We start from the raw sequence: 57,671 nt of genomic DNA, 5'->3' as shown, positions 1-57,671 counted from the left end.
GCTCCCGGGCACCGCTGGATCCCGCGTGCCGCGATCCTCACCAGCCTGGCCGTGGCGACCATCGCCGTCCCGTTGACCGCGGGAGCCGGCTCCGGCGCTGGTACCCCTGGCACCTCTGAGGTCGTGGCGGCACCTGATGTCGCCCCCGTCGGGCCGAGCACCCTGTCCATCGTGAGCTCCGCAGGCGTCGAGGAGGCTCCGCCGGCCAGCGTGGCCCAGGCCGTCTCCGCCGAGGAGCGCACCGTGCTGGCCGCCAGCCGCGCCGTCGAGCGGTCACCGCTCCCGGGCTGCGACAGTTCCGCCAAGCCTCAGGGCACCAACGGCAAGCTCTCCACCGAGGGCCTGTGCGAGCTGTGGGGGACCGGCAACTACGCCCGCGCCGACGCAGCCGTCGCGCTCGCTGCCCTCAACGAGGCGTACGTCCAGAAGTACGGCAGCAACATGTGCATCACCGACGGGTACCGCTCCCTGTCCTCCCAGTACACGCTCAAGAGCACCAAGGGTGGCCTCGCGGCGACCCCGGGGAAGTCTGAGCACGGCTGGGGGCTGGCTGTGGACCTGTGCGCCTCGACCTACCAGGGGACTGCCAAGACGCAGTGGCTGCGCACGAACGCCCCGCTCTTCGGCTGGGACAACCCCGCCTGGGCTCGTCCCGGCGGCTCCGGGGCGACCGAGCCCTGGCACTGGGAGTTCACCGAAGGCGTCGAAGCGCACAGCTGACGCTCACACACCCGTAGCTGTACCTGTGGCCCCGCACCTCCAGGTGCGGGGCCACAGTCGTCTCCAGTCGTCCCCAGTCGTCTCCAACCGTCTCCAGCCGTCCCCAACCGCCGCCAAGGCGCCCTGGACTCCCTCAGCCAGTCCGGCCTCCGGCCCCCACATCCAGCGAGGTCGTCTATCAGGTGCGAGGTCGTCTGTTCAGACAGACGACCTCGCACCTGATAGACGACCTCAGCGGCAGACGGCCCGGGGCCGGGGGACCGGCCGTCACCCGTCACCCGTCACCCGTCACCCGTCACCCGTCACCCGTCACCCGTCACCCGTCACCCGTCACCCGTCACCCGTCACCGGGTGCAGACAGCAGTCAGCCCCGGCCGGACCACCCGGTCGGGGCTGACGTGTCAGGTGCAGGCGGCGCCCCTGGGACGCCGCCTGCTGGGGACTACTTGCCGGACTTGCGAGCCGACTTCTTCTCCGCGGCGGGGGCTGCGTCGTCGGACACGGCCTCGGTCTCGGCCGGTGCCTCGGCACCGGTCTCGATCGCTGCCTCGACGACCGCGGCGCGGCCCGAGCGGACCTCGGCGAAGGAGGTGCCGTAGTACGCGGCCTCCATGATCGTCTTCATGTCGTCCAGCATCGGCATGCGCGGGTTGGCCGGTGCGCACTGGTCCTCGTAGGCGGCCATGGCCAGCTCGTCGAGGCGACCGATGAAGTCCTCCTCAGCGACACCCTGCGCCTGGAAGGAGCTGGGGATGCCCACCTTGTCGCGGAGCTCTTCGACGGCCCGGGCGTAGGACTCCACGCCCTCCTGCGGGGTCGAGGCCGGCAGACCCAGGTGCTTGGCGATCTCCTGGAAACGCTCGGGAGCGACGTAGTGCTCGTACTTGGGCCAGCTCGTGAGCTTGGTGGGCACGGTGCCGTTGTAGCGGATGACGTGCGGCAGGTACGTGGCGTTGGTGCGGCCGTGGATGAGGTGGAAGGCCGAGCCGGTCACGTGCGCCATGGCGTGCACGATTCCCAGGAACGCGTTGCCGAAGGCCATACCGGCGATCGTCGCGGCGTTGTGCATCTTCTCGCGGGCCTTGACGACCTCGTTCTCGGTGCTGCCCGGGCCGCCCACGACCGACTTCTCGATGTTCTCGAAGATGAGCTTGATCGCGTGCAGGCACAGGCCGTCGGTGAAGTCGTTGGCGTAGACGGAGACGAAGGCCTCGGTCGCGTGGGTCAGGGCGTCGAAGCCGGAGTCCGCGGCGAGGAAGCCGGGCATCATGGCGGTCAGCGCCGGGTCGACGATCGCGACGGTCGGGGTGAGGGCGTAGTCGGCGAGCGGGTACTTCTTGCCGCTGACGGGGTCGGTGATGACCGCGAAGGGGGTCATCTCCGAGCCGGTGCCCGAGGTGGTCGGGATGCAGACCAGGCTGGCCTTCTCGCCGAGGTCGGGGAACTTGAAGGCACGCTTGCGGACGTCGAAGAACTTCTCCTTCATGTCCGCGAACTCGATCTCGGGGTGCTCGTAGAGCAGCCACATGACCTTCGCGGCGTCCATCGGCGAGCCACCGCCGAGGGCGATGATCGTGTCCGGGTTGAAGGCCCGCATGAGCGCGGCGCCGGCCTGGACGGAGTCCACCGTGGGCTCGGGCAGGATGTCGTCGATGATCTGCAGGGCGATGCGGTCGCCGCGGCGGTTGAGCACGTCGAGGATCTTGTCGACGAAGCCCAGGCGGGTCATGGTGGCGTCGGTGACGATCGTGACCCGGCTGACGCCGCGCATGTCGGCCAGGTAGCGGATCGCGTTCGGCTCGAAGTATGTCTTGGCGGGAACCTTGAACCACTGCAAGTTGTTGTTCCTCCGACCGATCCGCTTGATGTTGACGAGGTTGATCGCCGAGACGTTGTTGGAGACCGAGTTGTGGCCGTAGGAGCCGCAGCCCAGGGTCAGCGACGGGATGAAGGCGTTGTAGATGTCACCGATGCCACCGAGGGAGCTGGGGGCGTTGGTGATGATGCGGACGGCCTTGACGCGCGAGCCGAACTCCTCGATGAGGGCCTGGTCCTCGGAGTGGATCGAGCCGGAGTGGCCCAGTCCGTCGAACTCGACCATCTGCTCGGAGAGCGAGATGCCCTCTTCGGCGTTCTCGGCGCGCAGCACCGCGAGCACGGGGCACAGCTTCTCGCGGGTCAGCGGCTCGTGCGGGCCGACTCCGGAGACCTCGGCGAGGATGATCGAGGTGTCCTCGGGGACGGTGAACCCGGCCTGTGCGGCGATCCACACGGGGGACTGGCCCACGACCTTGGCGTTGAGCTTGGCCTCGCCGCAGTTGGTGCCGCCCGCCTGGACCCCGAAGATGAACTCTTCGAGGAGGGCCTTCTCGGCCGGCGTGGCGCGGTAGGCGTGCAGGGTGGCGAACTCGGCCATGGCCTCGTCGTAGATCGGGGCGTCGAGGATGACGGCCTGCTCCGAGGCGCAGATCATGCCGTTGTCGAAGGCCTTGGAGAGCACGACGTCGTTCACGGCACGCTTGAGCTTGGCGCTGCGCTCGATGAAGGCGGGGACGTTGCCGGCGCCGACGCCGAGGGCGGGCTTGCCGCAGGAGTACGCCGCGCGGACCATGGCGTTGCCGCCGGTGGCCAGGATGAGGGCGACGCCCGGGTGGTTCATGAGGAGGTTGGTGGCCTCGAGGGAGGGGTGCTCGACCCACTGGATGCAGTTCTCGGGGGCGCCTGCTGCCACGGCGGCGTCGCGCACGGCGCGGGCTGCTGCCACGGACGACTCCTGCGCGGAGGGGTGGAAGCCGAAGACGATCGGGTTGCGGGTCTTCAGGGCGATGAGCGACTTGAAGATCGCGGTCGAGGTGGGGTTGGTCACCGGGGTGACGCCGCAGATGACGCCGACCGGCTCGGCGATCTCGGTGATGCCGGTGAGCTCGTCACGGCTGATGATGCCGACGGTCTTGAGGTTCTGCATGGAGTTCGTCACGTGCTCGCACGCGAAGATGTTCTTCACGGCCTTGTCCTCGAAGACGCCGCGACCAGTTTCCTTGACCGCGTGCAGGGCGAGCTCGCCGTGCTGGTTGAGGGCTGCGACCGAGGCCTTCTTGACGATGTGGTCGATCTGCTCCTGGGTGAAGCTGGCGTACTCCTTGAGAGCGATGTTGCCAGCGGTGACAAGCGTGTCGATCTCTTGGGCGACGGTGCCGGTGGTCGGGGCGTCGGTGAGAGTCATCATGTCCTCTTCTGTGCTGCCTGCGGTGGGGGAACTGTTGTGTTGATCACAACGCTATGGGGTCACTCCACCCCAGACATGCGTCAAAGGTCCCATGTTTTCTCTGGGCGTTTTGTCGGCGTCGTGGCAGCGAAGCGCAGGGGTCGCCAGGAAATGGGCGTGCCCGAGCGGACTCGCCGGTCCTAGGACCTCACATCCGAGCCCCCTCCGACGTCTACCTGGTGACTGGAAGAATGTGCAGAGCACGGCGGTCCCGCCCGGTAACCTCCGGACGGGTCCGCGACGAGGGAGATCGATGAAGACGTACACGGTGATCGAGTCGCCGCTGGGTCCGCTCACCGCGGTGGCGACCGCGGACGGCCTGTGCGGGCTGTACATGTCCGACGCCGCGCACCTGCCTGCGACCTTCGGCGCACCGGCGACCGGCGCCGCCGGCGGCGCCTTCGACCAGCTCCGCGAGGAGCTGGGGGAGTACTTCGCCCGCGACCGCACGCAGTTCTCCGTCGCGACCGCTGCCAGCGGCACACCGTTCCAGCACCGGGTCTGGGCCGCGCTGGTCGAGATCCCCTACGGTCAGACGCGCACCTACGGCCAGCTCGCCCTCGCCCTCGGCGACGTGCGGGTGGTGCGCGCTGTGGGCGCGGCCAACGGGCGCAACCCGCTCTCGATCATCGTGCCCTGCCACCGGGTGGTCGGTGCGGACGGGACGCTCACCGGCTATGCCGGAGGGCTCGAGCGCAAGGAGCTGCTGCTCGCCCTCGAAGACGCGACCCGCGTCCGCGCGACGCCGCTGTTCTAGAGGCGTGCGCTGATGCTGCCCTTCGACGAGGTCGTCACCCGGCATGGTCCGGCCATCCTGCGCGTCTGCCGGGCGGTGGTGGGGTACGCCGACGCCGAGGACGTGTGGTCGGAGACCTTCCTCGCGGCCCTGCGCGCCTACCCTGACCTGCCTGCGGACGCCAACGTCGAAGCCTGGCTCGTGACCATCGCCAAGCGCAAGGGCATCGACTCCCTGCGCGCCGGGGCGCGCCGCGCGCTGCCGGTCGAGACGATCCCGGACCGGGGCGTCCACGACGCCGAACCCGACGACGAGCTCATGGCTGCGCTCGCCGGCCTCACCCGCCGCCAGCGCGAGGTCATCGCTTACCACGTGCTGGGCGGGTTGCCCTATGCCGAGGTCGCCGAGCTCGTCGGCGGCACGGCCGCGGCAGCCCGGCGAGCGGCCGCCGACGGGTTCGCCACCCTGCGGCGCACCTATGCGGCCGAGTCTGACCTCCGGGAGGCACACCATGGCTGAGTCACCGATCACCACGCAGGACGAGGACGTCTTCGCTTCTCTGCTCGTCCCCGACGCCGCCGCGCTGGACCGCCTGCGTGAGCGCCTCGCGCGTGCCGCTGCCACGGACGGGCTGCTCGACGTCGCCTACCGCACCGTCGACTCCCCGATCGGCGGGCTGCTGCTCGCCGCCACCGAGACCGGCCTCGTCCGGGTGGCCTTCGAGAGCGAAGGGTACGACGCCGTCCTGGAGCACCTGGGCCGCCGGCTGAGCACGCGGGTGCTGCGGGCCCCCGCCCGGCTCGACACCGTGGCCCACGAGCTCGAGGAGTACTTCGCAGGCACCCGCCACACCTTTGACCTCCCGCTGGACCTGGCGCTGACCGCAGGCTTCCGGCGCAGCGTCGTGGCCCACCTGCCAGACATCGGCTACGGACGCACGGCGAGCTACGCAGCGGTCGCTGCCCTCGCCGGCAGCCCGCGAGCGACCCGCGCGGTCGGGACGGCGTGCGCGCACAACCCGCTGCCGCTGGTGGTCCCGTGCCACCGGGTGGTCCGCTCGGACGGGAGCCTGGGGCAGTACCGCGGGGGAGCCGCGATCAAACGGTGGCTGCTCGACCTGGAGAGCCGCGGATGACCGCCCCGCATACCCCGCCGACCTCGAGCCCGGTGGCGACGCCAACGGCCCCGGTGACCCTGAGGTACGCGCTGCCCATCACCCTCGACCCGCTGCTGCGGACCATCGCCGCGCACGCGGTGCCCGGCGTGGAGGAGTGCGACGTGGACGGGCGGCGCCACCGCCGTGTCGTGCGCGGGCCTGACGTGGTTCTCACCGTGGAGTGGGGGCAGCCGGGCGAGCTCACCGTGAGCGCGATGGGGGCCACCGGTCCGGCCCCCGTCGACGCCGCGCTCGTCGCGCTCGTGCGTCGCTGGCTCGACCTGGACTGCGACGTCGCCGCGGTCAGTGCGCACCTGGGCGCCTCCGGCCTCCTCGCCCCCTTCGTGGCGGCCCGGCCGGGCCTGCGCGTGCTCGGATCGACAGACGGCTTCGAGACCGCGGTGATGACCGTGCTCGGCCAGCAGGTCTCGCTCGCGGCCGCCCGGACCTTCGGCGGGCGGCTCGTGGCTGGCCTGGGGCGCCCCGCTCCAGCAGGCATGCGCGCCTTCCCCACGCCGGACGCCGTCGCCGAGACCGAGCCCGAGGACCTGCGAGCGATGGTCGGGCTCACCCGAGCGCGCGCCGCGACGGTGGTGGGTCTGGCCCAGGCCGTCGTGGACGGACGGGTCTGGCTGGACGGTGCCGCTCATGACGATCTCGACGGTCTCGACCCTCCCGCCCGTCCCGCCGCGAGCCCCTCCGAGGCGCGTGCGGCCCTGCTGTCCCTGACCGGGATCGGACCGTGGACGGCGGACTACCTCGCCCTGCGCCTCTTCGGTGACCGCGACGCCTACCCGGCTGACGACCTGGTCCTCAAGCGTGCGCTCGGGGTCACCAGCGGACGCGCTGCAGCCGCGCTGAGCGCCGACTGGGCACCACTGCGTGCCTACGCCGTGACGCACCTGTGGACGCAGGCCGTGTACGGGTGAGCCGGCGACGCGGTCAGGACGACTGGGTGTAGGAGGACAGGTCCCGGGCGCGCTCGGGCGGGCGGCCGATCTCCTCCAGCTCGACCTCGCAGGCGGTGGCCACGGTGGGTGAGGCGGTCTCGATCCGGTCCAGGCGGAACCAGCGCACCCCCTCGCGCAACCGGCACCAGGCGATGAGGTACCAGGTGCCGTGGGCCCGGGCGAGCAGCTGCGGGTCGACGTGGCGGCTGGTGGTGGCCCCGGAGCCGTCGCGGTAGCGCAGCAGCAGGACCCGCCGGTCGCCCAGGGCCGCCTCGATCGCCGAGCGCACCCGGGCGGTGCCGTCGCTGGAGGAGTCGTCGTCGACCCAGATGCGTCGCGCGAGCTGGTCGGCGCGGGAGCGGGCGCCGGCGTCCATGACCGCGAGGATCTTGGTGAGCGCGGCATGGCCGTCACGATGGAAGGGCTGCCCGCTGTGCGAGGCGAGGGCCGCGGCCAGGGCGGCGGCCTCCGTCGCGGTGATGTTCACCGGTGGCAACGTCGCCCCGGCGTCGACCACGTAGCCGCCCGTGCGGCCCAGCCGTGCCCACACGGGGAAGCCGCCCTGCTGGAGGGCGGAGATGTCCCGCTTGATGGTCCGCGCGCTCACCTCGAAGGTGTCGCTCAGCTGCTCCGCGGTCCGTCCGCGCGCGCCTGACCTGCGCAGCTCCTCGCGGATGGCGTAGAGACGATCGGTCCTGTTCACCAGTAAATGGTGACATGAGGGTGTCACGGACGCTGGCGAGGATGGAGTCATGACCACTCACAGCACCACTCACAGCGCCACCCTCAGACCGATCGTCCTCGTGCCCGGCTACTGGCTGGGCGGCTGGGCCTGGGACGACGTCGTCTCCCGGCTCCGCGCACACGGGGTCGCCGCCCGTCCTGTCACTCTTCCCGGCCTCGAGTCACCCGCGTCTCCCCGGGCGGGCGTCACTCTGGCCGACCACGTCGACGCGGTGCGCGCCGCCCTCGACGCAGCCGGTGAACCGGCCGTGCTGGTGGCTCACAGCGGCGGCGGCTCCCTCGTCTCGGCGGTCCTCGACCTCGCTGCGCCTCAGGTGGCCCGCGTCGTGTACGTCGACAGCGGGCCGGCCGCGGACGGGAGCGTCCCCCGGCCAGACCTGCCCGCTGACGCGGTCGAGCTGCCGCTGCCGTCCTTCGCCGAGCTGGAGGCCGGCGGTGCGAGCCTGGACGGGCTCGACGACGCCACACTCCTCCGGTTCCGCAAGCGAGCGGTGGCCCACCCCGCCGGGCCGCTGACGGAGCCGGTCACTGCGCCGCAGGGGATCGGCGCAGCGGTGCCGGCCACCCTCGTGTGCTGCAGCTTCCCCGCCGACGCGGTGCGCGGGCTGGTGGCATCCGGTGACCCGATGTTCGCCCCCGTCGCGGACCTGCAGGACGTCACCTACGTGGACCTCCCGACCGGGCACTGGCCCATGTGGTCACGGCCCGACGCGCTCGCAGACGTCCTCGCTGAGGCGGCTGCCAGAGAGGACGCCGGGTCAGCGGGACGTCAGAGCGAGGTCCAGAGGTAGAGACCGTCCCCGCGTCCGTGCGCCAGGACGGCGAGGTCGACGATCTGGCGGACGAGCGCGGGGGTGAGGGCGGGTTCGAGCTCCATGTCCTCCGCCGCGGCCCACCGGGCCGCGATGTCGGCGACGTCGGCGCTCTCGGCCGGGTCGGCGTCGTGCACGGAGAGCTCGACAAGAGCGGTGACGACGTCTGCGGGGATCTCCAGGAGGTCCGGGACGTCGATGTCGACGAGGTCGGGCTCGCACTCGATGCCCTCCGCGTGCACGGCGCGGGCGACGAGCTCGCCGAGGACCTCGATCTCGAAGTCGGTGATGTCGGTCGTGGAGACCAGGTCGGCCAGGGGAGCGGGGGTGGCGCCCTCCTCGGCGGCGCGGGCGCGGGCGAGCGCGGTCGCGCGAGGGGCGGTGAAGATCTCGGTGGTGGTCATGTTCGCAGGGTAGTCCTGTGAGCGCGTCACCTAGTGGCGGGCCCCTTGTCAGGCCGGCCGGTGCGCGAGCGCGAGCCTCGTCGGCCTGAGCTGAGCCAGCCGAGCTGACCCCGGGAACGAGACAGGCCCGGACCCCTGGGGGATCCGAGCCTCGGTGGTGCCCTCGATAGGATTCGAACCTACGACCTTCTGCTCCGGAGGCAGACGCTCTATCCCCTGAGCTACGAGGGCGGGGACCAGATCTGGCGTGCGCAGGCGCTCACCGATCAGGCATGGAGCACATTACCAGCCTCAGCCGCCCCCGCTCACCTCCGACCACATCGGTGCGCCGTGAGCGCGGGCGCACGGCCCCTGCGGGGAGCGCGGAGGGGCGCCCTCGCTCGCTCAGCAGGTGGGTTCAGGCGAAGGTCTCGTCCACGTAGGCGTCGAGGTAGGAGGTGATCTCCTCCATGGCCAGGTACGAGTCGCCGAGCGCGATGGCGTCCACGAGGGAGTCGTGGTCGTCCTCGGACTGGGTGTGGACCAGGCCGATGACGTTGGTGCGGATGTTCGCCCCGATCGCGTCGATGAGGTTCTCGTAGAGGGAGAGCAGCACGGGGTTGCGCGCCACCGCGGCGATCGCGCGGTGCAGGGCCAGGTCGGCTGCGACGATCTCGTCGACGTCGCCGCCGGCGAAGGCGGACTGCCGGGCCGCGTTGAGGGCCCGTAGCTCGGCGATGTCCTCGTCCGTGCGGCGCCGGGCAGCGAGCCGGGCGGCCTCCACCTCGAGGCTGCGCCGGACCTCCAGGACGTGCTGGTGGTTGGCGTCGGCGATCTGGCGTCCCATGACCACGGTGAGCTCGGAGTCGGAGAGCACGTAGGTGCCTGAGCCCTGGCGGCGGACCAGGAGCCCGGCGTGCACGAGGGACTGCACCGCCTCCCGGACGGTGTTGCGTCCCACCCCGAGCAGCTCGGTGAGGGCGGGCTCTGTGGGGATCTTGGAACCCACCGGCCAGTCGCCGGAGACGATGTGCTTGCGCAGCTGGTCCACGGTCCGGTCGATCAGACCTGCTCTGTCGCTCATCCGTAGACTCTCCCACCACAGTCGTCGGTCAGCCTCATTGCTGCCGTGCCACACGCCGCACTCTACCCATGGAACTCTCCATCATTGTCGGTTCTGTACGGGTCCGTGCGCCAGGTGTGCGGTGGGGGAGGCGCCTGGCTGACTTCGGTAAGATTGCCCGGTGACCCCTAACGAGCTCTCCGCCGCACTCCGCGCTGCCCTCGCCGCTGCCATCGCCGACGGCACCCTGGCCCTCGACCCGCAGGCTCTGCCCGAGCAGATCCTCGTCGAGCGACCCCGCCAGCGCGAGCACGGCGACTGGGCGACGAACATCGCCCTGCAGCTGGCCAAGAAGGCGGGCATCGCCCCGCGGACCCTCGCTGACGACCTCGCCGCCCGCCTGGCCTCGACCCCCGGCGTCAAGAGCGTCGACGTCGCCGGACCCGGCTTCCTCAACATCACCCTCGACGCCGCCGCTGCGGGCGAGCTCGCCCGCACCATCCTCACCCAGGGCGGCGAGTACGGCCGCGGCGACGCCGAGGCTGGTCACAAGGTCAACCTCGAGTTCGTCTCGGCCAACCCGACCGGCCCCATCCACATCGGTGGCGTGCGCTGGGCGGCCGTCGGCGACTCACTCGCCCGGATCCTGCAGGCCGCCGGCGCCGAGGTGACCCGCGAGTACTACTTCAACGACCACGGCGCCCAGATCGACCGCTTCGCGCGCTCGCTGCTCGCCCGCGCCAAGGGCGAGGAGGCCCCCGAGGACGGCTACGGCGGCCAGTACATCCAGGACATCGCCGACGCCGTGCTCGCCGAGGTCGCCGCGGCCGGCGGCCCCGACCCCCTCACCCTGCCCGACGACGAGGCCCAGGAAGTCTTCCGGTCCATCGGCGTGGAGCAGATGTTCACCGAGATCAAGGCAGCCCTGCACGGCTTCGGCGTGGACTTCGACGTGTACTTCCACGAGGACTCCCTGCACGAGTCCGGCGCGGTGGACCGTGCGCTGACCCGGTTGCGCGAGGGTGGGCACATCTTCGAGAAGGACGGCGCGGTGTGGCTGCGCACGACCGACTTCGGTGACGACAAGGACCGCGTCATCATCAAGTCCGACGGCGAGGCCGCCTACATCGCCGGTGACATCGCCTACTACCTCGACAAGCGCGAGCGTGGCGCGACCGACGTCATCATGATGCTCGGCGCCGACCACCACGGCTACGTCGCCCGGCTCATGGCCGTCTGCGCGGCCTTCGGTGACGTGCCGGGGGAGAACCTGCAGATCCTCATCGGTCAGATGGTCAACCTGCTCAAGGACGGCCAGCCGCTGCGCATGTCCAAGCGCGCCGGGACCGTGGTGACCCTCGAGGACCTCGTCGAGGCCGTCGGCGTCGACGCCGCCCGGTACTCCCTGGTGCGGTCCTCGACCGACTCGAGCCTGGACATCGACCTGGACCTGCTCACCCGGGCGACCAACGAGAACCCGGTCTTCTACGTCCAGTACGCCCACGCCCGCACCGCCAACGTCGCCCGCAACGCGGCCGACCACGGCGTCTCGCGCACTGCCCCTGACGGCTCGGACGCCTTCGACCCGTCGCTGCTCACCGCCGAGACGGAGTCGGCGCTGCTCGGCGCGCTGACGGAGTTCCCCCGCGTCATCGCCCAGGCTGCGGAGCTGCGTGAGCCGCACCGCGTGGCCCGCTACCTCGAGGCCCTCGCCGGCAGCTACCACAAGTGGTACGCCGAGTGCCGGGTCACCCCGGTCGGCGACGAGGAGGTCACGGACCTGCACCGCACCCGGCTCTGGCTCAACGACGCCACCCGCCAGGTGCTCGCCAACGGCCTGGACCTGCTCGGCGTCAGCGCCCCGGAGCGGATGTGAGCGCCGCCGGCGCCGCCCAGGCGCAGACCGCACCGGCCCCGCTCGAGGCGCACGTCTGGCCGCTGAGCGCGACCGTCTCTGACGACGGCGTGCTCTCCCTCGCCGGGATCGACGTCACCACCCTCGCCGAGGACTTCGGCACGCCCGCCTACATCCTCGACGAGGGGCACTTCCGGGCTCGTGCGCGGTTGTTCGTCGAGTCCTTCACGCAGGCCTTCGCTCCGCTCGGGACGAGCGTCGACGTCTACTACGCCGGCAAGTCCTTCCTGTCCGTCGCGGTCGCGAAGTGGGCCCGTGAGGAGGGCCTGCGGGTGGACACGTGCACCGGCGGCGAGCTCGCCGTCGCGCTGCGCGCCGGCGTGCCGGGGGCCGAGATCGGCCTGCACGGCAACAACAAGTCCGACTCCGAGATCGCCCGGGCGATCGAGGCCCGGGTGGGCCGGATCGTCGTCGACTCCTTCGCGGAGATCGAGCGGGTCGCCGCGGCGGCCCGCGCCGCCGGGCGCACCGCGACCGACCCGGTCCCCGTCATGGTCCGCGTCACCACCGGCATCCACGCCGGCGGTCACGAGTTCATCTCGACCGCCCACGAGGACCAGAAGTTCGGCATCTCCCTCGCCGGCGGGCAGGCCCTCGCGGCGCTCACCGCGGTGCTGGGCCACCCTGAGCTCGAGCTGCTCGGTGCGCACACGCACATCGGCTCCCAGATCCAGGACGCCGAGGCCTTCGAGGTCAACGCCCGCACGATGCTCGGCCTGCGCGAGGACCTGCACGCAGCCACCGGGTACCTCATGCCCGAGCTCGACCTCGGCGGCGGCTACGGCATCGCCTACACCCCGGACGAGACCCCCATCGACGTGCCGTCCCTCGCTCGTGACCTGGCCGGCGTGATCGCCGACGTGTGCACCGAGCTGGGCACCACGGTCCCGCGGATCTCCATCGAGCCGGGACGTGCGATCGTCGGCTCCACGACGGTCACCGTGTACACGGTCGGCGTGGTCAAGCCGGTGACCATCGACGATGGCTCGGTCCGTCTCTACGTCTCGGTCGACGGCGGCATGAGCGACAACATCCGCCCCGCGCTGTACGACGCCCGGTACACCGCCCGGCTCGCCAACCGCACCGGCTCCGCGCAGACCGTGCGGGCCCGGGTGGTCGGCAAGCACTGCGAGAGCGGGGACATCGTCATCTCCGACATCGCCCTGCCGGCGGACATCGCTCCGGGCGACCTGCTCGCGGTCCCCGCGACGGGCGCCTACGGACGCTCCATGGCCAGCAACTACAACCACGTGCTGCGCCCGCCGGTGGTGGCCGTCGACGCTGGTCAGGCGCGGGTCATCGTGCGCCGCGAGACCGAGGACGACCTGCTCGCGCTGGATCTGGGCTGATCCGAAGGCGACGGTGACCGGGCGGCAGTGACGTCGGTCACCGTCGCTCGGGCGGGTTCCCGCCGACGAAGGTGCTCAGTTAGGATAGCCAAACCTCCTCAGTAGAGGGTGGTCTCCATTCCCGGCACTGCCCCGTCGCAGCGCTGCGCGCACACCTGGATGGTTCCGGCGAGATGACTGGCGAACAGCGTCGACAGCACCGGATCGGCGGCGACCGTCCATCTGGGCGCACGCGCAGCGGCCTGCGCGCCGCCCGGGCCCTGACCACCGCGCTGGTCCTCACTCTCGCGCTGTCCGCCTGCCAGAGCACGAGCGGCGCCAGCGGCCCCAGCCACGTCACCGACGGCGGCGCGCGCCTGTCGGAGACCACGCCGGTCGCCGAGCCCAAGACCATCGTCGGCGGGTCGACGGCACTGCTGGTCGACTCCACAGTCCCAGCCCCCGAGACGGTGCCCGAGCCGACGCTGCCGGTCACCGTGACGGACATGCAGGGCACCCAGGTCACGGTCACCGACGCCAGCCGGATCCTCGCCCTCGACGTCTACGGCACCACCACACGGATCGTCTACGAGCTCGGCCTGGGCGCCAACCTCGTGGGCCGCGACGCGTCCTCGTCCTTCCCGGAGGTCGCCGACCTGCCGCTGGTCACCGAGAGCGGGCACGACCTCAACGCCGAGGCGATCCTCGAGCTGGCGCCGACCCTCATCATCACCGACACGAGCCTGGGCCCGTGGGACGTGGTGCTGCAGATGCGCGACGCCGGGATCTCCGTCGTCGTCGTCGACTCCCACCGGTCCCTGGACAACGTCACCGACCTCATCGGTGAGGTGGCCGCGGCCGTCGGCCTGCCGGAGCAGGGCGCCGCCCTCGCCGAGCAGGTCAGCGGGGAGATCGACGCCAAGATCGCCGAGATCGCCGAGATCGTCCCCGCCGACGACGCCGACCGCCTGCGGATCGCCTTCCTCTACGTCCGCGGCCAGGCGGGCGTCTACTACATGTTCGGCACGGACTCCGGGGCGGACACCCTGGTCACCGCCCTCGGCGGGATCGACGTCGCGACCGAGATCGGCTGGTCCGGCATGCGCCCGGTGAACGACGAAGGTCTCATCTCGGCCCAGCCCGACGTCGTGCTCGTCATGTCCGAGGGACTGTCCTCCGCTGGCGGCGTCGACGGGCTCATCGAGTCCATCCCTGCCCTCGCACAGACGCCCGCGGGGGAGCGCCGTCGCATCATCGACATGGACGACTCCGAGATCCTCAGCTTCGGCCCCGGGACGGCCGACGTTCTCGACGCCCTCGCCGTGGCGCTCTACGCCCCGCAGACCCTGTCATGACCACCGCCCGCACGGCGCCCGTCGCGCCGACCCCCGCTCCCGCGGTGCCCACGGCGCCCAGCGCCTCTGGCGCGAAGGGCACGAGCGGGACCCGGCGCACCGTCGGCGTGGGACTGCTCTTCACCGTGCTGGCGGTCGCGCTGGTCACGCTGTCCGTCGTCTCGGCCGGGATCGGGCAGCTGCACGTGCCGGCCGCCGAGGTGGTCGGGTCGATCCTGCACCGGATCGGTCTGGACATCGGCCCCATGCCCAGCCACCCCAACGGCGACGCCGCGCTGTGGACCATCCGCTTCCCGCGGGTCGTGCTCGCCGTCCTCGTCGGAGCGGCCCTGGCCTCGGCCGGTGCGCTCATGCAGGGTGTCTTCGGCAACCCGCTCGCCGACCCGGGCGTCGTCGGCGTCTCGGCCGGCGCGGCGATGGCCGCGTGCCTGGTCATCGTCTTCGGCTGGACCTTCTTCGGGTCCTGGACGGTGGCGACCTTCGCCTTCGTCGGGGGTCTGCTGACCACCTTGCTCGTGTACTTCGTCTCCCGCTCCCAGGGCCGGACCGAGGTGGTGACCCTCGTGCTCACCGGCGTCGCGGTCAACGCCATGTGCGGAGCCGGGATCGCCTTCCTCACCTTCCTCGGCGACACCCAGTCCCGCGAGCAGATCGTCTTCTGGCAGCTGGGCAGCCTCAACGGCACGCGCTGGCAGTACGTCGGCGTCGTCGCGCCGCTCGTGGCGGTCGGCCTCGTCGGGGTGTTCCTGCTCTCGCGTCGCCTCGACCTGCTCTCCCTCGGGGAGCGCTCGGCGCGCCACCTCGGCGTCGACGTCGAGCGGTTGCGCATCGTCAGCGTCGTGCTGGTCGCCCTGCTCACCGCCGCAGCCGTCGCCTTCTGCGGGATCATCGCCTTCGTCGGCCTCGTCGTGCCGCACCTCATCCGCATGCTCGTCGGTCCCGGCCACCGGGTGCTGCTGCCGGCCAGCGCGCTCGGCGGCGCGGTGCTGCTGCTCGGAGCCGACCTCGTCGCCCGCACCGCGGTGCCCTACGCCGACCTGCCGATCGGCATGCTGACCGCCCTGGTGGGCGGTCCCTTCTTCTTCTGGCTGATCCGCCGCACCCGTCGCACCTCAGGAGGATGGGCATGACGCCCGACGCCGCGCCGGCCGCCGCCGCACCGGTCCTGCAGGCCCGCGGGGTGAGCGTCTCCTTCGACGGCACACCGATCGTCACCGACGTGGACTTCGCCGTCCACGCCGGTCAGGTGCTCGCCCTGGTCGGCCCCAACGGGGCAGGCAAGTCGACGCTTCTCTCCGTGCTGGCCGGAGACATCGAGCCGGATGCCGGCACCGTGCTGCTCAACGGGGAGGACCTGCACCGGCTCAAGCTCGCCGAGCTCGCGCGCCGGCGAGCCGTCCTGCTCCAGGAGCAGCGGCTGTCCTTCCCGTTCTCCGTGCTCGACGTCGTGACGATGGGCCGCGCCCCGTGGCGCGGACGCCCCGAGGAGGACGACGACGACGCCGTCGTCGCGCTGTCCCTGGAGATCGGGGACGTCGCCCACCTCGCGCCGCGGCTGTTCCCCACCCTCTCGGGCGGGGAGAAGGGCCGCGCCTCCTTCGCCCGTGTGCTGGCCCAGCAGACCCGCGTGCTCATGCTCGACGAGCCGACCGCCGCGCTGGACGTGCGCCACCAGGAGGCGGTGCTCACCCAGGCGAGGTCGCAGGCCGCCGCCGGTGACGCCGTCGTCGTCGTGCTGCATGACCTCTCCCTGGCCGCGGCCTACGCCGACGAGGTCGCGGTGCTCGAGGACGGGCGGGTGCGTGGGCACGGCGCCCCGCGCGAGGTGTTCACCAGCGCGCTGCTCAGCGAGGTCTACCGCCACCCCATCGAGGTGTTCGACCACCCGGTGACCGGCGACCTCATCATCCTTCCGGTGCGCAGCTCGGCTGCCCCCACCGGGCAGGCGACCCCGCCCTCGGGCGCGGTGGCCCTCGACCGCACCACTTCCTCAGGAGGACCTTCCCGTGCCGCTGTGTGACACCCCTCGTGACACCCCTCGTGACCCTGCTCGTGACGTCCCCGGATCCCGGCGCCCGGCCCGCGTCCTGGTCGGCCTGCTCGCCGCGCTCACCGCGGCGGGGGGCTCCCTCGCGCTGGCCGGTCCCGCAGCGGCCGAGTCCCAGGTGACCATCACCGACAGCTCCGGCGCGAGCGTGACCGAGGTGGTGGCCGGGGCCACGGTGACCGTGGCCGGCACCGGTTTCCAGTCCGTGCAGGGTGGCGCCGGTGGCATCTACGTGACCTTCGGGTGGGTCGCTGACGAGGCCGGTGGCACGTGGCGCCCCACGGCCGGTGGCGCGACGGGGGAGGACTACCTCTACGCCCCGGACGCCGAGGGCGCCGAGAACAAGGGCTACCAGCGGTACGTGGCCTTCCCGGGCTCGGGCACGGCAGCCGCCGCCAACGGCGGCGTGGTCGCAGCTGACGGGACGTGGGCGACGGAGCTGATGATCCCTGCCGCCCAGTTCGAGGCCTTCGACCGGGCGGGCAACCCGGCGCCGGTCGACTGCGCGCAGGTGCAGTGCGGTGTCATCACCGTCGGCGCGCACGGGGTGAAGAACGCCACCAACGAGACCTTCACACCGGTGACCTTTGCCGCCGCGGTCCCGGCGGACGTGCCGTCCGAGGACGCCACGGACCCGGCCACCGACAGCGCCACCGACGCGGCCACCGACGCAGCCACCGAGCCGGCCACCGACGCGGCGACCGCGGATACTGACGCGCCCGCCGTGACCGAGGCCGCCGCCCCCGACAGCGCACCGGCCGAGGAGGACTCCGCGCAGCGGACCTTCGTCCTCTCCCTGGTCGGCGGGCTGCTGACCATCGGGGCGCTCATCGCGGTGGGTATCGTGCGGGCCAAGCGCAGGCGCGCTGCCGAGGAGGAGGCCGCTCGCCAGGAGGCGCAGACCGGCGCCACGCCGTCCCAGGACGCCGCGCCTGACGACAGCGCCGACCCCGACCTGCGCTGAAGTCCAGCGGTCGAGATGGCCAGGAGTCGGCCCGGGCCGTGAACGAGCGGACCACCACCCGAGCGTAAGCGCGTATCCTGTGGGCGTCACCCGACCGTGAGGATGTCACGTCCTAGGACGTGCCGCAGGACCGGGCGCGGTGATCTCACCGCGTGATCTCCCATGACCTGAAGGGTGGCCTCCTGTGCCCGCACCATCGGCGCTCCGCGTCGCACTGCTCGGATGTGGCGTCGTCGGGACCCAGGTCGCGCGGTTGCTCATCGAGCAAGCCGGTGACCTCGCCTCCCGCGTGGGCGCGCCCCTCGATCTCGTCGGGATCGCAGTGCGGGACGCCTCCGCCCCGCGTGACGCGGTCATCGACCCGGCGCTGCTGACCGAGGACGCCCGGTCTCTCGTCGAGCAGGCGGACATCGTCATCGAGGTCATGGGTGGCATCGAGCCGGCGCGCACGCTGCTGCTGCACGCCATCGCCTCGGGGGCCTCCGTGGTCACCGCGAACAAGGCGCTGCTCGCCGAGGACGGACCCACCCTGTACCGCGCGGCCGACGAGGCCGGCGTCGACGTCTACTACGAGGCCGCCGTGGCCGGGGCGATCCCGATCGTGCGCCCCATCCGCGAGTCCCTCACCGGTGACCGCGTGCAGCGCGTGCTCGGCATCGTCAACGGCACGACGAACTACGTCCTCGACCAGATGGCCACCCACGGGCTGGCCTTCGACGAGGCAGTGCGCCAGGCGCAGGAGCTCGGCTACGCCGAGGCCGACCCGACCGCAGACGTCGAGGGCTTCGACGCCGCGGCCAAGGCCGCGATCCTCGCCTCCCTCGCCTTCCACACCCGCGTGACCCTCGACGACGTCTACCGCGAGGGCATCACCGCCGTCACCGCCGACGACGTCGCCTGGGCAAAGCAGACCGGTCACGTCATCAAGCTGCTTGCCATCTGCGAGGCCACCGACGACGGCGTCTCCGCCCGGGTGCACCCCGCGCTGGTGCCGCTGGACCACCCTCTGGCGGGGGTGCGCGGGGCGTTCAACGCGGTGTTCATCGAGGCCGAGGCCGCCGGTGAGCTCATGTTCTACGGACGCGGGGCGGGCGGCGCGCCGACCGCCTCGGCCGTGCTGGGCGACGTCGTGTCCGTCGCACGCCACCGCGTGCTCGGCGGCAAGGGTCCGGCGGAGTCGCACTACGCGAGCCTGCCCATCGCCGACCCGGCCACGTCCACCACCCGGTACCAGATGCGTCTGGCCGTCTCCGACCGGCCCGGTGTGCTCGCCCAGGTCGCCCAGGTGGTCTCCGCCGCCGGGGTGTCCATCGAGGCCGTGCGCCAGGTGGCGCTGCCCGGCGCCGGGACCGGAGCGGCCGACGAGGCTGCGACGGCGGCCCTGCTCGTCATCACCACCCACCACGCGGCCGAGTCCGCACTGGCCCAGACCGTGGCCGCGATCGCTGACCTGGACGCCGTCCAGGACGTCATGTCCGTTCTCCGAGTTGAAGGATCCTGATGGCTCACGTGTGGCAAGGCATCATCCGCGAGTACGCCGACCTGCTCCCCGAGCACCTGACGACGCACATCGTCACCCTCGGTGAGGGTGGCACGCCGTTGGTGCCCGCCCCCGCGCTGTCCGCGCTGACCGGCGCTGAGGTGTTCCTCAAGGTCGAGGGCATGAACCCGACCGGTTCCTTCAAGGACCGCGGTATGACCACCGCGATCTCGGCCGCCAAGCACAAGGGCGCCGAGGTCGTCGTGTGCGCCTCGACCGGCAACACCTCCGCCTCGGCGGCCGCCTACGCGGTCGCGGCCGGGATGCGCTGCGCGGTGCTCGTGCCGGACGGCAAGATCGCCATGGGCAAGCTCAGCCAGGCGATCGCCCACGGCGCGACGCTGCTGCAGGTCGACGGCAACTTCGACGACTGCCTGGTGGCTGCGCGCAAGCTCGCCGACTCCTACCCGGTCGAGCTGGTCAACTCCGTCAACCCTGACCGCATCCAGGGTCAGAAGACGGCATCCTTCGAGATCGTGGACGTGCTGGGCGACGCCCCCGACATCCACGCGCTCCCCGTCGGCAACGCCGGCAACATCACCGCGTACTGGAAGGGCTACACCGAGTACGCCGAGGCCGGTATCGCCACCCGCCGCCCGCAGATGTGGGGCTTCCAGGCCGCCGGGTCCGCGCCGATCGTGGCCGGGCACCCGATCACCGAGCCCGAGACCATCGCGACCGCGATCCGCATCGGCAACCCCGCCTCCTGGGAGCAGGCCGTCGAGGCCCGCGACACCTCCGGCGGGGTCATCGAGTCGGTCACGGACGAGGAGATCCTCACCGCCCACCGCATCCTGTCCGCCGAGGTCGGGGTCTTCGTCGAGCCGGCCTCAGCCGCCGGGGTCGCCGGGATCCTGTCCCGCGCGCGCCGCGGTCTGGTGCCGGCAGGGGCACGCATCGTGGTGACCGTCACCGGGCACGGGCTCAAGGACCCGCAGTGGGCCCTGCGCACCGCGGACGGCTCCGACGTGGTCCCCGAGCGCGTCACGGCCGACGTCATGTCGATCGCCGCCGCGCTCGAGCTCGTCTGAGCGGGCCGCCATGCAGCTGGGAGCAGATCACGTCCGCGTCCGGGTGCCTGCCACGAGCGCGAACCTGGGACCAGGCTTCGACGCGCTCGGGCTGGCCCTGGCGTACCACGACGTCCTCGAGGTCCGCGCCGTCGGCAGCTCCGAGGTCCGCGTCGACGTGACCGGCGAGGGCGCCGGCGAGGTGCCCGACGACGAGCGGCACCTCGTGGTGCGCGCCCTGCGGATCGCCCTCGACCACGTCGGCGCCCCGCGCACCGGCCTGCACCTGACATGCACCAACCGCATCCCGCACGGGCGGGGGATGGGGTCCTCCGCCGCTGCGGTGGTGGCTGGGCTGCTCGCCGCCCGGGAGCTCGTGGCTGACCCGTCCGGCCTGGACGACGCGACGATCCTCGCGCTGGCCACCGAGCTCGAAGGCCACCCGGACAACGCCGCACCGGCGATCTACGGCGGCGCGACGGTGGCCTGGAGCAGGGCTGGCGCCGGTCCGCAGGCGGCGCGGCTGCAGATCCACCCGGGCATCGAACCCACCCTCGTGGTGCCGACCACCCGGCTGGCCACCCGCGCGGCACGCGGGGTGCTGCCGGCGACGGTGCCGCACGCCGACGCGTCCTTCAACGCCGGCCGGTCCGCGCTGCTCGTCCACGCCCTGGCGCAGGAACCGGCGCTGCTCTTCGACGCGACCGAGGACAGGCTGCACCAGGAGTACCGCTCCGGCGTCATGGCGAGCACCTGGGAGCTGGTCCGCGGGCTGCGCGAGCAGGGCATCGCGGCGACCGTCTCGGGCGCAGGCCCCACGGTGCTCGCACTGCACCCGGTCGCCGACCGGGAGCGGGTCGCCGCCGCGGTCGACGATCTTGTCGGTGGGTCGCGGCGCTGGAGCGCGCTGCAGCCGGGCGTCGACTCCGTCGGGGCGGTCGCTGAACGACTGTGACGCGTGTGCTCAGACACGTGCAAATGCGCGGTAGGCACAGCCTGGTCGGGTGTTATAGTGGGGAAAGTTTCCCGCAGCTCCCGGCAGTCGCCGGGCGAGTGCGCCACTGAAATCACCGAGTCTCGCTCCACAGGTCATCTCCGTTGATGCAGATCATCTCTCGTTGATCATTCGAGGTCGTCGGAAGTCCAGATCTGCGCGGACGGTCGTGGTGGGTATCCAGTCGGCACCACAGGGGAAACAATCCGAACACGTGTCATCTCTCGTTGCGCCGTCCCGGCGTGACGTGTGTTCGTACTACGTACCGGCCGCCTCAGTGCCGGACGTCGACCGCACGCAGTCCGTCAGCCTTCGACGCGCGGACTGTGAACGAGGGGAAGGGTCCTTCGTGACTGAAACCATCGACGCCACCGCGAGCAGCAACGCTGCTGGTGGCTCTGCCCGTACCGGCGCGATCTCTGCGCTGCGACTGCCTGAGCTGCAGGCCCTGGCCTCTCAGCTCGGCGTGAAGGGCACGTCCAAGATGCGCAAGAGCGATCTTGTCGACGCCATCAAGGCGACGCAGGGCGGCGGCGCGAGCCGTCCCGCCAAGGCTTCCGAGCCTGCCTCTGCACCGACGACCTCGACGAAGTCCGCGTCCTCGCGCCCGGTTGCTGGGACGACCGAGCCGGCCGAGCCGACCAGGTCCCGAGAGGACGACGCCGCGGCGCGTGCCGCTCGGGCCGTCGCCTCCCTCGACGTGCCTGTGCGCGCCGACCGGATCCGTGCCGACCGCGCTGACGTGCGCCTGGCTGCCGGGGAGACCGCAGACGACCGCGCTGCTCGCGCAGCGGCCGCCGTCGTCGACGTGACGCTTCCCGACCGCCCGGTCCGCGAGCGTGGCTCGCGCCGCGCCGCCCGCGGAGCCGGCGCGCCGGTCGACGGCGCTCCCGCCACCCAGAGCTCTCGTGCGGCGTCCGACGACGCAGGTCGCACGAGCGCAGACGGCCAGCAGCGCGACGGTCAGCGTCAGAGCGACCAGCGTGACGGGCAGCAGCGTGACGGTCAGCGTCAGAACGACCAGCAGCGACAGGGCGGCCAGTCCCAGGGCGGACGCCAGCGCGGTGGCCAGAACGACCCGCAGCGCCAGCAGGGCGACGGCCAGCGTCAGCAGGCCGACGGTCAGCGTCAGAACGACCGCGGCAACGGCCCTGACCGCAGCGCGGGCTTCGAGGACGAGGAAGGCGGCGGCCGCCGCCGTCGCGGACGCGACCGGTTCCGCGACCGTGACCGTGACCGCAACACCAAGCGCGGGCGTACCCGTGGCGGTGCTGCGGACCTCGCCTTCGAGGAGATCGAGGTCCGCGAGGACGACGTGCTGCTCCCCGTGGCCGGCATCCTCGACATCCTCGACAGCTACGCCTTCGTCCGGACGTCGGGCTACCTGCCCGGTCAGAACGACGTCTACGTCTCCCTGAGCCAGGTCAAGAAGTCGGGCCTGCGGCGCGGAGACGCCATCACCGGTGCGGTGCGTCAGCCCCGCGAGGGCGACACGAGCGGCCAGGCGACCGCCGGTCGGTCGAAGTACAACGCGCTCATCCGTCTCGACTCGGTCAACGGCATGCCTCCGGAGGAGGCGCGCACGCGCCCCGACTTCGCCAAGCTCACGCCGCTGTACCCGCAGGAGCGTCTGCGCCTGGAGACCGGTGACCCGACGCGTCTGACGCCGCGAGTCATCGACATCGTCGCCCCGATCGGCAAGGGCCAGCGTGGCCTGATCGTCGCGCCGCCCAAGGCCGGCAAGACGATCATCATGCAGCAGATCGCCAACGCCATCACGATGAACAACCCTGAGGTCCACCTCATGGTCGTGCTCGTGGACGAGCGGCCTGAAGAGGTCACCGACATGGAGCGCACGGTCAAGGGCGAGGTCATCGCCTCGACCTTCGACCGCCCCGCCTCCGACCACACCATCGTCGCCGAGCTGGCGATCGAGCGGGCCAAGCGCCTGGTCGAGCTGGGCCAGGACGTCGTGGTGCTCCTCGACTCCCTCACCCGGTTGTCGCGGGCCTACAACCTGGCGGCTCCGGCCTCCGGGCGCATCCTCTCCGGTGGTGTGGACGCCTCGGCGCTCTACCCGCCCAAGCGGTTCTTCGGAGCGGCGCGCAACATCGAGAACGGTGGCTCGCTCACCATCCTCGCCTCCGCGCTGGTGGAGACCGGGTCCAAGATGGACGAGGTCATCTTCGAGGAGTTCAAGGGCACCGGGAACATGGAGCTGCGCCTGGCGCGCTCCCTCGCGGACAAGCGGATCTTCCCGGCTGTGGACGTCAACGCCTCGGGTACGCGCCGCGAAGAGATCCTCATGGGCCAGGACGAGCTGCGGGTCATCTACAAGCTGCGCCGCGTCATGGGTGCGCTCGACCAGCAGCAGGCGATCGAGCTGCTGCTCGGCAAGCTCAAGGACACCAAGTCCAACGCCGAGTTCCTCATGCAGGTGCAGAAGACGACCCCTGCGGGGCCGTCCGACGAGCACGCGGGTCGCACCATCTGACCCTGAGCACCACTGAGCACCACTGAGCACCACTGAGCACGACTGCTGAACCACCGTGCCCACCGACGAGCGACGGCCGGGAAGATTTTTCTCCCGGCCGTTGTTCTGAGACAATAACCCGTTGGCTTCTGGTTCACGTGGACGGTTGGCGTCTACGACCCAGGGGTATATCTCAAGGAGAAACCTGTGAAGGCTGGAATTCACCCCGAGTACGTCGAGACCACGGTCACCTGCACCTGCGGCAACTCGTTCGTCACGCGCAGCACCCAGACCTCGGGCGTCATCTCGTCCGACGTCTGCAGCGCCTGCCACCCGTTCTACACGGGCAAGCAGAAGATCCTCGACACCGGTGGCCGCGTGGCTCGGTTCGAGGCTCGTTACGGCAAGAAGTAGCGACTCCACAGCGCCGGTGGCACCCGGCGTCGGCAACCTCTCCAGGGGCAGTCGACGCGGGTGCCGCCGGCGCTGTTGTCTTACCCGGACGACCCACCGCACCACCCACGCAGCACCAGCGAGGAACCGACCCCGATGAACGAGTCTTTTGCAGCGGCCGAGCCGCTCCTGGCTGAGCACGCGGAGATCGAGCAGCAGCTCTCCGAGCCGTCCGTGCACGCCGACGCCGCGCGCGCCCGCACCCTGGGCCGGCGCTACGCCGAGCTGGGTCAGGTCGTCGCCGCCTACCGTGCGTGGCACGCCGCGACCGAGGACGCCGCCGCCGCCGCCGAGCTCGCCGCCGAGGACGCCTCCTTCGCCCAGGAGCTGCCCGCCCTGAACGAGGCCGCCACGGCCGCCGCGGAGAAGCTGCGCCGGGTGCTCATCCCGCGTGACCCCGACGACGGGCGCGACGTCATCCTCGAGATCAAGGCGGGGGAGGGCGGGGAAGAGTCCGCGCTCTTCGCCGGAGACCTGCTGCGGATGTACCTGCGCTACGCCGAGCGACGCGGCTGGAAGACCGAGGTCATCGGTGCGACCGAGTCCGACCTGGGCGGGTACAAGGACGTCCAGGTCGCGATCAAGGCCAAGGGCACCGTGGCGCCGGAGGACGGGGCATGGGCCAACCTCAAGTACGAGGGTGGCGTGCACCGCGTCCAGCGCGTGCCGGTGACCGAGTCTCAGGGCCGCATCCACACCTCTGCCGCCGGGGTGCTCGTCTTCCCCGAGGTCGAGGACGCCGGCGAGCTCGAGATCGACCAGAACGACCTGCGCATCGACGTCTACCGGTCCTCCGGGCCGGGCGGGCAGTCCGTCAACACGACCGACTCCGCGGTCCGCATCACCCACGTGCCCACCGGCATCGTGGTGTCGATGCAGAACGAGAAGTCGCAGCTGCAGAACCGCGAGCAGGCCATGCGCGTGCTGCGGGCCCGGCTGCTGGCAGCCCGCCAGGAGGAAGAGGCCGCCGCAGCCAACGACATCCGCCGCTCGCAGGTGCGCACGGTCGACCGCTCTGAGCGCATCCGCACCTACAACTACCCCGAGAACCGCATCGCCGACCACCGCACCGGGTACAAGGCCTACAACCTCGACCAGGTGCTCGACGGCGACCTCGAGCCCGTGGTCCGGTCCGCGATCGAGGCCGACGAGGCCGCTCGGCTGGCCGCTGCCGGCAGCTGATCGTGACGGACGTGCACGGACCTGTCGATGCCCGGCAGCTGCTGCGGTGGGCGAGCGCCGAGCTCGCCTCCGCCGGCGTCGACTCCCCGCGGGTGGACGCCGAGCTGCTGCTCGCCCACGTGTGCGGGGTGAGCCGGTCAGAGCTGACCCACGCGCTGCTGCTCGGGCGTGACGTGCTGGGCTCCCCAGCCGCGGGCTCGCCGGTGGGGGAGGGCGCCCCGCAGGCGCGCTTCCGCGCGCTGGTGGCCCGCCGCGCCGCTCGCGAGCCGCTGCAGCACCTCACCGGCTCCGCCCCCTTCCGTCACCTCGAGCTCGCCGTGGGACCGGGCGTCTTCGTCCCGCGCCCTGAGACCGAGGTCGTGGCCCAGGTCGCGATCGACGAGGCGCACCGCGTCGCGGCCGAGCGCGGGAAGGCCGTCGTGGTGGACCTGTGCACCGGCTCCGGGGCCATCGCCCTGGCCGTGCACACCGAGGTCGCCGGTGCCCAGGTGCACGCCGTCGAGCTCGACGCGGACGCCCACACCTGGGCCGAGCACAACGTCGCGGCGCACCCCGACGCCACCGGTGCCCGCGTCACCCTCGTGCGCGGCGACGCCCGCCGCTCCTTCACCGACCTCGACGGCACCTGCGACGTCGTCGTCTCGAACCCGCCGTACGTGCCGCCGGACGCGGTGCCCAAGGACGTCGAGGTCGCCCGGCACGACCCCGCCGTCGCGCTCTACGGGCTGGGTCCGGACGGCCTCGAGGTGCCCCGCGGGGTCACCCGCGCCGCAGCCCGGCTGCTCGTGGCGGGCGGGCTCTACGTCATGGAGCACGCCGAGGTGCAGGACGCCGCAGCCCGCGCCATGGTCGACGCCACCGGCCTCTTCGACCCCGCCGAGACCCGGTCTGACCTCACCGGACGCCCCCGCATGGTCGTGGCTCGTCGAAACGGGTCGCCGATCGTGGAAGACTCATCCTCGTGAGTACGTCCGCGATCCGTCCTGCCCACGACCCGTCCCAGTGGGGTCCCGCCATCGACGAGGCTGTGCACGTCGTCCAGCGCGGCGGCCTCGTGGTGCTGCCGACCGACACCGTCTACGGCATCGGAGCCGACGCCTTCGACCCCGACGCGGTCGCAGCGCTGCTCGCGGCCAAGGGCCGCGGCCGCCAGATGCCACCCCCCGTGCTCGTGGGGTCCCTCGCCACCCTGGACGGCCTGGCCACCGACGTGCCCGACGCCGCCCGCGCCCTCGCCACCCACTTCTGGCCCGGCGCTCTCACCCTCATCCTCACCGCTCAGCCGTCGCTGGCCTGGGACCTGGGGGAGACCTTCGGGACCGTCGCGCTGCGCATGCCCGACCACCCCACCGCCCTGGCGCTGCTCGCCCGCACCGGTCCGATGGCCGTCTCCAGCGCGAACCGCACCGGGTCGCCCGCCGCGGTGACCGCCCAGGACGCCTACGACCAGCTCGGCGCCTCGGTCCGGGTCTACCTCGACGCCGGCGACGCACCCGGGGGCGTGGCCTCCACCATCGTCGACGCGACCGGTCCCGTGCTGCGCGTGGTGCGCGCCGGGGCCATCTCCCTCGCCGAGCTCAACGCCGTCGCCCCCGTCGAGGAGGTGCCCGTCGAGCCGGTGCCCGCCGAGGCTGTGCCCGCCGATAGCCCGGGCGAGGCAGAGCCCGAGACCGTCGCGGGGGACCAGCCCGCTGACCCGTCGTCCGAGCCGTCCACCGCGACGTCGCCAGAGCGCGGGGACACTCCCGGGTGAGGGTCTATCTCCTGGTCATGCTCGTCGCGGCGGCGGTGACGTTCCTGCTCACGCCCTTCGCCCGATGGCTGGCCATCCGCACAGGCGCGGTGACCGCGGTCCGTGCGCGTGACGTGCACACCATCCCCACCCCCCGCCTCGGCGGGGTGGCGATGCTCGCGGGGCTCGCCGCGGCGCTGCTCTTCGCCGCCCAGATGCCCTTCCTCGAAGGAGTCTTCGAGGCCTCGGACACCGCGTGGGTGATCCTGGGCGGGGGAGCGATGGTCTGCCTGCTCGGGGTGGCCGACGACATCTGGGACCTCGACTGGATGACCAAGCTCGTCGGGCAGGTCCTGGCAGCGGGGTTCATGGCGTGGCAGGGGGTCCAGCTCATCACCATCCCCATCGGCGGGCTGACCATCGGCTCCAGCCGGCTCTCGCTCATCGCCACCGTGCTCGTGGTGGTCGTGGCGATGAACGCGGTGAACTTCGTCGACGGGCTCGACGGTCTCGCCGCGGGCATGGTCGCGATCGGAGGCACCGGCTTCTTCGTCTACACCTACCTGCTCACCCAGTCCGCGAGCCCGACCGACTACTCCAACCTCGCCACCGTGATCGTCTCGGCGCTGGTGGGGGCGTGCCTGGGGTTCTTGCCGCACAACTTCCACCCCTCGAAGATCTTCATGGGGGACTCCGGGTCGATGCTCATCGGGTTGACCTTCGCCGCAGCGGCGATCGTGGTCACCGGGCAGATCGACCCCTCCCAGGCCTCCGGCGGCCAGTCGATCCCCGCGTTCCTGCCGATCCTGCTGCCGATGGCGGTGCTGCTGCTGCCGCTGCTGGACATGGGCCTGGCGGTGGTGCGCCGACTGCTGGCCGGCAAGTCCCCGTTCCACCCTGACCGCATGCACCTGCACCACCGCCTGCTCCAGCTGGGCCACTCCCACCCGCGTGCGGTGATCATCATGTACCTGTGGAGCGCGGTGTTCTCCTTCGGCGCGGCCGCCCTCGTCGTGGCGCCGTGGCGCACGGTGGTCACCGGCCTCGCGATCGCCGTCGTCGTCTCGATCGCCCTCACCCTCGGCCCGCTGCGCGGGCGCGCCGCGCGTACCGACGCGATCCACCCTGCAGGACCGACCACCCAAGGAAAGGCTCCATGAGCGCCCACGACTCACCCGCCCCCGACGCACCCCAGACCGCGCAGATCCCGGTCGTGCCGCCGCACGTGACCAAGGAGATCTTTGCCTCCGCGCTGCGCGCCACCCTGATCATGCTCGTCGTGCTCACCGTCGTCGGCATCGGGGTCGGCGCGCTGGTGGCCGGCTCGGCGGGAGTGTGGGGGGCGCTGCTCGGCGTGGGGGTCACGCTCATCTTCTCCGGCACGACCATCGCCTCGATGCTCTACACCGCGGACAAGGGTCCCAACACCACCATGGCAGTGCTGCTCGGTGGGTGGATCGCCAAGATGGCCGTGCTCATCATCGTGCTGGCCGTCCTGGGGCAGATGGACTTCTACCACCGCATGGTCTTCGCGGTGATCGTCCTGGTCGGTGTCATCGGCTCGGCGGCGCTGGACATGCGTTCGGTCATCCGTGGCCGCGAGCCCTACATCACCACCGGTGAGGGCGCTCAGGACGCCCCTCGCTGACCCTGCGGGACGGCCGCAGAGCCACCGCTGGATGGCCCGGAACGCGGCTGTTCGGGCGGGAATTTCTCCGTGAGATGCCGTCACCAGCACCACTGGCGGTGGGTTAAGATTCTAACGATCCATGACGGACAGGTTTGCCTTGTGCGCACACGCGAAGTTGCCCGCGCCACACAGACCACGACGACCGGGAGCTTCCTCTGTCCACCTTAGCGACGATTACGCAGCTCGCCGCCTCCGGTGAGGACGGTGGATTCCATCCCCCGTCAATCTCCGAGTTCTTCCCGACGGCAATCTTCTTCAACGGCACGATCTTCGAGTTCAACCGCATCATGCTGGTGCGAGTCATCGCGGCCGTCGTGCTCATCGTGCTGTTCGTGCTCGCCGCCCGCCGGGCCAAGCTGGTCCCCGGGCGTGCTCAGAACGTTGCCGAGATGGCCCTGGACTTCGTCCGGGTCCAGATCGCCGACGAGATCTTGGGGCACAACTCGCGCAAGTACCTGGCGATGCTCACCACGATCTTCTTCGCGATCCTCGCCTTCAACATCACGGGCATCATCCCGCTCCTCAACATCGCGGGCACCTCGCTCTTCGGGCTGCCGATGCTGCTCGCGCTCTGGGTGTACGTCGTCTACCTCGCCTCAGGCGTGAAGAAGTTCGGCGTCGGGGGCTACCTCAAGAACAGCCTCTTCCCGCCGGGCGTGCCCTGGTTCCTCTACATCCTCATCACCCCGATCGAGATCCTCCAGGTCTTCGTGTTCCGCCCGGTGACGCTCGCACTGCGTCTCACCGCGAACATGATCGCCGGTCACCTCCTTCTGGTCCTCTGCTTCTCGGCGACGAACTTCTTCTTCGTCGAGGCGACCGGTGCGCTCAAGGCGATGGGTGTTGTCTCCCTCGCTGCCGGCCTCGGTTTCACGCTCTTCGAGCTGCTCGTCGCCGCGCTGCAGGCATACGTGTTCACGCTGCTCGCCGCCGTCTACATCTCGATGGCGATCGAGGAAGAGCACTGACGCGAGGCGTCCGCTCCACCAGCACCACCGCAGCACAACCCGAAACTTTCCCCGCGTAGCACGTCCAACATGACGCCCCGACGGGGCGCCCAACGGAAGGAACACCCCAGTGGACACCACCACCACTCTCGCCGAGCTCACCGGTAACATCGCCACGGTCGGTTACGGTCTCGCAACGCTCGGCCCGGGTATCGGTCTGGGTATCCTCATCGGCAAGACCGTCGAGGGCATGGCTCGCCAGCCTGAGGTCGCCGGTCAGCTCCGTACCACCATGTTCATCGGTGTCGCCTTCGTCGAGCTCCTGGCTCTCCTGGGCATCGTCGCAGGCTTCCTGTTCTGATGAGCGCCCTCAATGCCGCCGGGGCCATCCTGGCTGCGTCGGGGAGCGAAGAGGTCAAGGGCATCGACCTGTTCCTGCCCGCCGCGTACGACATCATCTGGTCCGCGGTCGTCCTGATCCCGGTCGCCTGGATGTTCTACAAGCTCGTCCTGCCCAAGTTCACCGAGATCCTCGACGAGCGCACGGCAAAGATCGAGGGCGGGCTGAGCAAGGCCGCGACGATGCAGGCCGAGGCTGACGCACTGCTGGCCGAGTACAAGGCTCAGCTGACCGAGGCTCGTACCGAGGCTGCGCGGATCCGTGAGGACGCGCGTGCCGAGGGCGCCGCGATCGTCGCCGAGGCCCGCTCCAAGGCCACCGAGGAGTCCGCTCGCATCTTCGAGACGGCTCAGCGTCAGATCGAGGCCGAGCGTCAGGCCGCAGCGGTCTCGCTGCGGGGCGACGTCGGCGCGCTCGCGACCGAGCTCGCCTCCAAGATCGTCGGGGAGTCCCTCGAGGACGCCGCGCGCCAGTCACGCGTCGTCGACCGTTTCCTCGATGAGCTCGAGGCTTCGGCACTGACGACCGCACAAAAGGGGAAGTGATGCGAGGGACCAGCCTGGCGTCTCTCCACGCGGCCCAGGACCGGCTCGAGCCGGTCCTGGCAGCTGCCGGGGAGCAGGCCCACACCATCGGCGACCAGCTGTTCGCCGTGGTCGACGCTCTCGACGCCTCGACGGCGCTGCGCCGGTCTCTTGCGGACCCGTCACGTCCGGCCCAGGACAAGGCTGAGCTCGCACGAGCCCTCCTGTCCCCGAGCTTCGACCCTCGCACCGTCGAGATCGTCGAAGGTCTGGCCCGTTCGCGATGGTCCTCCGAGAAGGACCTTGCCGACGCCGCCGACGTCCTGGGCATCGATGCCTACCTGGCATCGGCTCAGGCACGCGGCGCGTTGGAGACCGTCGAGTCCGAGCTTTTCCAGATCACCCGTGGTCTCGTGGGGCAGCGTGAGGTCCGTCAGGCCCTCTCCGACTCCTCGACGGACCCGGCACGCCGGATCGCACTCGTCGACGACATCCTCGTCGGCAAGGTGGACCCGGTGACCATCGCGATCTGCCGCCGGGCGACCGGCATCCCGCGGGGGGAGCGTTTCGTTCCCGCACTCGTGCGGGTCGGTGAGATCGCTGCAGCGCGGCGACACCGCATCGTGGCCTCGGTGACCTCGGGCACCGAGCTCAGCCAGGCACAGCTGGACCGCCTCGCGGGCCTGCTGGAGTCGGCCTACGGCTCGGCAGTCCAGATCGACCTGACCGTCAACCCGGAGGTTGTCGGCGGTCTGCGCATCCAGATCGGCTCGGACGTGGTCGACTCCACGGTGCTGAGCCGCCTGGCAGATGCACGGCGGCGGCTCGCAGGTTGAGCCCCTCCCGCTTCGCACCGCCGGATCCGTCCGGTTCCACAGACATGAAAGTTCGACCGCACATGCGGCCACGACAGGAGACAAGCAATGGCTGAGCTGACGATCCGGCCCGAGGAGATTCGGGCCGCGCTGGACAGCTTCGTGAAGTCCTACACGCCTGAGACCGTCGTCACCGAAGAGGTTGGCCGGGTTGTCCTGGCCGGTGACGGTATCGCTCAGGTGGAAGGTCTTCCGGGCGCAATGGCCAACGAGCTGTTGCGATTCGAAGATGGCACGCTGGGCCTCGCGCTGAACCTCGACGTGCGCCTCATCGGTGTCGTCGTCCTCGGTGAGTTCACCGGCATCGAAGAGGGCCAGCTCGTGCGCCGCACGGGCGAGGTCCTCTCCGTCGGCATCGGTGACGCCTACCTCGGTCGCGTCGTCGACCCGCTGGGCGCCCCGATCGACGGTCTCGGCGAGATCGTCACCACCGGACGCCGCGCTCTCGAGCTGCAGGCGCCGGGCGTCATGGACCGCAAGTCCGTGCACGAGCCGCTGCAGACCGGCCTCAAGGCGATCGACGCGATGATCCCGATCGGGCGCGGACAGCGTCAGCTCATCATCGGTGACCGCCAGACCGGCAAGACGGCGATCGCGATCGACACGATCATCAACCAGAAGGCGAACTGGGAGACCGGCGACCCCACGAAGCAGGTCCGCTGCATCTACGTCGCGATCGGCCAGAAGGGCTCGACCATCGCCGGCGTGCGTGGCGCTCTCGAAGAGGCTGGCGCGCTGGAGTACACGACCATCGTCGCGGCCCCGGCCTCCGACCCGGCCGGCTTCAAGTACATCGCTCCCTACACTGGCTCGGCCATCGGTCAGCACTGGATGTACGAGGGCAAGCACGTCCTGATCATCTTCGACGACCTGTCCAAGCAGGCCGAGGCCTACCGCAGCGTCTCGCTGCTGCTGCGTCGCCCGCCGGGCCGCGAGGCTTACCCTGGTGACGTCTTCTACCTGCACTCCCGTCTGCTCGAGCGTTGTGCCAAGCTCTCCGACGAGCTCGGTGCGGGCTCGATGACCGGTCTGCCGATCATCGAGACGAAGGCGAACGACGTGTCGGCGTACATCCCGACCAACGTCATCTCCATCACCGACGGTCAGATCTTCCTCCAGTCCGACCTCTTCAACGCTGACCAGCGTCCCGCGGTCGACGTGGGTATCTCGGTCTCCCGTGTCGGTGGTTCGGCGCAGATCAAGGCCATGAAGAAGGTCTCGGGCACGTTGAAGCTCGACCTGGCCCAGTTCCGCTCCCTCGAGGCCTTCGCGATGTTCGCCTCTGACCTGGACGCGGCCTCCCGTGCCCAGCTCAACCGTGGTGCGCGTCTGCTCGAGCTGCTCAAGCAGGCTCAGTACAGCCCGTACCCGGTCGAGGACCAGGTCGCCTCGATCTGGGCCGGCACCAAGGGCAAGCTCGACGACGTGCCCCTCGAGGACGTGCGCCGCTTCGAGACCGAGCTCATCGACCACCTGCGCCGCAACTCCGACGTGCTCACCACGATCGCCACGAGCGGCAAGCTCGAGGACGCGACCGAGGCGGCTCTCGAGGCCGGCGTCGAAGAGTTCCGCAACGGCTTCCTCAAGGGCGACGGTTCTCCGCTCGTCGGAGACGCCGAAGCACCGGTCGACGACGCAGCGCCTGTCGAGCAGGAGCAGATCGTCCGTCAGAAGAAGGCCTGACCTGTGGCAGGTAACCAGCGCGTCTACAAGGAGCGGATCAAGTCGACGCAGTCGCTGAAGAAGATGTTCCGTGCTCAGGAACTCATCGCAGCGTCTCGCATCGGCAAGGCCCGCGCCCGTGTCACAGCGGCTCTGCCGTACGCCAACGCCATCACCCGCGCCGTCTCGGCGGTGTCCCTGCACTCGGACGTCAAGCACCCGCTGACGTCCGAGCGCACGGGGCGCAACCGGGTCGCCGTCCTCGTCGTCGCCTCCGACCGAGGCATGGCGGGGGCCTACGCGGCCAGCGCCATCCGCGAGGCGGAGGGTCTCATCACGCGGCTCACGGAGCAGGGCAAGGAGGTGGCTCTCTACGTCAGCGGACGTCGGGCGCTCGCCTACTACCAGTTCCGCGGTCGTGAGATCGCCGGATCATGGACCGGCAGCTCGGACTCGCCCGACGCCGTCGAGGCCGAGGAGATCGCCGACACCCTGCTGGCAGCCTTCCTCCACGACGACGACTCCGTCGGCGTGGGCGAGCTGCACATCGTGTACACGCAGTTCGTGAACATGGTGACCCAGCGTCCCCGGGTGATCCGGATGCTCCCCCTCGAGATCGTCGACGGGGTCGTCCCCGCCGACGAGGTCGAGGTCCTGCCGCTCTACGACTTCGAGCCCTCACCCGACGCGGTGCTCGACGCTCTGCTCCCGCGGTACGTGCGCAGCCGCATCTTCAGCTGCTTGCTTCAGGCGGCGGCCTCTGAGCTCGCCTCGCGTCAGCGGGCGATGCACACGGCCACCGAGAACGCCGAGGACCTCATCCGCATGTACACGCGCCTGGCCAACCAGGCACGTCAGGGCGAGATCACCCAGGAGATCAGCGAGATCGTCTCGGGCGCTGACGCGCTTGCGGCCTCCTGATCGGCGCATGATGACTGAGAGCAGCAGCGCCATCGTCACAGCACCATCACTCAGCACAGTCCCTGCCGGAGCTCCCTCCGGCCCAGCGAAGCGAGGCCAGTAATGACCGCCACGTCCGTCGAAGCCACGGCCGGCTCCCAGGCCGGACCCGGCGTGGGCCGTGTGGCCCGCGTCATCGGTCCCGTCGTCGACATCGAGTTCCCGGCCGATGCCATCCCCGAGATGTACAACGCGCTCACGGTGGAGATCGACCTCTCCGCCCAGGGCGAGGGAGAGGGTGACGGCACCTTCGTGCTGACCCTCGAGGTCGCTCAGCACCTGGGTGACTCCCTCATCCGCGCGATCGCCCTGAAGCCGACCGACGGTCTGGTCCGTGGCGCTGTCGTCACCGACACCGGTGCCCCGATCAGCGTCCCGGTCGGTGACGTCACCAAGGGTCACGTCTTCGACGTGACCGGCAAGATCCTCAACGCCAAGCCCGGCGAGCAGATCGAGATCACCGAGCGCTGGCCGATCCACCGCAAGCCCCCGGCCTTCGACCAGCTCGAGTCCAAGACCACCATGTTCGAGACCGGCATCAAGGTCATCGACCTGCTCACCCCGTACGTCCAGGGTGGAAAGATCGGTCTCTTCGGTGGTGCTGGTGTGGGTAAGACCGTCCTCATCCAGGAGATGATCTACCGTGTGGCCAACAACCACAACGGTGTGTCCGTCTTCGCTGGTGTCGGCGAGCGTACCCGTGAGGGCAACGACCTCATCGAGGAGATGACCGACTCGGGCGTCATCAAGCAGACCGCGTTGGTCTTCGGCCAGATGGACGAGCCGCCAGGCACGCGTCTTCGCGTCGCCCTGTCGGCCCTGACGATGGCGGAGTACTTCCGCGACGTCCAGAAGCAGGACGTGCTGTTGTTCATCGACAACATCTTCCGCTTCACCCAGGCCGGTTCCGAGGTCTCCACGCTCCTGGGCCGCATGCCCTCGGCGGTCGGCTACCAGCCGAACCTCGCTGACGAGATGGGTCTCCTCCAGGAGCGCATCACGTCCACGCGTGGACACTCGATCACCTCGCTGCAGGCGATCTACGTCCCCGCTGACGACTACACCGACCCGGCTCCGGCGACGACCTTCGCCCACCTGGACGCCACGACCGAGCTGTCCCGTGAGATCGCCTCACGTGGTCTGTACCCGGCCGTGGACCCGCTCGCGTCGTCCTCGCGCATCCTCGACCCGCGCTACGTGGGCCAGAAGCACTACGACACCGCCACGCGCGTCAAGCAGATCCTCCAGCGCAACAAGGAGCTGCAGGACATCATCGCGATCCTCGGCGTCGACGAGCTCTCCGAAGAGGACAAGACGGTCGTCTCGCGCGCCCGCCGCATCCAGCAGTTCCTCTCGCAGAACACGTACATGGCCGAGCAGTTCACGTCTGTCCCGGGCTCCACGGTGCCCGTGGCCGAGACCATCGAGGCCTTCTCGATGATCGCGGACGGCGACTTCGACCACATGTCTGAGCAGGCCTTCTTCAACATCGGTGGCCTCGAAGACCTCGAGCGCAACTGGGCACGGATCCAGAAGGAGTACGGCGTCTGACGCTGTCCGTCCCCCTGGCTCCACCTCAACGATCACAGGAGTAGCACGTGGCACAGATTGAAGTTGACCTCGTCGCGGCCGACCGAAAGGTCTGGTCGGGCAGCGCGAGGCTGGTCAGTGCGCCGGCCGCCGACGGCGACGTCGGGATCTTGCCCGGTCACGCGCCGCTGCTGGCGGTCCTGCGCAAGGGACGCGTCACGATCCACGCGACCAGCGGGTCTGACGTGACCGTTGCCGTCTCGGGTGGGTTCATCTCGGTCGACAACGACGCGGTCACCCTCGTCGTCGACTCGGCCGAGCTCGACGTCGCGATCGCGCCCTCGGCGCGCTGACCGGCGAGCGGTACTGACGAAGTCGTGGGAATCCTGGTCTGGCTACCGGTAGGGCTGCTGTTCGCAGTCGTGCTGCTGGTCGGCCTGGGATTCTCACGACTTCGCACGTTGGCCCACCGTGTGGGCTCTTTCGAGTCCCGTCTGCGATTCACGACGGACTCGGCGACCGGTGGACCCTGGCGCTCCGGCTTCGGGGTCTACCAGGCCGACCGGATGGTGTGGTGGCAGTCCCGGTCCTTGTCGGTCCGCCCACGGTACGAGTGGAGCCGCGACCTGTTCACCGTGACCGGGCGCGTGCCGCTCGACCACGCCGGTCGCCCCGACCTCTACCTGGTGCAGTGCCGGCACGACCAGGAGAGCTTCGACCTGACGATGTCCCCGGACGCCTACTCGGGCCTGGCCTCCTGGCTGGAGTCCGCGCCACCGAGCACCCGTCATCTCGTGGTGTGATGGAGGCCCCCGACGTCGCCCAGCGGCGCCGATGAACGAAGTCTTCTCGAGGAGCTGTCTGTGCGTCTTGTTGTTGCCCGGTGCTCGGCCCACTACACGGGTCGGCTCGCAGCCCACCTCCCTCTCGCGACCCGGTTGCTCGTGGTCAAGGCGGACGGCAGCGTGCTGCTGCACTCCGACGGCGGGTCCTACAAGCCGCTGAACTGGATGAGCCCGCCCTGCTCGATGGCGGTCACCGCCCCCGACGCCGAGGCGGTTGCTCGTGGGGTCAGCGAGGTGTGGGCGGTCCAGCACGCCAAGAGCGACGACCGCCTGGAGATCGAGCTGCACGAGATCATCCACGACTCCTCGCACTCCCTGGGGATCGACCCCGGGCTCATCAAGGAGGGCGTCGAGGCCCACCTGCAGGCGATGCTCGCGGACCAGATCGAGCTCGTCGGCGCCGGGCACACCCTGGTGCGCCGGGAGTACCCCACGGCGATCGGCCCGGTGGACATCCTCGCCCGGGACAGCACGGGGGCAACGGTGGCCATCGAGATCAAGCGTCGCGGTGACATCGACGGCGTCGAGCAGCTGACCCGTTACCTCGAGCTGCTCAACCGCGACCCGCTGCTCGCCCCGGTCCGCGGGGTGTACGCGGCCCAGGAGATCAAGCCTCAGGCCCGGGTGCTGGCGACCGACCGGGGCATCACCTGCCTCGTGCTCGACTACGACGCCATGCGCGGGGTCGACAACGTGGACGCCCGCCTGTTCTAGGCGCCCACGACCGCCGGTCCTAGCGGAAGGTCAGGGTGGACAGCCGGGCCGCCCCGGTCAGCCGGATCCGCAGAGGTCCCGGTCCCCAGCTGCCGACCAGGAGCGGCACCACCGTGTCGTGCCAGTCGTAGCGCCCACCACCGGAGCAGACCTCGAGCCGCGCGGCGCGGGCGCCGTCGCTGCATTCCAGCCCCACGGTCGCCACACCGGGCCGGAGCCGGGCTGTGCGCAGCACGATCTCCTGGACGCCGGTGAAGTCGAGGTCGGCAAGCTCGATCCACCCGGTGTGGCATCCCGGCGCGACCTGGATCGCGTCCCCGTAGAGCTGGGTCTCCTCGGCGATCACCGTGTGCTCGGCCCGGTCAAAGTCCGCCGCCCGCAGCGACGCGCCCAGGGCCACGAAGGGCTCGGTGACGCGGCCGGTCACCTCCAGGACGGCGTGCTGGGGAAGGTCCGCGCTGGACGGGCCCGCGCTGACCCGGTAGTCGCCGGGGGCCACCCGGAGCCGGTTCGCTCGGACGTCCCACGTGGCCAGGGTCTGCGGGTCGACGTCGATGCTCACCTGGGCGCTCTGGCCGGGGGCGAGCGTGACCCGGGCATGACCGGCCAGGCGCCGCAGCGGGGTGCCGGCGAGGTGGAGGGCCGCGGTGTAGACCTGGACGAGCTCGTGGGCCGCGCGTTCGCCTGAGTTCGTCACCGTGACGGTGGCGGTGACGGTGGTGACCGGGTTGGCCGGGGACCCGGCTCGCCCGGCCTCGGTGAGCAGCTCTGCGGCGTCGACCACGCTGGTCGAGAGGGTCAGGCCGGAGTAGTCCACGGTCGAGTAGGTGAGCCCGTGACCGAAGGCGTAGAGCGGTGCGTGCGGGCTGTACCAGTAGGTCGAGCGCGCGGCGACGATGTCGTAGTCGAGCACGTCCCCGGCGTGCGCCTGGTCGGCGACCCAGGTCTGGGCGAGCCGTCCGGTGGGCTCGACGTCTCCGACGAGGACTTCGGTGAGCCCGGGACCGAGCTCCTGACCGGCGTGGCAGCTCCAGAGGACAGCGCTGGCCTGGTCGGCGATGGCGCCCAGGGTGTAGGGGTAGCTCGAGATGATGGCGAGCACCGACCGGTCGTTGGCCTCGTGGGCGGCCCGCCACACCGCCTGGGCGCCGGCGGGCAGGTCGAGGCCGGGCCGGTCCTCGGTCTCGCGACCGTTGATGTGCGGGTCGTTGCCGACCGCCACGACGACGACGTCTGCGGCTGCGGCGGCTCGGGCCACCTCGGCCACCCCGGAGACGAGGGTGCGCACCTCGAAGCGTTCGGCCGCGGCCACCGAGGTCGCCTCGGCGACGACCATCCCGGACTCGGACTGCACGCGCAGCCACCGGCAGGAGGCGATGTGCTTGAGCGACCAGCTCGCGTCGTCGTGGCGGTGCAGGCGGAAGGTCTCCTGGGCCACCCACCCGCCGACGCGGCTCGCGTCGGCGCTGAGGATCCACGACGCTCCGCTCACGAGCTGGCCGGTGGCCACCGAGCGCAGGGTCAGCACTCCCTCGCCCCAGTCGGTCACGTCGAGCTGCGCGGCCTCGGAGCAGTCTGGGGAGGATGCCAGCAGGACGGTGGGCGCGTCGGGGGAGGCGTGCTCACCGGTCGAGGAGCCGCTCAGGCCGGCGTCGGAGCCGGGGACCGCGCTGCCCTCGGAGACCGCGACGTAGTGCCCGGTGCTCCGGGACCACAGGCCCACCCGGTCGGCGCCGTCGACGATCTCGACCAGGGATCCGGGCAGGCGGTCGGTGAGCGCCTGCCCCAGCCCGGTCAGGTACGGGGGAGTCCCGGAGTACCAGTCGTGCAGGACCCGGTTCGCGAGCGGACCGACGACCGCGATCCGGGCCGGTGCGCCGTCGTGGTCCCCAGCCAGCGGCAGCAGCCCGTCGTTGGCGAGGACGACGACCCCGCGTGCGGTCGCCTCACGGGCGAGGGCACGGTGGCCGGGCAGGTCGACGGCGTCCGCGCCGATGTGGGCGTAGGGGTCGGTCTCCACGTCGAACTCCCCGGTGCGCAGGCGCAGCTCGAGCAGCCGGACCACGGCGCGGTCGAGGTCTGCCTCGACGATCAGACCAGCCTCGAGGGCGGCGGTCAGGCGCTGCGTGGTGGGCTCGGCGTCGGCGTCGTTGTCGGTGAAGGAGTCGACGCCGGCGCGCAGCGAGGCGGCGTGGGAGGCGGCGTGCGTGGAGAAGTAGCGCTCGGACTCCACGAGGTTGGTCGGTGCGGCGGCGTCGGAGACGACGAGCAGGGACTGCTCGGTCCAGCTGCGCAGCTCCTCGAGCAGCTCGTGGGCCACGTGGTTGGGGCGACCGTTGACGAGGTTGTAGGAGGGCATGACCGCTCCGATCACCCCGGCCTGGACGGGACCGCGGTAGGCGGGCAGCTCGTACTCGTGCAGCACCCGGGGGCGCATCTGCGAGGACGTCACCGACCGGTCGATCTCGTTGTTGTAGGCGAGGTAGTGCTTGAGGGTGGGCACCGTCTTCCAGAAGACCGGGTGCTCCCCGCGCAGGCCGCGGGCGTAGGCGGTGGCGATCTGGGCGGTCAGGCACGGGTCCTCGGAGAAGCCCTCCTCGTTGCGTCCCCACAGGGGGTTGCGCAACGGGTTGACGACCGGCGCCCAGACGTTGAGGCTCACGGTCGGGTCATCGGCGTGCTTGGCCCGGACCTCGGTGGCCACGGCGTCGCCGACCCGCTGGACGAGGTCGGTGTCCCAGGTCGCGGCCAGGCCCACCGGCTGCGGGAAGACGGTGGCGGTCCCCAGCCAGGAGACCCCGTGCAGGGCCTCGGTGCCGGTGCGGAATGCCTTGATGCCCAGGCGCTCCACGCCGGGGCTCACCTGGTGCACGAGGGCGAGCTTCTCAGCGAGGCTCAGCTGGGCGACGAGTGCACGCGCCCGGTGGGCGAAGGTGCTCTGTCCTGTCTGCGGCTGGACGACGGTGTCTGCCTGGAGTCCCACGATATGTGTCCTTCGGTCGAGGTGAACCACAGGCTAACGCTCGAAACGGTTCGATGACTAGTGGTTCAGCGATGTGCGATGGCGGCGGCGACAACAGTGAGAAAAATCGTGTTGGTCGCGTTCCCACCGATCTCTTGTCACCCGCAATGATCTGTCGTAGAGTCCGTTTCGTCGAATCGCTTCGACGGCGTAGTCGAATCCTGAGCACGCTGACGTGCTGCGGAACCCACAAAGGAGTGAAGGACGCCCCATGAAGACCAGCCCAGAACGTCAACGGCTCATGCAAGCCCCGATCAACCGCCGATCCTTCCTCGGCATGCTCGCGGCCGGTGCCGCCGTCATCGGCGTCCCGTCGCTGCTCAGCGCGTGCGGGGACTCCGGCGCCGCGACCGGACCCGCCAACCCGGGCGGGGTCGCGACCACGACGTCTCACCTGCCGAGCTTCATCCCGATCGACTACGTCGAGCCGGACTTCCCGAGCGTCAACGGCTCCACCCCCGGCTTCACCTCGATCCCCACCGAGCTCAAGCAGTCCGTCGCCGCGCCTCCCGGCAAGGGGTCGACCTTCACGGCCATGACGCCGCTGTGGGGGACCCCGCCGCCCACCTCGGGCAACCAGTACTACGCCGCGGTCAACGCGCTCCTCGGCTCGACGCTGAACTTCCAGATCGCAGACGGCAACGACTACGGCACCGTCCTGGCCACGGCGCTGGCCGCCCCCAAGGACCTGCCCGACTGGGTGAGCGTGCCGAGCTGGAACATGCCGCCGCGCTTCGGCAGCGAGATCGTCCCCAACGTCTTCCAGGACCTCACGCCGTACATCGCCGGCGACAAGGTGAAGAAGTGGCCCAACCTGGCCAACATCCCCACCTCCGCCTGGAGCTACTCGAGCTTTGACGGCAAGGTCTACGGTCTGCCCTTCCCGACCGGCGTGATCAATGACTCGATCTTCTACCGCGACGACATCCTCACGGGACTGGGGATCACCCCCGACGTCAAGAACGCCCAGGACCTCCTCGACCTCATGGTCGAGGTCACCGACCCGAGCAAGGGTCAGTACGGCGCCCACGACATGTGGGTGACCTCGACGATCATCCACTCCGTCGTCCCCAAGTGGACTGTCGACGACGCGGGCAAGCTCGTCCACCGGATGGAGACGCCGGAGTATCGCGCGGCCCTGGAGTGGAACGCAGCGGTCTTCGCCTCCGGCGCGGTGCACCCCGACGTGGACAGTGCCTGGGGCAAGCAGCTCTTCTGGGACGGCAACGTCCTCATCATCAACGACGGCATCGGCTCGTGGCACGAGAACCTCGGGACCATGCTCGGCACCAACCCGACCTGGTCGCAGAAGCCCTTGGAGCCCTTCGGCGCGGACGGCAAGGATCCCGTCTACTACAAGAACTCGCCGGTCTCGATCTTCTCCTTCCTCAAGAAGAGCGACGATGAGGCGAAGATCACCGAGCTGCTCGACATCGCCAACGTCCTGGCAGCCCCCTTCGGCACGACCGAGTTCGACCTCATCTCCAACGGCGTCGAGGGCGTGCACTTCACCCGGGGCGACGACGGGCTGCCGGTCCGCACCGACCTCGCGGCCACGGAGATCCAGCCGACCTACATGTTCCTCGTCGACGGACCTGAGGTGAACGCCCGGGTGCAGTATCCCGGCTTCGTCGAGGCGTCCTCGACCTTCGCCCAGAAGGCCGCAGGGTTCGCCGTCGCTCCGCTGTTCTGGGGTGTGCAGATCTCCGAGCCGGACCAGTACGCCTCTCTGAGCACGCCCTTCGACGACCTCGAGAAGGACATCTCCCGCGGGCGCAAGTCGCTCAAGGACCTTGATGCCGCCGTCGCCACCTGGAAGTCAGCCGGTGGCGAGGAGCTGCGAAAGTTCTACCAGGAGATCTTGGACGCCTCGTGAGCCTAGGAACCGCTGCGCGGGAGGCCGATCCGGCTCCCGCTGCGACCCCCGGTGGCGCAGGCGTCACGCCTGCGCCCCCGGCGGTGCGCAGAATCTCGCTGCTCACGCGGTTCAAGCGGGACAAGTCGATGCTCATCATGACTCTGCCCGCTGTGCTGCTGCTCGTGGTGTTCGCCTACATCCCCATGGCGGGCAACATCATCGCCTGGCAGAGGTTCTCTCCCTACACCGGGTTCTTGCACAGCCCGTGGGTGGGGTGGGACAACTTCGCCCGGGTCTTCTCCAACCCCGACTTCATCAACGCGGTCCAGAACACGCTGACCATCACGGTCTTCCAGCTGGTCTTCTACTTCCCGGTGCCCATCGTGCTGGCGCTGCTGCTCAACTCGGTCCTCAGCCCCCGGCTCAAGACGAGCATCCAGGCGATCGTCTACCTGCCGCACTTCTTCTCCTGGGTCCTGGTCATCACGATCTTCCAGCAGATGTTCGGTGGAGCAGGGCTCATCTCCCAGGTGCTGCGTGCCGCCGGCCGTGAACCGCTCGCGATCATGACTGACCCGAGCACCTTCCTGCTGCTCATCACGTCCCAGTCCATCTGGAAGGACGCCGGCTGGGGGATCATCATCTTCCTCGCCGCCCTGAGCACGGTGGACCCGGCCCAGTACGAGGCGGCCGCGGTCGACGGCGCAGGGCGCTGGCGCCGCATGTGGCACATCACGCTGCCGGCCATGCGGCCGGTGGTGATCCTGCTGCTCATCCTGCGCCTGGGGGACTCTCTGTCGGTCGGCTTCGAGCAGCTCTACCTCCAGCGGGACGCGATCGGCGCGGCCACCACGGAGGTCATCGACACCTACGTCTACTTCCAAGGTGTTCAGTACGGCGACTGGGGCTTCGCCGCCGCAGCCGGCCTCATGAAGGGCGTGGTCAGCCTCGCCCTCGTGCTGGGTGCCAACAAGCTCGCGCACGTCTTCGGTGAAGCAGGAGTGTACAAGCGATCATGACCACCACGAGTGAAGTCGTCCGGCCGCTCGACGCCGCCTCCGACGTCCCGCCGGTCAAGAGACCACGCAAGTCCAAGCACCGCGCCTCCTGGGAGGAGCCGGCCACCCCGGTCGGGCTCTTCTTCAAGGGGGTCGCGCTGACCATCGTCGCCGGAGCGGTGCTCATCCCGCTGTACTCGATCATCCTCACCTCCATCTCGTCCAAGACGACGATCTCGGAGGCCGGCGGGATGGTCTTCGTCCCCGGGGAGATCACCTTCGAGGCGTACTCCCAGCTCATCAGCGGTGGAGTGGTGGGCCGCGCAGCCCTGGTGAGCGTGGGGATCACGGTGGTGGGCACGCTCATCTCCACCATCGTCTCGGCGATGGCCGCCTACGGGCTCTCGCGCCCCAACACGCTGTGGCACCGCCCGATCTTGTTCATCTTTCTCATCACGATGTTCTTCGGGGCCGGCCTGATCCCGACCTACCTGTGGATCAGCAACCTCGGTCTGATCAACAGCTACTGGGCGCTCATCCTGCCTGGGGCGGTCTCGGCCTTCAACGTGCTCATCATGCGCAACTTCTTCATGGGGATCGACGCCGGGATCACCGAGGCTGCCCGGATCGACGGCGCGAGCGACTATCGCATCCTCGGTCAGATCGTCATGCCGATCTCCCGGGCGGTGACCGCGGTGATCGCCCTGTTCTACGGCGTCGGGTACTGGAACGCGTTCTTCAACGCGGTGCTCTACATCCGTGACACGGAGAAGTGGCCCTTGCAGATGGTGCTGCGGTCCTACGTCCTGCAGGGGCAGCCCATCCCGGGCTCCGCGGGGACGTCGGTCGACGCTGCCACCGGAGACATCGCGAGCCTGGCGGTGAAGATGGCGGTCATGGTGCTCGCCCTGATCCCGGTGGTCATCGTCTACCCCTTCGTGCAGCGCAACTTCACCAAGGGCGTCATCTTCGGGGCGATCAAGGGCTGAGGGCCCGCCTGCCCGCCGCTCAGCGCGGCGGGCGGGTGCTGCCTCGCTCGACCACGTGCGGGGTGAGCAACCGGGTCTCGGCCGGCTGGTCGTGGTCCAGACGGGCCATGGTCATCTCGACCGCGACCCGACCGATGGTGTGTGCCGGCAGGTCGATCGAGGTCAAGGGGACCGGCTGGGCGTCGGCGACGTCCGCGGGGCACACAGCCAGCACCGAGACGTTCTCGGGAGTACTGCATCCACGCTCGCGCAGCGCAGCGACGACATAAGGGAGGGCGACCTCGTTGTGGACGATCACCGCAGTGACATCAGGCATGTCGGTCAGCAGCCGGTCGACGGCCTCGACCGCACCGGTCTGGGAGGACTCGCACGAGACGTGCACGGCGTCGACGTCGAGCTCGGCCACCGCGCTGCGGAAGCCGCGCAGCAGCCGCTCGGCGTAGCTCGTGTGCCGTTCCAGGACGGCCGCGGGGGACCCGATGAGCCCGATCTTGGTGTGACCCAGCCCAGCCAGGTGGCTCACCGCGAGGTGACCCGCGCCGTCGAAGTCCAGGTCCACGCAGCTCAGGCCCTGAGGTTGGCGCGGCAGGCCGATGAGGATGGTCGGCTGGCGCAGCCCGGCCAGCACCGGGATGCGCGGGTCCTCGGCCTCGATGTCCATGACCACGAGGGCGTCGACCATGGACCCGCTGGCCACCCGGTCCAGGCCGGCCGCGTCGTCCTGGGTGAGCAGCAGCACGTCGTAGTCGAAGGACCGGGCGCTGGTCACCACGCCGGTGACGAACTGCATGATGACGTTGACGTTGACGTCCACGCGCAGCGGAGCCATGAGCGCGATGACGTTGGTGCGGTTGGAGGCGAGGGCCCGGGCACCGGCGTGCGGACGGTAGCCCAGGTCACGGATGGCCTTCTCCACCCGCAGGCGGGTGGGCGCCGAGATCGGTCGCTTGCCGCTCAGGACGTAGGAGACCGTCGAGGTGGAGACGCCTGCCGAGCGTGCGACATCGTCGATCGTGGCCACTGGAGGCTCCCTGGTCGTGCGGGCGGAGGACGTGCGGGAGGCCGGTCCGGGCGGGGTGCCTGGGCGCGGCCGTCGGTGCTGGTGCTCAGCCTAGAGCGTCCGTCCCGGCCGACGGAAGCGATTCGACTACGGATGGCCGACGTGTTGCCGGGAGGGGCGCCAGGAGCGGGTGAAAAGTCGATGGACAGCACCCTCGCAGCGGCATACGCTGTTGAAGCGCTTCGACGATCGCCCGCTGGGTATGCGAGATCGCGGAGACTCACCACGACGACGGCGCGACCACGGACGGGAGGCACCCCATGAGCGACCAGACGGGCCACGACAGCCCCGTTGCGCCTGCTGCGCCCGCCATGCCCGCCGCGCCTGCCGTGCCTGCCGTGCCTGCCCAGCCTGCTGAGCGACAGGGGCTCGGCGCCCTCACCCAGGAGCTCGGCCTCCTCTACGGCGGTGACTACAACCCCGAGCAGTGGCCCCGCCAGACCTGGGTCGAGGACATGGCCCTCATGCAGGCCGCAGGGGTCAACCTCGTCACGGTCGGGGTGTTCAGCTGGGCCCAGCTCGAGCCCAGCCCGGGGGAGCGTTGCTTCGACTGGCTGGACGAGGTCCTCGACCTCGCCCACGCCCACGGCATCGCCGTCGACCTGGCGACCCCCACCGCCTCCCCGCCGCCCTGGATGGGTCACCGCTTCCCCGAGACCCTGCCCGTGGACGCTGACGGCGTGCGTCTGGCCTACGGCTCGCGCAACCAGTTCAGCCCGTCCTCGCAGGTCTACCGGACCTTCGCGCGACAGATCACCGCGGACCTCGTGGCCCGCTACGCCTCCCATCCTGCGGTGCGGATGTGGCACGTGGGCAACGAGTACGGCCAGGTCTGCCACTCCGAGGAGTCCGCCGCCGCCTTCCGCGACTGGCTCCGCGAGCGCTACACGAGCCTCGACGGGCTCAACGCCGCCTGGGGGACGACCTTCTGGAGCCAGCGCTACGACGCGTGGGAGGAGATCATCCCGCCCCGCCGGGCCCCGTACCTCATCAACCCCACCCAGCTGCTCGACTTCGCCCGCTTCACCTCCGACGCCTTGCGCTCGCTGTTCCGTGAGCAGCGCGACATCATCCGTGCTGTCGACCCGGTCCGCCCGGTCACGACGAACTTCATGGGCTTCTTCCCCCTCGTCGACTACTGGTCCTGGGCCGGTGACCTCGACGTCATCGCCGACGACGCCTACCCCGACCCCCAGGACCACGCCGCCGCACCGACCGCGGCCCTGACCCAGGACCTCATGCGGTCCCTCGGTGGAGGAGCGCCGTGGATGCTCATGGAGCAGGCCGTCAGCGCGGTGAACTGGCGCTCGCACAACGTGCCCAAGGCCCCGGCACGGATGCGTCTGGAGTCCTTGCAGGCCGTGGCGCACGGCGCGGACGCCATCTGCTTCTTCCAGTGGCGGGCCTCCCGCGCCGGGGCGGAGCGCTTCCACTCCGCGATGCTCCCGCACGCCGGGGCGGACACCGCCGTGCACCGGGGCGTCGTCCGGCTGGGGACGGACCTGCGAGCGCTCGCGGACGTCGTCGGCCAGCGCAGCAGCGCTCAGGTAGCCCTGCTCTTCGACTGGTCGAGCTGGTGGGCCGCCGAGGCGCAGGCCCGCCCGACCGACCGGCTCTCGGTGCTCGCCCAGCTGCGAGCGTGGCACCGTCCGCTGTGGGACCGCGGGGTCGCGGTCGACCTGGCCCGCCCCGGCGACGACCTCAGCGGCTACGACCTGGTCCTCGCCCCCAACCTCTACCTCCTCGATGACGACGACGCAGGAAACCTGCGCGAGTACGTCCGCTCCGGCGGCGCCCTCGCGCTCGGCCCTTTCAGCGCCGTGGTGACCCCCGACGGGCACCTGCGACCGGGACGGTTCCCGGTCCAGCTCGCCGACGTGCTGGGCACCTCGGGAGAGGAATGGATTCCCCTGGCGGACGGCGCGCCGCTCGCCCGGGGACGTGACGGCACCTGGCTGGCGGAGGACAGCCAGGTGCGCGACTTCGCCGAACGTCTGCGGCTGGAGGGCGGGTACGCGCTCGCCACCTTCGCCGCGGGCGCGCCGCACGACCTCGCCGGCGCGCCGGCCGTCGTCGGGCACGGCTACGGCAGCGGGCAGACCTGGTACGTCGGTGCGCTGCTGCCCGACGCCGCCACGGACGCCCTGCTCACCCAGGTGCTGCGCGAGCGCGGCGTCCGCACCGCGCTGGGCACCCCGGTCCCCGCGACGCCGCTCGGCGTGGAGATGGTGCGCCGCGGCGCGGTGACCTTCCTGCTCAACCACTCCGACTCACCTGTGACCGTCGCGCTCGGCGACGCCACCTCGACCGATCTGCTCACTCAGCGCGACCATTCCGGCACCGTCGTGGTGCCGGCCCTGGACGCTTTAGCCCTCACCGAGAGGTCCCCATGAAGTTCACCGACGGTTACTGGCAGGTCCTTCCCGGGATCTCGATCCTGCGCCCGCAGTCCGTGGACGACGTCGTCGTCGTCGACGGGGCTGGCGCGAGCGGCCCGGACGGGGCTGCGAGCGACGCGCCGGACGGGGTGGCGGGCGGCCCACGGCTGTCCGTCTACGCACCGACCGCGCCGATCACCACCCGGGGGGACACCCTCAACCGGCCCCAGATCACCATCACCTACGACGCCCCCATGGACGACGTCATCGGGGTGCGGATCGAGCACTTCCAGGGTCCGGTGGACCACGGGCCGGCCTTCGAGATCCACCGCCGGCCCGGCGACGCGAAGGCCGTCGGCGCGCAGGCGGACGACCCGCACGCCTCGATCACCTCCGGAGGGCTGACCGCCAGGGTCCGCACCGAGGGCGCCTGGGGCGTCGACTTCCTGGCCGGTGAGCAGCTGCTGACCTCCTCCACCCCGCGCAGCGTCGGCGTGGTCTCCCGCGACGACGGGACTCACTTCGTCTACGAGCAGCTGGCGCTGGGTGTGGGGGAGCACGTCTACGGCCTGGGCGAGCGGTTCGGTGCCTTCGTCAAGAACGGCCAGTCCATCGACATCTGGAACGAGGACGGCGGGACGGCGAGCGACCAGGCCTACAAGAACATCCCGTTCTACCTCTCCGACGCCGGCTACGGCGTCTTCGTCGCCCACCCCGAGAAGGTGTCCTTCGAGGTGGGGACCGAGGTGGTGTCCCGGACGCAGTTCTCGGTCGAGGGCCAGCACCTGCAGTACTACATCATCTACGGGCCCACCCCGACCGAGATCCTCACCAAGTTCACCGCGCTCACCGGCCGCCCGGCCCGGGTTCCGGCGTGGTCCTACGGGCTGTGGCTGTCGACCTCCTTCACCACGGCCTACGACGAGGGCACGGTGACGAGCTTCATCGACGGGATGGCCGAGCGGGACATCCCGCTCAGCGTCTTCCACTTCGACTGCTTCTGGATGCGCCAGTTCCACTGGTGCGACTTCGTCTGGGACCCGGCCACCTTCCCCGACCCCGAGGGCATGCTCGCCCGGTTGCGGGCCAAGGAGCTGAAGATCTCCGCCTGGATCAACCCGTACATCGCCCAGCGCTCCCACCTGTTCGCCGAAGGGCGCGACCTCGGCTACCTCGTGACCACCGCCGACGGCGACGTGTGGCAGTGGGACATGTGGCAGGCCGGGATGGCGCTGGTCGACTTCACCAACCCCGCCGCGACGGCGTGGTACCAGGGCAAGCTCAAGACCCTCGTGGACATGGGCGTGGACTGCTTCAAGACCGACTTCGGGGAGCGGATCCCCACCGACGTGGTGTGGCACGACGGGTCTGACCCCCAGCGCATGCACAACTACTACACGCACCTGTACAACAAGGCGGTCTTCGACCTGCTGCGCACCGAGCGCGGGGAGGGCGAGGCGGTGCTCTTCGCCCGGTCGGCCACCGCTGGCGGCCAGCAGTTCCCGGTGCACTGGGGCGGGGACTGCGAGTCGACCTTCGTCTCGATGGCGGAGTCCCTGCGCGGCGGGCTGTCCCTGGCGCTGTCAGGCTTCGGGTACTGGAGCCACGACATCGGCGGCTTCGAGGGCACCCCGGACCCAGCGGTGTTCAAGCGCTGGGCCGCCTTCGGTCTGCTGTCCTCGCACAGTCGCCTGCACGGCTCGGACTCCTACCGGGTGCCGTGGGCCTTCGACGAGGAGGCCGTGGCGATCACCCGTGACTTCACGAAGCTCAAGATGTCTCTCATGCCGTACCTGGCCCGCCTGGGCGAGGACGCGCACACCCACGGCACGCCGGTCATGCGGCCGATGATGCTCGAGTTCCCCACGGACCGTGCCGCCGCGACGGTCGACACCCAGTACATGCTCGGCGACGCGCTGCTCGTGGCACCGGTGTTCAGCGCCGGCGGCGAGGTGTCCTTCTACGTGCCCGAGGGCACCTGGACCCACCTGCTCGACGGCCAGACCTTCACCGGGCCACGCTGGTTCGAGGGCAGCTACGGCTTCGACTCGCTGCCGCTGCTCGTGCGTCCCGGCACAGTGCTGCCGGTCGGCGCGCGCACCGACCGCCCGGACTACGACTGGGCAGCGGGAGTCACGTTGCGGCTGTTCGAGATCGCCGAGGGTCACTCCTCGAGCGTGCGGGTCCCCGACCTCGCCGACCCGAGCGCCCCGGGCGTGCGCTTCGACGTGACGTGCACCGACGGGGTGGTCACGGTGGAGCGCAGCGGCCAGGACGGCCACGCGCCCGCGGGCTGGAGCGTGCAGATCGGGACGCACGTCCTCGTCGCTGCCCCCGGAGCCACCACCCTCACCCTGCCGCTCGTGGCCTGAGGGCAGCGGGCGACCGGCTCCGTCCCGTCCGCTGAGCGCGAGACGGGACGGAGCGGGGCAGGTGGACAGCGCTGGCGGACCGGCGCTGGCGGAGCGGGTGAGCGCCGTCAGGTGAGCAGGTTGTCCCGCAGCGCGACGGACAGGCTCGGGGTCAGCGGAGCGCGGGGGATGAGGGTGGCCTGGAAGGCGTGGTAGAGATCCGGCTTGCCCGGCCACACCGCGCGCGAGGGTGCGTTCGTCGCGTCGAGCTCGTGGTGCCAGGAGCCGTGCTCGGCGTCGATGAACGCCTGCGCCGCGTGGTCCCACCACCGCTGGTAGTCGGCCGCGTAGCGCTCCTCCCCGGTGGCCTGCCACAGCGCTGCGGCGGCACCGATCGCCTCGGCGGCGACCCAGTGCATCCGGGTGGCCACGACCGGTTCACCGTCCCACCCGGTGGTGTAGACGAAGCCCCACGCGCCGGGGGTTGACTCACGCCACCCGTCGGCGACGGCGCGGGCGTAGAGCTCACGCGCACCGGTGAGCAGCCAGGCCGGTGCGCCCTCACCGAGCCCGGCCCGCAGGTGCAGCAGCAGCCGCGCCCACTCGATCCCGTGCCCCACCGTGGCGCCGAAGGGCTTGAACGGGTCGTCCGGGGTGTCCTCGTTGAGCAGCAGCTGCGGCGTCCAGTCGGTGTCGAAGTGCTCGGGGATGCGCCAGGAGTGCGCCGGCGCCCACTCCACCGCCACGTACCGGGCGATGCCGAGCGCCCGCTCCCGCCAGCGCGCGTCACCGGTGACGTCCGCGGCGGCGAGCAGCGCCTCGACCGCGTGCATGTTCGCGTTGACCCCGCGGTAGGGGTCCAGCACGGTCCAGTCCGCGTTCCACTCGTCGCGGTGCAGGCCCGACGCCGCGTCGAAGAAGCGCTCGTCGAGCACCGTCAGCGCGTCGTCGAGCAGCTCGGCCGCGCCGGCCAGCCCGGCGGCCACACCGGTGCTGGCGGCCAGCACGACGAAGGCGTGGGCGTAGGCGCTCTTCGTCGCGTCGACGGTCCCGTCGGCGGCGATCGAGGCGTACCAGCCGCCGTTCGCGTCGTCGTGCAGGCGCCCGCGCAGGGCGTCGAGGGCGGCCTGGGCGCGGGGGGTGGAGCCGGGCACGCCCAGCAGCGACCCGAGCCCGTAGACGTGAGCCATCCGGCAGGTGATCCAGGTGAACACCGGTTGGATCGCATCCAGGGACCCGTCGTCCTCGAGCCACCCGGCACCACCGGCGGGGGAGGGGAAGGACTCCCCGAAGGCCAGCAGGTCGCGGGCGTGGTCGTCCAGCCAGCGCCGGTGGGTGAGGCGGTCGATCCAGCTCGTGGCGGTGACGGTCATGAGGACGCTCCGGGGGTCGTGGCAGACGAGGCGAGCTCGGCAGGGACGGGCGAGGAGAGGCCGGCGAGCGCTCGCAGCCAGGGCAGCTGCTTGGTGAGCTGGTGGCCCTGGCCCCCCTCGTGCTCGTTGAAGGGGTAGACGTCGATCGTCGTGCGCGGCCGGTCCGCACGGCTGGCCGGATCGGTCGGGTTGGCCACAGGCACTGCGACGTCGAGGGTGGCGACGGCGGAGCCGTAGTGGTTGTACGCGGCGAAGACCGTCGAGGGCGGGCACACCGTGTCCATGAGAGCGACCGAGAACATCGCCGGGGCGGTGGCGCGGCGGGCGAAGTTCACCCCGTCGATGTACGACAGCGTCGTGAAGACCTGCTCGACCTCCTCCCGGTGCACCGCGAGGTACCGGCTGACCTCGGCGTAAGGATCGCTGCCGGTGATCTCGACCGCCCGGCGCAGGTGGCACAGGAAGGGCACGTCGACGGTGACGGCGAGCAGGTCGGGGACCAGACCGGCCACGGCCAGCGCCAGCCCGCCGCCCTGGCTGATGCCGGTGGCTGCCACCCGGGAGGGGTCGACCCGGGGAAGGGAGCGCAGGGCGTCGACGGCGCAGACCGCGTCGGTGATGACCCGGCGGTAGTAGTACTCCTGGGGGTCGGTGATCCCCCGGGTCATTGACCCCGCGCCGGCCGGGCCGCTGCCCACCGGGTCGGGGGTGTCGCCGCCGTTGCCCCAGCCGCTGCCCTGCCCGCGGGTGTCCATGACCAGCTGGGCGAACCCGGCGCTGGCCCATGCGAGGTGCTCGTGCGCCAGGCCGCGTCCGCCGCCGTAGCCGACGTAGGTGATCACACCGGGCAGGTCCTGACCTCCACGCGGCAGCACGAGCCACGCCGCGATCGGGTGCCCGCCGAAGCCCGCGAAGGTCACGTCGTAGGTCTCCACGAGGTCGAGCCCGAGGTCGACCGGCTCGATGGAGAGCACCGGGTCTCCCGTCCGCGACTGGGCGAGGGTGGTCCTCCAGAAGTCGTCGAAGTCGTCGGGCTCGGCGACGGTGGGCAGGTAGGTGCGCAGGGCCTCGTCGTCGAGGTCGTAGAACGGCATGGGGATCCTCTCCCTAGGGCGTTGCGGAGCGAGGTGGTGACAGGGGAACGGAACGGGGGGCGTAGTGACCGGCAGGCTGCGGGTCACTGGTCTGGGCGAGCGAGGAGAGCTCGCTGGTGAGCGGGGCGGCCGCTGCGCCGTCGGCCGCCGCGGTGGCGCGGCGCTGGGGGACCAGCTCGGACTGCAGCACGAGAGCTGCGCCGCCGATCGCGCCAGCGGTGTCCGCCGCGCGGGACAGGCGGACGTCGACCGGGCCGCTGGCACGGGCGAAGGAAGCCGTCTCGAGGAGGTCGCGGACCACGGGGACGTAGATGTGGCTCGCGGCGGCGAAGGCTGACCCGGTCAGGACGAGCATGCGCACGTCGAGGAGGTTGCTGATGGCGTGGGCGGCGAGGGAGATGTACCGGGCGGACCGTTCGAGGATCTCCCGGGCGCCGGCCACCCCGCTGCGTGAGGCGCGCGCCACGGCGGCGAACTCCGAGGCGATCGAGGTGCCCGCGCGCAGGCTGTCGAGCCCGGCGGCGCGCCGCACCTCGGGGTCCTCGCGGGCGGCGGCGACCACGGCGGCAGGCCCGGCGAGCACCTCGACGCAGCCGCGCGTGCCGCACCAGCACAGCGGCCCTGACAGGTCCAGGCTCATGTGCCCCACCTCCCCGGCGTTCCCGCTCGAGCCGCGGTAGGCGTTTCCGTCCAGCACGATGCCGGCACCGACGCCGGTCCCCATGTACAGCGACGCGAAGGTGCGCTCGGAGTCGGTGCCCCCCGACCAGTACTCCCCGATGGCCGACGCGGTGGCGTCGTTCTCCAGCAGCACCGGCAGGTCGATGAGGGACTCCAGCTCGGCCACGAGCGGGTAGTCCAGCCAGGGGCGCATGAACGGTGGGGTGCGGTTCATCGCGTTGGCCGAGGTGTGGGGGCCGGGGGAGGCCAGGCCAAGACCGAGCACCTTGGACCGGTCGACGCCGATCCCGGTGATGAGCAGGTCGATCTCGCGGGCCATCCGGCTCAGCACGACGGCTGGGTCGGCGTCGCCGGGGCCAGGGCGGGAGAGGCGGGCTACGGGGGCGCCGGCGAGGTTGGTCACCGCGTAGGTGATCCCCGAGTGGTCGAGGTGAGCGCCGATGGCGAACCGGGCGGACTGGTTGAGCTCGAGCAGCACCCGCGGTTTGCCGCCGGTGGACTCCGCGCGTCCGATCTCCACGACGAGCTCGTCGTCGAGCAGCTTGCGGACCACGGTCGAAACGGTGGCTCCGGTCAGTCCGGTGGCCTGGGTCAGGCCCACCCGGGAGATCGTCCCGGCATCCCTGATCGCGTCGAGAACCACCGAGGCGCTGACGCCAGGGGGTCGGTTCTGCTTGGTCCTGCTCACCGCTGCCACCTCATTCGTCTTGTGCCTGGCTCGGCCCCACAGGTGTCGGTCGGTGCGCAGCTCGGGGCCGCGGACGGTGCCGCGGGTGGCCCCTACTTTATTCACGTCGCGAACTTTGTAGCAACAGCCATGACCGTCCAGGGCGTCTCAGGGTGTCGGACTGTGCGGATTGGGGGGAGTTTGCCCGGCGCAGATGCGCCGAGTGAGCCCCTTGACTTACTTACTTAAACTGATTAAGAATGTCCGCCATGGGTCGACGACGACCTTGCGCCCTTCCGGGCCTGGCTCCTCCGGCACGTCGACGTGCCGGAAGCAGAGAGGATCACAGATGTTCCCTCCATCACGACGCACGCGGGTCGTCGCGGCCACCGCGATCGCCTCGCTCATCGGCCTGACCGCAGCCTGCTCCTCGGGCGACAGCGACGACGCCCAGGCGGACCCGACCGCGATCGCCGGCGACCTCACCGTGCTGACCAACCGGACCGACCTGGTCGAGGACGGAACCTTCGAGGAGTACGCCGCCGCCTTCAACGCCGCCTACCCCGACGTCACCGTCGAGTTCGAGGGCATCACGGACTACGAGGGTGAGGTGCGCACCCGGATGAACACCGACCAGTACGGCGACGTGCTGCTCATCCCCAACACCGTCACCCCGGCCCAGCTGCCGGACTTCTTCGAGCCGCTCGGTCAGCTCACCGAGCTTGAGGAGACCTACCGCTTCCTCACCGAGAAGGCCTACGAGGGCGTCTCCTACGGCATCCCGATCGTCGCCAACACCCAGGGCATCGTCTACAACAAGACGGTCTGGGAAGACGCCGGCGTCACCGAGATCCCCACCACCTCCGAGGAGTTCCTCGACGCGCTGACCGCCATCAAGGCCACCGGTGTCATCCCGCTCTACACGAACTACAAGGACGGCTGGCCGGTCACCCAGTGGGAGAGCCACCGCGGCTCCATCTCCGCCGACCCCGACTACCAGAACACCATGGCGGTCAGCGACGCCCCGTGGGCGCAGGGGTCGGACCACTTCGTCATCGACTCCCTGCTGTGGGACGCGGTGAACCAAGGCCTCACCGAGGATGACCCCACCACCACGGACTGGGAGACCTCGAAGTCTCTGCTCGCGAGCGGCAGCATCTCGGCGATGCCCCTCGGCTCGTGGGCGATCTCCCAGATGCAGCAGGCTGTGACGGACCTCGGGGGAGACCCCGCGACCATCGGCTACCTGCCCTTCCCGCACCAGACGGACGGCACCTTCTACGCGACGGCGGGCGGTGACTACAACCAGGCCATCAACATCAACTCCACGAACAAGGCCGCAGCCCGCGCATGGATCGACTGGTTCAACACCGAGTCCGGCTACGCCGAGTCGCAGGGCGGGCTCTCCCCGCTCAAGGACGGTCCGGTGCCCTCGACCCTCGTGGACTTCGAGAGCCTCGGCGTCGAGTTCGTCGTGCAGAACCCGGGGGAGCCGGGCAAGGAGTCCCTGCTCAACGACATCGACAAGCAGGCGGAGATCGGCCTCTTCGCACCTGAGTACCGCCAGCGGCTCATCGACTCTGCTCGCGGCGCCACCGACGAGACGAAGGAACAGATCTTCGACGACCTCAACACCCGCTGGGCCGACGCCCGAGCGGCGATCGGCTGACCGACGCGCGCCCTGCGCAGCCCGCAGCGGCTGCGCAGGGCCACCGTGCACGACCGCGACGCCGAGCGCCGCACACCGTTCGCAGGCGTGGTTCACCCCGTGGGAGAGTTCGAATGACTGACACATCCAAGAGCGCGCGGCCGGAGCCGGCCGCGCCCCCGGCGCCCCCGGCGCCCGCGGCCGCACCAGTGGTTGCCGCACCGAGTGCAGGGCCGAGCGCCCGTGCACGACGCCGCCGCGGCACCTGGGGCTGGGCCGGCACCCCCTACTTGTTCCTCCTCGTCCCGATCCTGCTGCTGGTGCTCTTCACCTATATCCCGGTGGGGAACATGTTCTGGTACTCGCTGACGAGCTGGGACGGTCTGGACAAGACCAAGGACTTCGTCGGGATCGACAACTATGTCGAGGTCTTCACCCGTCCTGAGCTCTTCTCGGTCTTCGTCGTCAGCCTGTACTACCTCGCCGGGTCCTTCGTGCAGATGGCGCTCGCGCTCTACTTCGCGACGATCCTCAGCTTCAGCACCCGGTTCCGGAACCTGTTCAAAGGCATCCTGTTCTTCCCGTACCTCATCAACGGCGTGGCCATCGGCCTGATCTTCATGTACTTCTTCAAGGCCGGCGGAACCCTCGACACGATCTTGACCCTCATCCACGCCGACGGGCTCATCCAGCAGTGGACCGGCAACCCGGACGTGGTGAACTTCTCCCTCGCCGGCGCGTCGGTGTGGCGCTACATGGGCCTGAACTTCGTCCTGTTCCTCGGGGCGATCCAGTCCATCCCCGGTCAGGTCTACGAGGCCGCCGAGCTGGACGGCGCCAATCGATGGCACCAGTTCCGCTACATCATCGCCCCGAGCATCAAGCCCATCATCGGTCTGTCCTTCATCCTGGCGATCTCGGGCAGCCTCGCCGTCTTCGAGATCCCGTTCATCATGACCGGTGGTGCGAACGGCTCGACGACCTTCGTCATCAAGACGATGTCCTTGGCCTTCCAGTTCTCCAAGGTCGGGCTGGCCTCCGCGATGGCCGTGGTGCTGCTGGTCATCGTGCTGCTGCTGACCTGGGTCCAACGAAAGATCGTCCCTGACGAGAAGGTGAACCTCACATGAGCGTCCTAGCCACCAAGACTGCCACGGCCTCCAAGTACGTCACCCTCGTGGTGGCCTCCTTGGCGGCGCTGGTGCCGATCCTCGTCATCGTCGTGGCCTCCCTCAAGGGCCACGACGAGCTGCTCACCACGGGTCCCTTCGACGCCCCGGCGAACTGGTTGAATGTGGACAACTACGTCACCGCCTTCACCAAAGGCAAGATGGTCCAGGGCTTTGCCAACACCGCGATCCTCCTGCTGGTGTCGGTGACCGGGACCATCCTCATCGGCACGATGGCGGCCTACGCGATCGACCGTTTCACCTTCCGGCTCAAGAAGACGGTGGTCGCCGCCTTCCTGCTCGCCACCCTCGTCCCCGGGGTGACCACTCAGGTCGCCACCTTCCAGGTGATCAACACCCTCGGTCTCTACAACACCCGGGGCGCGGCGATCGCGCTGTTCCTGGGTACGGACATCGTCTCGATCTACATCTTCATCCAGTTCCTCGGCTCCATCCCGCGCGAGCTCGACGAGGCGGCCGTGCTCGACGGCGCGAACCACGTGACCATCTATCGCAGGATCATCCTGCCGCTGCTCAAGCCGGCCATCGCGACGGTGGTGATCATCAAGGGCATCGCGATCTACAACGAGTTCTACATCCCCTTCCTCTACATGAAGGACACGGACCTCGGAGTGATCTCGACCGCGCTCTACCGCTTCAAGGGGCCGTTCGGCGCGCAGTGGGAGGTGATCTCGGCGGGCGTGGTCATCGTCATCATCCCCACCCTCGTCATCTTCCTGCTGCTGCAGCGCTTCATCTACAACGGCTTCACCAGCGGTGCGACGAAGTGACGAGCGATAGGCTCGGCGCGACGGACGGCGAGCCATCTGGGTGCCACGTTCCGGCACCCCCTTGACTTAGTTAGTTTCCTTGCTTAAGAATCGAAGCGCGTCGACTCAGATCGATTCGACGCACCCGTACTCGGCCCACGGCAGGGGCCCTACCCAGGAGTGATCAAGGATGATCAGCGAGACGCTGCACACCGGCTGGACCCTTCGAGCGACGGGCGGACCCGTCCCGGCCGAGCTCGCCGACGCGCTGAGCGCAGGCGTCCCCGCCGAGGTACCCGGCACCGTCCACACCGACCTGCTCGCCGCAGGCCTCATCCCGGACCCGTACCTCGATCTCAACGAGACCGCGCTGGAGTGGATGCACCTGACCGACTGGCGCTACGAGACGACCTTCGAGGCCGCCGCGGCGCGCCCGGGGGAGCACCTGGATCTGGTCTTCGAAGGCCTGGACACGGTCGCGACCATCACCCTCAACGGCGCGGTCCTGGGGCGCACGGCCAACCAGCACCGCAGCTACCGCTTCGAGGCCGCAGCCCTCGTGCGCGAGGGCGAGAACCACCTCGCCGTCGACTTCCGGTCCGCGCTCGCCTACGCCCGCGAGGTCGCGGACGAGATCGTGCTGC

50 protein-coding genes and 1 tRNA gene (2 of these 51 cut by a window edge) are annotated in these 57,671 nt (G+C 70.3%); 41 read left to right on the top strand and 10 right to left on the bottom strand.

Annotated elements, in window-relative coordinates; translation table 11 throughout:
• Positions 1-720 carry the 3' portion of a M15 family metallopeptidase gene (locus tag SS2_RS13465; protein ID WP_066464978.1) on the top strand. 135 nt of this gene lie to the left of the window's left edge, so only the last 720 of its 855 coding nucleotides appear in the window; its start codon lies beyond the left edge, outside the window; it ends in the stop codon at positions 718-720.
• Between the two features lie 442 nt (positions 721-1,162).
• On the opposite strand, the gene adhE is transcribed toward SS2_RS13465, so the two are convergent.
• Positions 1,163-3,943, bottom strand: coding sequence for a bifunctional acetaldehyde-CoA/alcohol dehydrogenase (gene adhE, locus SS2_RS13460; protein ID WP_066465012.1), 2,781 nt, complete (start codon positions 3,941-3,943; stop codon positions 1,163-1,165).
• A 295-nt stretch (positions 3,944-4,238) separates the two neighbouring features.
• Here adhE and SS2_RS13455 point away from each other — a divergent pair, with 295 nt between their 5' ends.
• The 4 genes from SS2_RS13455 to SS2_RS13440 are packed head-to-tail and all read left to right on the top strand — an operon-like array spanning position 4,239 to position 6,806.
• Positions 4,239-4,742 (top strand): methylated-DNA--[protein]-cysteine S-methyltransferase, encoded by a 504-nt coding sequence (locus SS2_RS13455; RefSeq protein ID WP_066464976.1) that lies wholly within the window; start codon positions 4,239-4,241, stop codon positions 4,740-4,742.
• A gap of 12 nt (positions 4,743-4,754) precedes the next feature.
• Positions 4,755-5,240 carry an RNA polymerase sigma factor gene (locus tag SS2_RS13450; RefSeq protein WP_066464975.1) on the top strand — a complete coding sequence of 162 codons (486 nt, stop codon included), beginning with the start codon at positions 4,755-4,757 and terminating at the stop codon, positions 5,238-5,240.
• Complete coding sequence (locus SS2_RS13445; protein ID WP_066464974.1) at positions 5,233-5,856, top strand: methylated-DNA--[protein]-cysteine S-methyltransferase; 624 nt, start codon at positions 5,233-5,235, stop codon at positions 5,854-5,856. Before SS2_RS13450 ends, SS2_RS13445 begins: the two co-directional genes overlap by 8 nt.
• The gene (locus tag SS2_RS13440) at positions 5,853-6,806 is read left to right on the top strand and encodes a DNA-3-methyladenine glycosylase family protein (protein ID WP_066464973.1); all 954 of its coding nucleotides are present in this window, start codon (positions 5,853-5,855) and stop codon (positions 6,804-6,806) included. The genes SS2_RS13445 and SS2_RS13440 overlap by 4 nt, the downstream gene beginning before the upstream one ends.
• A gap of 13 nt (positions 6,807-6,819) precedes the next feature.
• Here the strand turns inward: SS2_RS13440 and SS2_RS13435 are convergent, their stop codons facing one another.
• A complete protein-coding gene (locus tag SS2_RS13435; protein ID WP_066464972.1) occupies positions 6,820-7,530 on the bottom strand; it encodes a helix-turn-helix transcriptional regulator in 711 nt (236 codons plus the stop codon).
• 49 nt (positions 7,531-7,579) lie between these two features.
• Here SS2_RS13435 and SS2_RS13430 point away from each other — a divergent pair, with 49 nt between their 5' ends.
• Positions 7,580-8,362, top strand: coding sequence for an alpha/beta fold hydrolase (locus tag SS2_RS13430; RefSeq protein WP_066464971.1), 783 nt, complete (start codon positions 7,580-7,582; stop codon positions 8,360-8,362).
• Here SS2_RS13430 and SS2_RS13425 read toward each other — a convergent pair.
• The 3 genes from SS2_RS13425 to SS2_RS13415 form a co-directional block, all read right to left on the bottom strand.
• Positions 8,341-8,787, bottom strand: a complete 447-nt coding sequence (locus SS2_RS13425) for a hypothetical protein (RefSeq protein ID WP_066464970.1) — start codon at positions 8,785-8,787, stop codon at positions 8,341-8,343. The two genes, SS2_RS13430 and SS2_RS13425, sit on opposite strands and share 22 nt — an antisense overlap.
• 155 nt (positions 8,788-8,942) lie before the next feature.
• Positions 8,943-9,018, bottom strand: a tRNA-Arg gene (locus tag SS2_RS13420).
• Positions 9,019-9,184: 166 nt separating this feature from the next.
• Complete coding sequence (locus tag SS2_RS13415; protein WP_066464968.1) at positions 9,185-9,850, bottom strand: FadR/GntR family transcriptional regulator; 666 nt, start codon at positions 9,848-9,850, stop codon at positions 9,185-9,187.
• A gap of 160 nt (positions 9,851-10,010) precedes the next feature.
• Between SS2_RS13415 and argS the strand changes: the two genes are divergently transcribed.
• The 26 genes from argS (at position 10,011) to nucS (ending at position 36,969) form a co-directional block, all read left to right on the top strand.
• On the top strand, positions 10,011-11,705 hold the full coding sequence (gene argS / locus SS2_RS13410) for an arginine--tRNA ligase (protein WP_066464966.1): 1,695 nt from the start codon (positions 10,011-10,013) through the stop codon (positions 11,703-11,705).
• Positions 11,702-13,093: a diaminopimelate decarboxylase gene (lysA, locus tag SS2_RS13405; protein ID WP_083942236.1), complete on the top strand. Its 1,392-nt coding sequence runs from the start codon at positions 11,702-11,704 to the stop codon at positions 13,091-13,093. Before argS ends, lysA begins: the two co-directional genes overlap by 4 nt.
• 173 nt (positions 13,094-13,266) lie before the next feature.
• Entirely contained in the window at positions 13,267-14,427 is a 1,161-nt protein-coding gene (locus tag SS2_RS13400; protein ID WP_083942235.1) for a heme/hemin ABC transporter substrate-binding protein, read from the top strand.
• Positions 14,424-15,557 carry a FecCD family ABC transporter permease gene (locus tag SS2_RS13395; RefSeq protein ID WP_083942234.1) on the top strand — a complete coding sequence of 378 codons (1,134 nt, stop codon included), beginning with the start codon at positions 14,424-14,426 and terminating at the stop codon, positions 15,555-15,557. The genes SS2_RS13400 and SS2_RS13395 overlap by 4 nt, the downstream gene beginning before the upstream one ends.
• Complete coding sequence (locus tag SS2_RS13390) at positions 15,548-16,447, top strand: heme ABC transporter ATP-binding protein (RefSeq protein WP_083942233.1); 900 nt, start codon at positions 15,548-15,550, stop codon at positions 16,445-16,447. The genes SS2_RS13395 and SS2_RS13390 overlap by 10 nt, the downstream gene beginning before the upstream one ends.
• Complete coding sequence (locus SS2_RS13385; protein WP_066464964.1) at positions 16,434-17,438, top strand: hypothetical protein; 1,005 nt, start codon at positions 16,434-16,436, stop codon at positions 17,436-17,438. The genes SS2_RS13390 and SS2_RS13385 overlap by 14 nt, the downstream gene beginning before the upstream one ends.
• 184 nt (positions 17,439-17,622) lie before the next feature.
• A complete protein-coding gene (locus SS2_RS13380; protein WP_066464962.1) occupies positions 17,623-18,939 on the top strand; it encodes a homoserine dehydrogenase in 1,317 nt (438 codons plus the stop codon).
• Positions 18,939-20,009: a threonine synthase gene (thrC, locus tag SS2_RS13375; protein WP_066464961.1), complete on the top strand. Its 1,071-nt coding sequence runs from the start codon at positions 18,939-18,941 to the stop codon at positions 20,007-20,009. The genes SS2_RS13380 and thrC overlap by 1 nt, the downstream gene beginning before the upstream one ends.
• A 10-nt stretch (positions 20,010-20,019) precedes the next feature.
• A complete protein-coding gene (thrB, locus tag SS2_RS13370) occupies positions 20,020-20,943 on the top strand; it encodes a homoserine kinase (protein ID WP_066464960.1) in 924 nt (307 codons plus the stop codon).
• Positions 20,944-21,331: 388 nt separating this feature from the next.
• Entirely contained in the window at positions 21,332-23,476 is a 2,145-nt protein-coding gene (gene rho / locus SS2_RS13365; protein WP_066464959.1) for a transcription termination factor Rho, read from the top strand.
• Positions 23,477-23,662: 186 nt separating this feature from the next.
• Positions 23,663-23,869, top strand: coding sequence for a 50S ribosomal protein L31 (rpmE, locus tag SS2_RS13360; protein ID WP_066464958.1), 207 nt, complete (start codon positions 23,663-23,665; stop codon positions 23,867-23,869).
• 135 nt (positions 23,870-24,004) lie between these two features.
• On the top strand, positions 24,005-25,090 hold the full coding sequence (gene prfA / locus SS2_RS13355) for a peptide chain release factor 1 (RefSeq protein WP_066464957.1): 1,086 nt from the start codon (positions 24,005-24,007) through the stop codon (positions 25,088-25,090).
• 2 nt (positions 25,091-25,092) lie between these two features.
• A complete protein-coding gene (gene prmC / locus SS2_RS13350; protein ID WP_439646315.1) occupies positions 25,093-26,055 on the top strand; it encodes a peptide chain release factor N(5)-glutamine methyltransferase in 963 nt (320 codons plus the stop codon).
• A complete protein-coding gene (locus tag SS2_RS13345) occupies positions 26,052-26,843 on the top strand; it encodes an L-threonylcarbamoyladenylate synthase (RefSeq protein ID WP_066464956.1) in 792 nt (263 codons plus the stop codon). Before prmC ends, SS2_RS13345 begins: the two co-directional genes overlap by 4 nt.
• On the top strand, positions 26,840-27,982 hold the full coding sequence (locus tag SS2_RS13340) for a glycosyltransferase family 4 protein (protein ID WP_066464955.1): 1,143 nt from the start codon (positions 26,840-26,842) through the stop codon (positions 27,980-27,982). Before SS2_RS13345 ends, SS2_RS13340 begins: the two co-directional genes overlap by 4 nt.
• On the top strand, positions 27,979-28,470 hold the full coding sequence (locus tag SS2_RS13335) for a Cg1360 family ATP-synthase-associated protein (protein WP_066464953.1): 492 nt from the start codon (positions 27,979-27,981) through the stop codon (positions 28,468-28,470). Before SS2_RS13340 ends, SS2_RS13335 begins: the two co-directional genes overlap by 4 nt.
• 197 nt (positions 28,471-28,667) lie before the next feature.
• Positions 28,668-29,480 (top strand): F0F1 ATP synthase subunit A, encoded by an 813-nt coding sequence (gene atpB, locus SS2_RS13330; protein WP_066465005.1) that lies wholly within the window; start codon positions 28,668-28,670, stop codon positions 29,478-29,480.
• Positions 29,481-29,589: 109 nt separating this feature from the next.
• Complete coding sequence (locus tag SS2_RS13325) at positions 29,590-29,820, top strand: ATP synthase F0 subunit C (protein WP_066464947.1); 231 nt, start codon at positions 29,590-29,592, stop codon at positions 29,818-29,820.
• Positions 29,820-30,404 carry a F0F1 ATP synthase subunit B gene (locus tag SS2_RS13320; protein ID WP_066464946.1) on the top strand — a complete coding sequence of 195 codons (585 nt, stop codon included), beginning with the start codon at positions 29,820-29,822 and terminating at the stop codon, positions 30,402-30,404. The genes SS2_RS13325 and SS2_RS13320 overlap by 1 nt, the downstream gene beginning before the upstream one ends.
• On the top strand, positions 30,404-31,219 hold the full coding sequence (locus SS2_RS13315) for a F0F1 ATP synthase subunit delta (RefSeq protein ID WP_066464945.1): 816 nt from the start codon (positions 30,404-30,406) through the stop codon (positions 31,217-31,219). Before SS2_RS13320 ends, SS2_RS13315 begins: the two co-directional genes overlap by 1 nt.
• A gap of 87 nt (positions 31,220-31,306) precedes the next feature.
• Entirely contained in the window at positions 31,307-32,941 is a 1,635-nt protein-coding gene (gene atpA / locus SS2_RS13310; protein ID WP_066464944.1) for a F0F1 ATP synthase subunit alpha, read from the top strand.
• A 3-nt stretch (positions 32,942-32,944) separates the two neighbouring features.
• A complete protein-coding gene (locus SS2_RS13305; RefSeq protein WP_066464943.1) occupies positions 32,945-33,841 on the top strand; it encodes a F0F1 ATP synthase subunit gamma in 897 nt (298 codons plus the stop codon).
• A 102-nt stretch (positions 33,842-33,943) separates the two neighbouring features.
• The gene (atpD, locus tag SS2_RS13300) at positions 33,944-35,431 is read left to right on the top strand and encodes a F0F1 ATP synthase subunit beta (protein WP_066464942.1); all 1,488 of its coding nucleotides are present in this window, start codon (positions 33,944-33,946) and stop codon (positions 35,429-35,431) included.
• 47 nt (positions 35,432-35,478) lie between these two features.
• On the top strand, positions 35,479-35,763 hold the full coding sequence (locus SS2_RS13295; RefSeq protein ID WP_066464941.1) for a F0F1 ATP synthase subunit epsilon: 285 nt from the start codon (positions 35,479-35,481) through the stop codon (positions 35,761-35,763).
• A 24-nt stretch (positions 35,764-35,787) separates the two neighbouring features.
• A complete protein-coding gene (locus tag SS2_RS13290; RefSeq protein ID WP_066464940.1) occupies positions 35,788-36,213 on the top strand; it encodes a DUF2550 domain-containing protein in 426 nt (141 codons plus the stop codon).
• A 60-nt stretch (positions 36,214-36,273) separates the two neighbouring features.
• The gene (gene nucS / locus SS2_RS13285) at positions 36,274-36,969 is read left to right on the top strand and encodes an endonuclease NucS (RefSeq protein WP_066464939.1); all 696 of its coding nucleotides are present in this window, start codon (positions 36,274-36,276) and stop codon (positions 36,967-36,969) included.
• A 19-nt stretch (positions 36,970-36,988) separates the two neighbouring features.
• On the opposite strand, the gene SS2_RS13280 is transcribed toward nucS, so the two are convergent.
• Entirely contained in the window at positions 36,989-39,952 is a 2,964-nt protein-coding gene (locus SS2_RS13280; RefSeq protein WP_066464937.1) for a glycoside hydrolase family 3 C-terminal domain-containing protein, read from the bottom strand.
• A 250-nt stretch (positions 39,953-40,202) separates the two neighbouring features.
• Here SS2_RS13280 and SS2_RS13275 point away from each other — a divergent pair, with 250 nt between their 5' ends.
• Genes SS2_RS13275 through SS2_RS13265 form a run of 3 tightly spaced genes read left to right on the top strand, consistent with a single transcriptional unit; the run spans position 40,203 to position 43,836 of the window.
• Positions 40,203-41,867: a type 2 periplasmic-binding domain-containing protein gene (locus tag SS2_RS13275; protein ID WP_083942231.1), complete on the top strand. Its 1,665-nt coding sequence runs from the start codon at positions 40,203-40,205 to the stop codon at positions 41,865-41,867.
• Positions 41,864-42,868 carry an ABC transporter permease gene (locus SS2_RS13270; protein ID WP_066464935.1) on the top strand — a complete coding sequence of 335 codons (1,005 nt, stop codon included), beginning with the start codon at positions 41,864-41,866 and terminating at the stop codon, positions 42,866-42,868. The genes SS2_RS13275 and SS2_RS13270 overlap by 4 nt, the downstream gene beginning before the upstream one ends.
• Positions 42,865-43,836, top strand: a complete 972-nt coding sequence (locus SS2_RS13265) for a carbohydrate ABC transporter permease (protein ID WP_066464933.1) — start codon at positions 42,865-42,867, stop codon at positions 43,834-43,836. The genes SS2_RS13270 and SS2_RS13265 overlap by 4 nt, the downstream gene beginning before the upstream one ends.
• Positions 43,837-43,855: 19 nt before the next feature.
• Here SS2_RS13265 and SS2_RS13260 read toward each other — a convergent pair whose 3' ends face one another.
• Positions 43,856-44,857 (bottom strand): LacI family DNA-binding transcriptional regulator, encoded by a 1,002-nt coding sequence (locus tag SS2_RS13260; protein ID WP_066464931.1) that lies wholly within the window; start codon positions 44,855-44,857, stop codon positions 43,856-43,858.
• A gap of 299 nt (positions 44,858-45,156) precedes the next feature.
• On the opposite strand from SS2_RS13260, the gene SS2_RS13255 reads away from it, so the two are divergent.
• Together SS2_RS13255 and yicI are read left to right on the top strand one after the other, a co-directional pair.
• Positions 45,157-47,289 carry a beta-galactosidase gene (locus SS2_RS13255; RefSeq protein WP_245643566.1) on the top strand — a complete coding sequence of 711 codons (2,133 nt, stop codon included), beginning with the start codon at positions 45,157-45,159 and terminating at the stop codon, positions 47,287-47,289.
• Positions 47,286-49,646, top strand: coding sequence for an alpha-xylosidase (gene yicI / locus SS2_RS13250; RefSeq protein WP_066464930.1), 2,361 nt, complete (start codon positions 47,286-47,288; stop codon positions 49,644-49,646). Before SS2_RS13255 ends, yicI begins: the two co-directional genes overlap by 4 nt.
• 107 nt (positions 49,647-49,753) lie before the next feature.
• On the opposite strand, the gene SS2_RS13245 is transcribed toward yicI, so the two are convergent.
• The 3 genes from SS2_RS13245 to SS2_RS13235 are packed head-to-tail and all read right to left on the bottom strand — an operon-like array spanning position 49,754 to position 53,566.
• Positions 49,754-50,998 carry an AGE family epimerase/isomerase gene (locus SS2_RS13245; RefSeq protein ID WP_066464929.1) on the bottom strand — a complete coding sequence of 415 codons (1,245 nt, stop codon included), beginning with the start codon at positions 50,996-50,998 and terminating at the stop codon, positions 49,754-49,756.
• A complete protein-coding gene (locus SS2_RS13240; protein WP_066464928.1) occupies positions 50,995-52,092 on the bottom strand; it encodes an acetylxylan esterase in 1,098 nt (365 codons plus the stop codon). The genes SS2_RS13245 and SS2_RS13240 overlap by 4 nt, the downstream gene beginning before the upstream one ends.
• Before the next feature lie 13 nt (positions 52,093-52,105).
• Positions 52,106-53,566 carry an ROK family transcriptional regulator gene (locus SS2_RS13235; protein ID WP_245643565.1) on the bottom strand — a complete coding sequence of 487 codons (1,461 nt, stop codon included), beginning with the start codon at positions 53,564-53,566 and terminating at the stop codon, positions 52,106-52,108.
• A gap of 223 nt (positions 53,567-53,789) precedes the next feature.
• Here SS2_RS13235 and SS2_RS13230 point away from each other — a divergent pair, with 223 nt between their 5' ends.
• The 4 genes from SS2_RS13230 to SS2_RS13215 form a co-directional block, all read left to right on the top strand.
• Positions 53,790-55,109, top strand: a complete 1,320-nt coding sequence (locus SS2_RS13230; protein ID WP_066464926.1) for an ABC transporter substrate-binding protein — start codon at positions 53,790-53,792, stop codon at positions 55,107-55,109.
• 113 nt (positions 55,110-55,222) lie between these two features.
• A complete protein-coding gene (locus tag SS2_RS13225) occupies positions 55,223-56,218 on the top strand; it encodes a carbohydrate ABC transporter permease (RefSeq protein ID WP_066464925.1) in 996 nt (331 codons plus the stop codon).
• Positions 56,215-57,048, top strand: a complete 834-nt coding sequence (locus SS2_RS13220; RefSeq protein WP_083942227.1) for a carbohydrate ABC transporter permease — start codon at positions 56,215-56,217, stop codon at positions 57,046-57,048. The genes SS2_RS13225 and SS2_RS13220 overlap by 4 nt, the downstream gene beginning before the upstream one ends.
• A gap of 169 nt (positions 57,049-57,217) precedes the next feature.
• Positions 57,218-57,671 carry the 5' portion of a glycoside hydrolase family 2 protein gene (locus SS2_RS13215; protein ID WP_066464922.1) on the top strand. The gene runs 2,093 nt beyond the window's last position, so the window shows 454 of its 2,547 coding nt (coding positions 1-454); it begins with the start codon at positions 57,218-57,220; the stop codon falls past the right edge of the window.

It is taken from the genome of Sanguibacter suarezii NBRC 16159 (genome assembly GCF_001552735.1).
GTDB classification, from domain to species: Bacteria; Actinomycetota; Actinomycetes; order Actinomycetales; family Cellulomonadaceae; genus Sanguibacter; species Sanguibacter suarezii.
Note: the sequence above shows the minus strand (reverse complement) of the source record. Positions and strands in the feature narration are given on the sequence as shown.

Excerpts from the sequence above, each read along its gene's own strand:
- adhE (WP_066465012.1), bottom strand. The coding sequence starts at position 3,943 with ATGACTCTCACCGACGCCCCGACCACCGGCACCGTCGCCCAAGAGATC.
- SS2_RS13455 (WP_066464976.1), top strand. The coding sequence starts at position 4,239 with ATGAAGACGTACACGGTGATCGAGTCGCCGCTGGGTCCGCTCACCGCG.
- SS2_RS13450 (WP_066464975.1), top strand. The coding sequence starts at position 4,755 with ATGCTGCCCTTCGACGAGGTCGTCACCCGGCATGGTCCGGCCATCCTG.
- SS2_RS13445 (WP_066464974.1), top strand. The coding sequence starts at position 5,233 with ATGGCTGAGTCACCGATCACCACGCAGGACGAGGACGTCTTCGCTTCT.
- SS2_RS13440 (WP_066464973.1), top strand. The coding sequence starts at position 5,853 with ATGACCGCCCCGCATACCCCGCCGACCTCGAGCCCGGTGGCGACGCCA.
- SS2_RS13430 (WP_066464971.1), top strand. The coding sequence starts at position 7,580 with ATGACCACTCACAGCACCACTCACAGCGCCACCCTCAGACCGATCGTC.
- SS2_RS13425 (WP_066464970.1), bottom strand. The coding sequence starts at position 8,787 with ATGACCACCACCGAGATCTTCACCGCCCCTCGCGCGACCGCGCTCGCC.
- SS2_RS13415 (WP_066464968.1), bottom strand. The coding sequence starts at position 9,850 with ATGAGCGACAGAGCAGGTCTGATCGACCGGACCGTGGACCAGCTGCGC.
- SS2_RS13400 (WP_083942235.1), top strand. The coding sequence starts at position 13,267 with ATGACTGGCGAACAGCGTCGACAGCACCGGATCGGCGGCGACCGTCCA.
- SS2_RS13395 (WP_083942234.1), top strand. The coding sequence starts at position 14,424 with ATGACCACCGCCCGCACGGCGCCCGTCGCGCCGACCCCCGCTCCCGCG.
- SS2_RS13390 (WP_083942233.1), top strand. The coding sequence starts at position 15,548 with ATGGGCATGACGCCCGACGCCGCGCCGGCCGCCGCCGCACCGGTCCTG.
- thrC (WP_066464961.1), top strand. The coding sequence starts at position 18,939 with ATGGCTCACGTGTGGCAAGGCATCATCCGCGAGTACGCCGACCTGCTC.
- thrB (WP_066464960.1), top strand. The coding sequence starts at position 20,020 with ATGCAGCTGGGAGCAGATCACGTCCGCGTCCGGGTGCCTGCCACGAGC.
- prfA (WP_066464957.1), top strand. The coding sequence starts at position 24,005 with ATGAACGAGTCTTTTGCAGCGGCCGAGCCGCTCCTGGCTGAGCACGCG.
- SS2_RS13335 (WP_066464953.1), top strand. The coding sequence starts at position 27,979 with ATGAGCGCCCACGACTCACCCGCCCCCGACGCACCCCAGACCGCGCAG.
- SS2_RS13320 (WP_066464946.1), top strand. The coding sequence starts at position 29,820 with ATGAGCGCCCTCAATGCCGCCGGGGCCATCCTGGCTGCGTCGGGGAGC.
- SS2_RS13315 (WP_066464945.1), top strand. The coding sequence starts at position 30,404 with ATGCGAGGGACCAGCCTGGCGTCTCTCCACGCGGCCCAGGACCGGCTC.
- atpA (WP_066464944.1), top strand. The coding sequence starts at position 31,307 with ATGGCTGAGCTGACGATCCGGCCCGAGGAGATTCGGGCCGCGCTGGAC.
- atpD (WP_066464942.1), top strand. The coding sequence starts at position 33,944 with ATGACCGCCACGTCCGTCGAAGCCACGGCCGGCTCCCAGGCCGGACCC.
- SS2_RS13275 (WP_083942231.1), top strand. The coding sequence starts at position 40,203 with ATGAAGACCAGCCCAGAACGTCAACGGCTCATGCAAGCCCCGATCAAC.
- SS2_RS13265 (WP_066464933.1), top strand. The coding sequence starts at position 42,865 with ATGACCACCACGAGTGAAGTCGTCCGGCCGCTCGACGCCGCCTCCGAC.
- SS2_RS13255 (WP_245643566.1), top strand. The coding sequence starts at position 45,157 with ATGAGCGACCAGACGGGCCACGACAGCCCCGTTGCGCCTGCTGCGCCC.
- yicI (WP_066464930.1), top strand. The coding sequence starts at position 47,286 with ATGAAGTTCACCGACGGTTACTGGCAGGTCCTTCCCGGGATCTCGATC.
- SS2_RS13245 (WP_066464929.1), bottom strand. The coding sequence starts at position 50,998 with ATGACCGTCACCGCCACGAGCTGGATCGACCGCCTCACCCACCGGCGC.
- SS2_RS13240 (WP_066464928.1), bottom strand. The coding sequence starts at position 52,092 with ATGCCGTTCTACGACCTCGACGACGAGGCCCTGCGCACCTACCTGCCC.
- SS2_RS13230 (WP_066464926.1), top strand. The coding sequence starts at position 53,790 with ATGTTCCCTCCATCACGACGCACGCGGGTCGTCGCGGCCACCGCGATC.
- SS2_RS13225 (WP_066464925.1), top strand. The coding sequence starts at position 55,223 with ATGACTGACACATCCAAGAGCGCGCGGCCGGAGCCGGCCGCGCCCCCG.
- SS2_RS13220 (WP_083942227.1), top strand. The coding sequence starts at position 56,215 with ATGAGCGTCCTAGCCACCAAGACTGCCACGGCCTCCAAGTACGTCACC.